At 66.8% G+C, this 55,438-nt stretch carries 56 protein-coding genes, 1 tRNA gene, 1 pseudogene and 1 riboswitch (2 of these 59 cut by a window edge); of the genes and pseudogenes, 26 read left to right on the top strand and 32 right to left on the bottom strand.

Features of this window, described 5'->3' with window-relative positions; translation table 11 throughout:
* The 6 genes from NX773_RS18275 to NX773_RS18250 form a co-directional block, all read right to left on the bottom strand.
* Positions 1–411 carry the 5' portion of a GNAT family N-acetyltransferase gene (locus tag NX773_RS18275; RefSeq protein WP_258857725.1) on the bottom strand. Its footprint begins 234 nt before the window's first position, so the window shows 411 of its 645 coding nt (coding positions 1–411); it begins with the start codon at positions 409–411; its stop codon lies beyond the left edge, outside the window.
* Positions 412–581: 170 nt separating this feature from the next.
* Entirely contained in the window at positions 582–2,108 is a 1,527-nt protein-coding gene (locus NX773_RS18270; RefSeq protein ID WP_258857724.1) for a diguanylate cyclase domain-containing protein, read from the bottom strand.
* Between the two features lie 55 nt (positions 2,109–2,163).
* Entirely contained in the window at positions 2,164–3,402 is a 1,239-nt protein-coding gene (locus NX773_RS18265; RefSeq protein WP_258857723.1) for a multifunctional CCA addition/repair protein, read from the bottom strand.
* A 3-nt stretch (positions 3,403–3,405) separates the two neighbouring features.
* A complete protein-coding gene (locus NX773_RS18260; protein ID WP_258857722.1) occupies positions 3,406–4,122 on the bottom strand; it encodes a glutathione S-transferase family protein in 717 nt (238 codons plus the stop codon).
* Between the two features lie 15 nt (positions 4,123–4,137).
* A complete protein-coding gene (locus NX773_RS18255; RefSeq protein ID WP_258857721.1) occupies positions 4,138–5,103 on the bottom strand; it encodes a complex I NDUFA9 subunit family protein in 966 nt (321 codons plus the stop codon).
* Positions 5,104–5,116: 13 nt separating this feature from the next.
* Positions 5,117–7,174: a lytic transglycosylase domain-containing protein gene (locus tag NX773_RS18250; protein ID WP_258857738.1), complete on the bottom strand. Its 2,058-nt coding sequence runs from the start codon at positions 7,172–7,174 to the stop codon at positions 5,117–5,119.
* Between the two features lie 34 nt (positions 7,175–7,208).
* Here NX773_RS18250 and NX773_RS18245 point away from each other — a divergent pair, with 34 nt between their 5' ends.
* Positions 7,209–7,835: a 5-formyltetrahydrofolate cyclo-ligase gene (locus NX773_RS18245; protein WP_258857720.1), complete on the top strand. Its 627-nt coding sequence runs from the start codon at positions 7,209–7,211 to the stop codon at positions 7,833–7,835.
* A gap of 133 nt (positions 7,836–7,968) precedes the next feature.
* On the opposite strand, the gene metF is transcribed toward NX773_RS18245, so the two are convergent.
* The 4 genes from metF to metK form a co-directional block, all read right to left on the bottom strand.
* A complete protein-coding gene (gene metF / locus NX773_RS18240) occupies positions 7,969–8,802 on the bottom strand; it encodes a methylenetetrahydrofolate reductase [NAD(P)H] (RefSeq protein ID WP_258857737.1) in 834 nt (277 codons plus the stop codon).
* Positions 8,798–9,142 carry a phage holin family protein gene (locus NX773_RS18235; protein ID WP_258857719.1) on the bottom strand — a complete coding sequence of 115 codons (345 nt, stop codon included), beginning with the start codon at positions 9,140–9,142 and terminating at the stop codon, positions 8,798–8,800. Before NX773_RS18235 ends, metF begins: the two co-directional genes overlap by 5 nt.
* Positions 9,143–9,222: 80 nt before the next feature.
* Positions 9,223–10,635: an adenosylhomocysteinase gene (gene ahcY / locus NX773_RS18230; RefSeq protein WP_258857718.1), complete on the bottom strand. Its 1,413-nt coding sequence runs from the start codon at positions 10,633–10,635 to the stop codon at positions 9,223–9,225.
* A 26-nt stretch (positions 10,636–10,661) separates the two neighbouring features.
* Positions 10,662–10,734: riboswitch (S-adenosyl-L-homocysteine riboswitch) on the bottom strand.
* 160 nt (positions 10,735–10,894) lie between these two features.
* Entirely contained in the window at positions 10,895–12,061 is a 1,167-nt protein-coding gene (gene metK, locus NX773_RS18225) for a methionine adenosyltransferase (protein ID WP_258857717.1), read from the bottom strand.
* A gap of 185 nt (positions 12,062–12,246) precedes the next feature.
* Here metK and NX773_RS18220 point away from each other — a divergent pair, with 185 nt between their 5' ends.
* From NX773_RS18220 to dapF, 3 genes are read left to right on the top strand one after another with little or no spacing between them, the layout of a single operon-like run.
* Positions 12,247–13,098 carry a lysophospholipid acyltransferase family protein gene (locus NX773_RS18220; RefSeq protein ID WP_258857716.1) on the top strand — a complete coding sequence of 284 codons (852 nt, stop codon included), beginning with the start codon at positions 12,247–12,249 and terminating at the stop codon, positions 13,096–13,098.
* Entirely contained in the window at positions 13,095–13,961 is an 867-nt protein-coding gene (locus tag NX773_RS18215) for an LpxL/LpxP family acyltransferase (RefSeq protein WP_258857715.1), read from the top strand. The genes NX773_RS18220 and NX773_RS18215 overlap by 4 nt, the downstream gene beginning before the upstream one ends.
* A 4-nt stretch (positions 13,962–13,965) precedes the next feature.
* Positions 13,966–14,829 (top strand): diaminopimelate epimerase, encoded by an 864-nt coding sequence (gene dapF, locus NX773_RS18210; RefSeq protein WP_258857714.1) that lies wholly within the window; start codon positions 13,966–13,968, stop codon positions 14,827–14,829.
* 70 nt (positions 14,830–14,899) lie between these two features.
* On the opposite strand, the gene NX773_RS18205 is transcribed toward dapF, so the two are convergent.
* The gene (locus tag NX773_RS18205) at positions 14,900–16,471 is read right to left on the bottom strand and encodes a tetratricopeptide repeat protein (RefSeq protein ID WP_258857713.1); all 1,572 of its coding nucleotides are present in this window, start codon (positions 16,469–16,471) and stop codon (positions 14,900–14,902) included.
* A gap of 432 nt (positions 16,472–16,903) precedes the next feature.
* Between NX773_RS18205 and NX773_RS18200 the strand changes: the two genes are divergently transcribed.
* The 5 genes from NX773_RS18200 (at position 16,904) to NX773_RS18180 (ending at position 22,364) form a co-directional block, all read left to right on the top strand.
* The gene (locus NX773_RS18200; RefSeq protein WP_258857712.1) at positions 16,904–17,968 is read left to right on the top strand and encodes a porin; all 1,065 of its coding nucleotides are present in this window, start codon (positions 16,904–16,906) and stop codon (positions 17,966–17,968) included.
* Positions 17,969–18,194: 226 nt separating this feature from the next.
* Positions 18,195–19,466 (top strand): porin, encoded by a 1,272-nt coding sequence (locus NX773_RS18195; protein WP_258857711.1) that lies wholly within the window; start codon positions 18,195–18,197, stop codon positions 19,464–19,466.
* Between the two features lie 112 nt (positions 19,467–19,578).
* Entirely contained in the window at positions 19,579–20,241 is a 663-nt protein-coding gene (locus NX773_RS18190; protein ID WP_258857710.1) for a DUF484 family protein, read from the top strand.
* Between the two features lies 1 nt (position 20,242).
* Positions 20,243–21,184, top strand: a complete 942-nt coding sequence (xerC, locus tag NX773_RS18185) for a tyrosine recombinase XerC (RefSeq protein WP_258857709.1) — start codon at positions 20,243–20,245, stop codon at positions 21,182–21,184.
* Between the two features lie 121 nt (positions 21,185–21,305).
* Positions 21,306–22,364: a CobW family GTP-binding protein gene (locus tag NX773_RS18180; protein WP_258857708.1), complete on the top strand. Its 1,059-nt coding sequence runs from the start codon at positions 21,306–21,308 to the stop codon at positions 22,362–22,364.
* On the opposite strand, the gene NX773_RS23570 is transcribed toward NX773_RS18180, so the two are convergent.
* Positions 22,317–23,054 carry a hypothetical protein gene (locus tag NX773_RS23570; protein WP_307728663.1) on the bottom strand — a complete coding sequence of 246 codons (738 nt, stop codon included), beginning with the start codon at positions 23,052–23,054 and terminating at the stop codon, positions 22,317–22,319. The genes NX773_RS18180 and NX773_RS23570 overlap by 48 nt on opposite strands.
* 166 nt (positions 23,055–23,220) lie before the next feature.
* On the opposite strand from NX773_RS23570, the gene dksA reads away from it, so the two are divergent.
* From dksA to NX773_RS18150, 6 genes are all read left to right on the top strand, one after another.
* Positions 23,221–23,673, top strand: a complete 453-nt coding sequence (gene dksA, locus NX773_RS23565) for an RNA polymerase-binding protein DksA (RefSeq protein WP_307728662.1) — start codon at positions 23,221–23,223, stop codon at positions 23,671–23,673.
* A 258-nt stretch (positions 23,674–23,931) separates the two neighbouring features.
* On the top strand, positions 23,932–25,143 hold the full coding sequence (locus tag NX773_RS18170) for an STAS domain-containing protein (protein ID WP_258857706.1): 1,212 nt from the start codon (positions 23,932–23,934) through the stop codon (positions 25,141–25,143).
* A 182-nt stretch (positions 25,144–25,325) separates the two neighbouring features.
* The gene (gene hslV / locus NX773_RS18165) at positions 25,326–25,862 is read left to right on the top strand and encodes an ATP-dependent protease subunit HslV (RefSeq protein WP_258857705.1); all 537 of its coding nucleotides are present in this window, start codon (positions 25,326–25,328) and stop codon (positions 25,860–25,862) included.
* A 12-nt stretch (positions 25,863–25,874) separates the two neighbouring features.
* On the top strand, positions 25,875–27,209 hold the full coding sequence (gene hslU / locus NX773_RS18160) for an ATP-dependent protease ATPase subunit HslU (protein WP_258857704.1): 1,335 nt from the start codon (positions 25,875–25,877) through the stop codon (positions 27,207–27,209).
* A gap of 12 nt (positions 27,210–27,221) precedes the next feature.
* Entirely contained in the window at positions 27,222–27,428 is a 207-nt protein-coding gene (locus NX773_RS18155) for a hypothetical protein (protein ID WP_258857703.1), read from the top strand.
* Positions 27,429–27,866: 438 nt separating this feature from the next.
* Complete coding sequence (locus NX773_RS18150) at positions 27,867–28,598, top strand: helix-turn-helix domain-containing protein (protein ID WP_258823036.1); 732 nt, start codon at positions 27,867–27,869, stop codon at positions 28,596–28,598.
* A gap of 110 nt (positions 28,599–28,708) precedes the next feature.
* Here NX773_RS18150 and NX773_RS18145 read toward each other — a convergent pair whose 3' ends face one another.
* The 16 genes from NX773_RS18145 to gpmA all read right to left on the bottom strand — a co-directional run bounded on the left by NX773_RS18145 (position 28,709) and on the right by gpmA (position 44,558).
* Positions 28,709–29,407 carry a type II secretion system protein N gene (locus tag NX773_RS18145; protein WP_258857702.1) on the bottom strand — a complete coding sequence of 233 codons (699 nt, stop codon included), beginning with the start codon at positions 29,405–29,407 and terminating at the stop codon, positions 28,709–28,711.
* A 12-nt stretch (positions 29,408–29,419) separates the two neighbouring features.
* The gene (gene gspF / locus NX773_RS18140; protein ID WP_258857701.1) at positions 29,420–30,640 is read right to left on the bottom strand and encodes a type II secretion system inner membrane protein GspF; all 1,221 of its coding nucleotides are present in this window, start codon (positions 30,638–30,640) and stop codon (positions 29,420–29,422) included.
* 4 nt (positions 30,641–30,644) lie between these two features.
* Positions 30,645–32,066, bottom strand: a complete 1,422-nt coding sequence (gspE, locus tag NX773_RS18135; RefSeq protein WP_258857700.1) for a type II secretion system ATPase GspE — start codon at positions 32,064–32,066, stop codon at positions 30,645–30,647.
* 6 nt (positions 32,067–32,072) lie between these two features.
* The gene (gene gspD, locus NX773_RS18130; protein ID WP_258857699.1) at positions 32,073–34,349 is read right to left on the bottom strand and encodes a type II secretion system secretin GspD; all 2,277 of its coding nucleotides are present in this window, start codon (positions 34,347–34,349) and stop codon (positions 32,073–32,075) included.
* The gene (gspN, locus tag NX773_RS18125; protein WP_258857698.1) at positions 34,350–35,123 is read right to left on the bottom strand and encodes a type II secretion system protein N; all 774 of its coding nucleotides are present in this window, start codon (positions 35,121–35,123) and stop codon (positions 34,350–34,352) included. It lies immediately after the preceding gene.
* Entirely contained in the window at positions 35,120–35,644 is a 525-nt protein-coding gene (locus tag NX773_RS18120) for a type II secretion system protein M (RefSeq protein ID WP_258857697.1), read from the bottom strand. The genes gspN and NX773_RS18120 overlap by 4 nt, the downstream gene beginning before the upstream one ends.
* Positions 35,641–36,849, bottom strand: coding sequence for a type II secretion system protein GspL (gspL, locus tag NX773_RS18115; RefSeq protein ID WP_258857696.1), 1,209 nt, complete (start codon positions 36,847–36,849; stop codon positions 35,641–35,643). The genes NX773_RS18120 and gspL overlap by 4 nt, the downstream gene beginning before the upstream one ends.
* A gap of 19 nt (positions 36,850–36,868) precedes the next feature.
* Positions 36,869–37,840 (bottom strand): type II secretion system minor pseudopilin GspK, encoded by a 972-nt coding sequence (gspK, locus tag NX773_RS18110; RefSeq protein ID WP_258857695.1) that lies wholly within the window; start codon positions 37,838–37,840, stop codon positions 36,869–36,871.
* Positions 37,837–38,457 carry a PulJ/GspJ family protein gene (locus NX773_RS18105; protein WP_258857694.1) on the bottom strand — a complete coding sequence of 207 codons (621 nt, stop codon included), beginning with the start codon at positions 38,455–38,457 and terminating at the stop codon, positions 37,837–37,839. The genes gspK and NX773_RS18105 overlap by 4 nt, the downstream gene beginning before the upstream one ends.
* A complete protein-coding gene (gspI, locus tag NX773_RS18100; RefSeq protein ID WP_258857693.1) occupies positions 38,454–38,855 on the bottom strand; it encodes a type II secretion system minor pseudopilin GspI in 402 nt (133 codons plus the stop codon). The genes NX773_RS18105 and gspI overlap by 4 nt, the downstream gene beginning before the upstream one ends.
* Positions 38,852–39,334 (bottom strand): GspH/FimT family pseudopilin, encoded by a 483-nt coding sequence (locus NX773_RS18095; RefSeq protein ID WP_258857692.1) that lies wholly within the window; start codon positions 39,332–39,334, stop codon positions 38,852–38,854. The genes gspI and NX773_RS18095 overlap by 4 nt, the downstream gene beginning before the upstream one ends.
* Positions 39,335–39,342: 8 nt before the next feature.
* Positions 39,343–39,798, bottom strand: coding sequence for a type II secretion system major pseudopilin GspG (gspG, locus tag NX773_RS18090; RefSeq protein WP_258857691.1), 456 nt, complete (start codon positions 39,796–39,798; stop codon positions 39,343–39,345).
* 127 nt (positions 39,799–39,925) lie between these two features.
* Complete coding sequence (locus NX773_RS18085) at positions 39,926–40,678, bottom strand: HesA/MoeB/ThiF family protein (RefSeq protein ID WP_258857690.1); 753 nt, start codon at positions 40,676–40,678, stop codon at positions 39,926–39,928.
* A gap of 215 nt (positions 40,679–40,893) precedes the next feature.
* Positions 40,894–42,378 (bottom strand): S41 family peptidase, encoded by a 1,485-nt coding sequence (locus NX773_RS18080; protein ID WP_258857689.1) that lies wholly within the window; start codon positions 42,376–42,378, stop codon positions 40,894–40,896.
* Between the two features lie 27 nt (positions 42,379–42,405).
* Entirely contained in the window at positions 42,406–43,809 is a 1,404-nt protein-coding gene (locus NX773_RS18075) for a murein hydrolase activator EnvC family protein (RefSeq protein WP_370662263.1), read from the bottom strand.
* 2 nt (positions 43,810–43,811) lie between these two features.
* The gene (gene gpmA / locus NX773_RS18070; protein ID WP_258857688.1) at positions 43,812–44,558 is read right to left on the bottom strand and encodes a 2,3-diphosphoglycerate-dependent phosphoglycerate mutase; all 747 of its coding nucleotides are present in this window, start codon (positions 44,556–44,558) and stop codon (positions 43,812–43,814) included.
* A gap of 87 nt (positions 44,559–44,645) precedes the next feature.
* Here gpmA and NX773_RS18065 point away from each other — a divergent pair, with 87 nt between their 5' ends.
* From NX773_RS18065 to NX773_RS18050, 4 genes are all read left to right on the top strand, one after another.
* Positions 44,646–45,047 carry a rhodanese-like domain-containing protein gene (locus NX773_RS18065; protein WP_258823021.1) on the top strand — a complete coding sequence of 134 codons (402 nt, stop codon included), beginning with the start codon at positions 44,646–44,648 and terminating at the stop codon, positions 45,045–45,047.
* Positions 45,048–45,071: 24 nt separating this feature from the next.
* Positions 45,072–45,335 (top strand): glutaredoxin 3, encoded by a 264-nt coding sequence (grxC, locus tag NX773_RS18060; RefSeq protein ID WP_258823020.1) that lies wholly within the window; start codon positions 45,072–45,074, stop codon positions 45,333–45,335.
* Positions 45,336–45,457: 122 nt separating this feature from the next.
* Positions 45,458–45,919 carry a protein-export chaperone SecB gene (gene secB, locus NX773_RS18055; RefSeq protein WP_258857687.1) on the top strand — a complete coding sequence of 154 codons (462 nt, stop codon included), beginning with the start codon at positions 45,458–45,460 and terminating at the stop codon, positions 45,917–45,919.
* A gap of 75 nt (positions 45,920–45,994) precedes the next feature.
* On the top strand, positions 45,995–47,023 hold the full coding sequence (locus tag NX773_RS18050; RefSeq protein WP_258857686.1) for an NAD(P)H-dependent glycerol-3-phosphate dehydrogenase: 1,029 nt from the start codon (positions 45,995–45,997) through the stop codon (positions 47,021–47,023).
* 141 nt (positions 47,024–47,164) lie between these two features.
* Here the strand turns inward: NX773_RS18050 and NX773_RS18045 are convergent, their stop codons facing one another.
* From NX773_RS18045 to mscL, 4 genes are read right to left on the bottom strand one after another with little or no spacing between them, the layout of a single operon-like run.
* Complete coding sequence (locus NX773_RS18045; RefSeq protein WP_258857685.1) at positions 47,165–47,545, bottom strand: cupin domain-containing protein; 381 nt, start codon at positions 47,543–47,545, stop codon at positions 47,165–47,167.
* 14 nt (positions 47,546–47,559) lie between these two features.
* The gene (locus tag NX773_RS18040; RefSeq protein ID WP_258857684.1) at positions 47,560–48,252 is read right to left on the bottom strand and encodes a DUF2461 domain-containing protein; all 693 of its coding nucleotides are present in this window, start codon (positions 48,250–48,252) and stop codon (positions 47,560–47,562) included.
* A gap of 28 nt (positions 48,253–48,280) precedes the next feature.
* The gene (locus NX773_RS18035; RefSeq protein ID WP_258857683.1) at positions 48,281–49,426 is read right to left on the bottom strand and encodes a Do family serine endopeptidase; all 1,146 of its coding nucleotides are present in this window, start codon (positions 49,424–49,426) and stop codon (positions 48,281–48,283) included.
* A gap of 21 nt (positions 49,427–49,447) precedes the next feature.
* Positions 49,448–49,861, bottom strand: coding sequence for a large conductance mechanosensitive channel protein MscL (gene mscL / locus NX773_RS18030; RefSeq protein WP_258857682.1), 414 nt, complete (start codon positions 49,859–49,861; stop codon positions 49,448–49,450).
* A gap of 268 nt (positions 49,862–50,129) precedes the next feature.
* On the opposite strand from mscL, the gene petA reads away from it, so the two are divergent.
* The 7 genes and pseudogenes from petA to NX773_RS17995 all read left to right on the top strand — a co-directional run.
* A complete protein-coding gene (gene petA, locus NX773_RS18025) occupies positions 50,130–50,744 on the top strand; it encodes a ubiquinol-cytochrome c reductase iron-sulfur subunit (protein WP_258857681.1) in 615 nt (204 codons plus the stop codon).
* Between the two features lie 2 nt (positions 50,745–50,746).
* Entirely contained in the window at positions 50,747–52,162 is a 1,416-nt protein-coding gene (locus NX773_RS18020) for a cytochrome b (RefSeq protein WP_258857680.1), read from the top strand.
* A gap of 31 nt (positions 52,163–52,193) precedes the next feature.
* Positions 52,194–52,955: a cytochrome c1 gene (locus tag NX773_RS18015; RefSeq protein ID WP_258857679.1), complete on the top strand. Its 762-nt coding sequence runs from the start codon at positions 52,194–52,196 to the stop codon at positions 52,953–52,955.
* A 110-nt stretch (positions 52,956–53,065) separates the two neighbouring features.
* Positions 53,066–53,677: a glutathione S-transferase N-terminal domain-containing protein gene (locus NX773_RS18010; protein ID WP_258823010.1), complete on the top strand. Its 612-nt coding sequence runs from the start codon at positions 53,066–53,068 to the stop codon at positions 53,675–53,677.
* Between the two features lie 120 nt (positions 53,678–53,797).
* Positions 53,798–54,280: a ClpXP protease specificity-enhancing factor gene (locus NX773_RS18005; RefSeq protein WP_258857678.1), complete on the top strand. Its 483-nt coding sequence runs from the start codon at positions 53,798–53,800 to the stop codon at positions 54,278–54,280.
* An 18-nt stretch (positions 54,281–54,298) separates the two neighbouring features.
* Positions 54,299–54,374, top strand: a tRNA-Thr gene (locus NX773_RS18000).
* A gap of 106 nt (positions 54,375–54,480) precedes the next feature.
* Positions 54,481–55,438, top strand: a pseudogene (locus NX773_RS17995) (tyrosine-type recombinase/integrase); its annotated part runs 80 nt beyond the window's last position; the annotation flags it as partial.

Below are 55,438 nucleotides of genomic sequence, written 5' to 3'. Positions count from 1 at the left end.
GATGTCGCTGTTGCGGCAATGGATCGCGGCGCGCTCGAACAGCTTGGTTCCCACACCCTGCCCGCGCGCCGAGCTCGACACCGACACGCCGAATTCGGCGACCCGCTCCTTGCTGGTCGCCTTCTCGCGCTCGCCTTCCTTGCCCAGGAAGGCCAGGTGGCCCACGCCCACCAGCTGGAAACGCCGGTTGACCACGCCGAACACGATGTCGCGCTCGAAGTCGATCTTCGCCACGTACGATTCGATCTGCTCGTCCTTGAGCACGGTGCCAAAGCGCAGTAAGCGGTCACTATCGTCAAGCGCGAGGAAATGCCGCAGCATGCGCCGGCGGTCGCGCTCGTGCAATTCCTTCACGTAGACGGTCGGCCTGCGCAGGTTGGTCAGCCAGCGGCTTAGCGAATTGTCAGCCATAACAAATTGCTCACAGTTTTGTGCACTGCACCAATAAGTGGGCATTGTAGTGGATTTGCGCCCGCCATGCCGTTCTCGAGCGCACGCAGGATCGCTGCGTCACGGTATTCCGAAGCGCAAGTTATCACGCATGGGGCATGGAAACAATGACCGGGGTTCTGAAATGGTCTTTATGCCGCCCACTCAGCCTGCGGGCTGATGACGAACACGCCTTTGCCGGCCTGTTTGGCCTGGTACATGGCCTGGTCGGCCTGGGCCAGCAGCGCCTGGGCGCCGCGCTCGACGCCGTCGCGCCCGCGCACGCTGGCAATGCCAATGCTGGCCGAAATCCGCACCGGGTGGCCGTTGGCCCGGGTGACGCTGCGGATCGCGTCGAGCGCGGCCTGGGCCACGCGCAGCGCGCCTTCGGGCGAGTTCACCTCCTCGAGCAGGATCACGAACTCATCGCCGCCCAGGCGCGCCAGCGCATCCTCGGCGCGCAGCCTGGCCTGCACGCGCCGCGCCACTTCCTGCAGCACCACGTCGCCGGTGCCGTGGCCGTATGTGTCGTTCACCGCCTTGAAGCCGTCCAGGTCGATGAACATCACCACCACGATGGTGCCGCGGCGGCTGGCGCGCACCAGTGCGTGGTCGAGCAGGCGGGTGAGCTGGCGCACGTTGACCAGGCCGGTCAGGCTGTCGTGCTGGGCCAGCAGTTCGAGCTGCTTCGATTGCGCCTGCAGCTCGGCGGTGCGCTCGGCCACGCGCTGCTCCAGCGTCTCGTTGGCGGCCTTCAGGCGCTGGTTCACTTCGCCGATGATGCGGTAGCTGCGGCGCAGCCGTGTGCCGGCCCAGGCCAGCAGCACCAGCAGCAGGGCCGAATAGGCGAACAGCCAGCCGCGGTAGCGCTCGCGCTCGAGCAGCACGGCGTCGAACGCGCGGTCATATTCGCGTCCCAGTTGGTCCATCGCCTCGGCGGTGCGGGTTGCGGCGATGCTCGCTTCGAGCGCGTTGGCCAGCGGCCGGTTGACCAGCACCACGCGGCTCTGGCGCGCGATGGTGTCGATCGTGTCCACCACGGCCGGCGAAAACGCGATCTCCTGCGCCTCGATGTCGCCCAGGGTGTCGGCAATGCGCGCAGCCAGCTTGTCGGTGGGCGCGAGGTTGTAGCGCAGGATCTGGCTCAGCAGGTCGTTGAGCGAGGCGTCCAGGCGCAGCACGATGCGCGCCGGCGCCAGCGCGCCGCCAATGCCGGCCAGGTCGGTCTTGAGGTTGGCCACTGCCGGCGGCAGGTACAGGAGTGCGGTGCGCAGCGGCGGCGTGCGCCGCCCGAACTCGGCGGCCAGCTGCTCCTTGGCGGCGAGCGCCACTGTCAGGCGCTGGAAGGCCTCGGCGGCGGCCGGGCTGTGGGTCATCGGCAGCGCGGCCTGCAGGCGCGCGGTCAGCTCGTGCATGCGCGCCAGCGGCGCGGTCAGGCGGCGGTTGTCGGCGGCGCGGCCGATGTGGGCGCGCACGATGCTGGCGTCCCACTCGGCGTCGAGCTTCTCCAGCTCGCGCAGGTTCAGCGCCACCTGGTTTTGCGCGGCGATGTCGACCGCTTCGGTGCGGATGAACAGGAACGCCAGCACGGCGATCAGGGCCAGCACCCCGGCCAGCCCGAGCTGCAGTCGACGGCGCGAACCGAGCCTTTCCAGGCGCCGCGCCAGTACGGCAAACATCGCATCCTCCGCTACCACAACAATACAGCGACAGAGAATAACAGACCAGCCGCGTTCAGTATCGCGGATCGTGCAGCGCGGCCTTCACCGCGGCCACGCGCGCGGCATGGATCGCCTCGGGGATCTGGTCCTTGTTGTCAACGTAGCGCGCGGCCACTTCTCCGGCGTTGACGGCGCGCGCGGCCGCAAGCGCGCGCGACAGGTGCGCCGCCTGCGGGTATGGCCGTGCGCGCATCTCGTGCTCTTCGTGGCCGCGGCCGCGGTAGTCGCACTCGGCCACGAGCAGCATCTGCGCAAAGCGCTCGGGCTTGCGGAAGGCGTCGCTGCGCTCGAACAGGGTGACGATGGTGTTGGGCCGCAGTTCGAGCGCGCGGTGCACGTTCCCGTGCTCGCGCGCGGCCATCACCGCCAGGTCGCGGCAGTCGTTGGGCACGCGCAGGCGCTTGCACAGGGCCGCCACCAGCTTTGTCCCGAGCCCCTCGTGCCCGTGGTGGCTGGGCCAGCCTTCCTCGGGGGTGATGCCCTTGCCCAGGTCATGCATCAGCGCGGCAAAGCGCACCGGCAGTTCGAAGCCGCGTTCAGCGGCGTAGTCGATCACCAGCAGCATGTGCACGCCGGTGTCCACCTCCGGATGGTGCGGGGCCGGCTGCGGCACGCCCCACAGCGCGTCCAGCTCGGGCAGGATGCGCGCCAGTGCACCGCACTCGCGCAGCACCTCGAACATACGCGACGGGCGCTGTTCCATCAGCCCGCGCGCGAGCTCCTGCCACACGCGTTCGGGCACCAGCGCATCGACCTCCCCGGCCCCGACCATCTGGCGCATCAGCGCGACGGTTTCGTCGGCCACGCGAAATTCGGGAAAGCGCGCGGCAAAGCGGGCCACGCGCAGGATGCGCACCGGGTCTTCGGCAAACGCAGGCGAGACGTGGCGGAACAGGCGCGCCTGAAGGTCGGCGCGGCCGCCGTAGGGGTCGACGATGGTGCCGTCGTCGGCGCGCGCCATCGCATTGATGGTCAGGTCACGCCGCACCAGGTCGTCCTCGAGGGTGACGTCGGGCGCGGTGTGGAACACGAAGCCGTGGTAGCCGGGCGCGGTCTTGCGCTCGGTGCGGGCGAGCGCGTACTCCTCCTGCGTGTCCGGATGCAGGAACACCGGGAAGTCCTTGCCCACCGGGCGAAAGCCGGCCTTGAGCATGTCGTCGGGCGTGGCGCCCACCACCACCCAGTCACGGTCCGAGCCGGGCAGCCCGAGCAGCTCGTCGCGCACGGCGCCGCCGACCACGTAGGTTTTCATCGGTCAGTCCGGCAGCTCGTCTTCGTGGTGGGGCGCGACCTCGGTCTCGGCCAGCGCTTCCTCGACCCAGCGCGCCACAGCGGGATGGGCCAGCATGCGGTCGCAGTAAGCCTGCAGCGCCGGCGCGAGCGCCACGCCGTAGGTTTTGAAGCGCATGACCACCGGCGCGTAAAACGCGTCGGCAATCGAGAACTCGCCGAACAGGAAGCCGCGGTGGCCGAAGCGCGCCAGACACTCTTCCCAAATCTCGCAGATGCGACCGATGTCGGCCTGCGCCTCGGCGGTGCGCCCGCGCCCCGGCAGGCTGGCCTTGATGTTCATCGTCATCGCGGTGCGCAGCGCGGCAAAGCCCGAATGCATCTCGGCCACGACAGAGCGTGCCAGCGCGCGCGCGGCCACGTCCTGCGGCCACATGTGCTTGTCGGGGAACTGCTCGGCCAGGTATTCGCAGATGGCCAGGCTGTCCCAGATCGTCATGTCGCCCGCCAGCAGCACCGGGACCCGGCCCGCGCTGGAATAACGCGCAATGTTGGCGGCGGTGTCGGGCTGGTCGAGCAGCACGCGCACCTCGGTGAACGGGATGCCGAACGCCGTTGCGGCCACCCATGGGCGCATCGACCACGAGGAGTAGTTCTTGTTGCCGATGACGAGGGTCAGGCCGGGCCGGCGGGCCTGCTCGAGGGTGTGCGACAGGGTCGGATCAAGTTCGATGGTCTGCATTGTTTTCTCTTGTTGTTAGCGCCCGGCGCGGGCACGGAAGCGGTCGAGCCGTTCGACCGGCGGAGCGAGGTAGAGCGGCGCCACCGCTTCAAGGGCTGTGAGCTTGATTCCGAGCGTGTCGGCTGTCAAGGCCTGGATGGCCGGGTCGATCACGTTATCGACCCGCATGGAGGCCAGGTTATCGCGGCTCATGAGCGGCTTTCCGGGCAGGAGCTCGAACAGCATGGCCTGCAGGTAGCCCATCCAGTCGGGCAGCTCGATGATCGGGCGCTCGTGGCCGGAATAGCGGCCGGCCAGGCGCACCAGCTCGGCCAGCGTGTAGATCTGCGGCCCGCCCAGGTGGAACACCAGGTGGCGCGTGCGCAGGTCCGCCAGCGCATGGCGGAACGCGGCCGCCACGTCGCCCACGTACACCGGCTGGAAGGTCGCGGTGGCGCAGGCCAGCGGCATCACCGGCAAAAAGCGCTGCAGCCGCGCGAACATGTTCATGAAGTTGTCCTCGGGGCCGAACACCACCGACGGGCGGAAAATGGTGGCCGCCACTTCGGGGTGGCTGCGCGCCATCACCTCGCCCTCGGCCTTGGAGCGCTGGTACATCGACGGGCCGTCGCGGTCGGCGCCCAGGGCGCTCATGTGCAGGTAGCGCGGCACGCCTTCGAGCGCGCAGGCGTCCACGATCTTTTTGGGCAGCTCCACGTGGGCGCGCTGGAAGTCCGGCCCCCACGGGGTGCCGCGGCGCGAGTGCAGCAGGCCCACCAGGTTGATCGCGGCGTGGCGCCCCTGCACCAGCTCGCGCAGCGTGGCCGGGTCGTACATGTCGGCCTCGACCACGTCCACGCCGGGCAGCGGGATCAGGTGCTTGCCGTGGTCGATGCGCCGCGTCGGCACCAGCACGCGCACGCCCTCGGTCGCCAGTTGCGCCACCAGATGGCTGCCGATAAAGCCGGAGCCGCCAAACACCACCACCGTCATGTCTCGCATGGGACCTCGCTGGTCAGGGGAGAAGATTGTTCTGCCCGCGCGGCGTGATCGTGCCGAGCCGGGCCTTGAGCGACTGCGGGCGCTTGTCGAACAGGGCCGCGTAGTTGGTCGCGTTCGACATCACGTTGCGCACGTAGTTGCGGGTTTCGGAAAATGGAATGGTCTCGACGAAGATCGCGCCTTCCATGGGGGCGGCGAGCGTGCCGCGCCAGGCGCGCGCGCGGCCCGGGCCGGCATTGTAGGCGGCGGTGGCCAGCACCTGCGAGCCCTCGGCATTGGCCAGCACCATGCTCATGTAGTTGGCGCCGAGCGTGATGTTGGTCTTCAGGTCATTGAGCATGCCATGCACGAACTCGGTCAGGCCGATCTTGGCCGCCACCCATTTACCGGTGGACGGCATCACCTGCATCAGGCCCGACGCGCCCACGCCCGACTGCGCGTCGGAGACGAAGCGCGACTCCTGGCGGATCAGGCCGTAGGCCCAGGCCTTGTCCAGCCCCAGGCCCTGCGCCGTCGGGTGCATGATGTCGTCGTGCGGGTCGGGAAAGCGCTGGGTGTAGTCGAACTCGGTGCGGGTGCGCTCGGAGGTGTTGATCATCCGGTCGAGGATGTTGTTCTTGCGCGCGAACTCGGCGGCGGCCAGCAGCTGGCGTTCGTTGTAGCCGCGCAGGCCCCAGTTCCATTCGCGCGTGCCTTCAAAACGCAGGCGCATGGCGTAGAACTTGAGCGCGCGCTGGAAGTCGGGGTTGGCCGCCACCTGCGCCATCTCGGCCGGGGTGGGCGGCCGCGCGGCCGGCGGAATCGTCACCTGCTGGCCCAGCTCTTCCATCGCGAGCTGGCCATAGAAGCTGTTCTGGTCGGCGATGCGCCGGAACAGGTCCTGCGCGTCCTCGCGCTCGCCCTGCGCCAGCAGCGCGCGGCCGCGCCAGTACACCCAGGCCGGGTCGTCGCGCTGCGGCGCGGGCATGGCCTCGATAGTGGCGCGCACGGCCTTCCAGTCGCCCTGGCGCAGCGCGATGCGCGTCTTCCACTGCAGCTGCTCGGCCGACAGCGGCGCGCCGGCAGCCTTCTTCCAGTCGTCCCAGGCCTCGGGCGAGAGCGCGATCGAGGCAGCCAGCGCAATGTTCGACCAGCCGATCGCACGCTCTTCGGCAGACAGTTTGGGCCCGTTCTTTTTCAGCGCCAGGCCAGCGAGCTTGAGGCTGGTGCGCGCCATGCGGCCGACGGCGACCAGGTAGATCTGGTGCTCGGCCGCGGTCTTGCCGACGCCGCGCGCCAGCGCCAGCGCGGGCAGGTCCACCGCCTGCCCGGCGCGGGTGTCGGATGCGCCCAGCAGCTGCGCGGCGCGGCGCGCGGGGCCGGTGGCGTTCATTTCGCCGGCCAGGCGCAGCTGGGTGAGCAGGTCGGCCTGGGTGAACTGGCCAGTTTGCGCAAGCTGCACCAGCAGCGCGTTGCAGGCTTCGCCATAGCCGGACGGCATGGTGAGCAAGGCGCGTGCGTCCCTGGCCACCTTTTCGCCTTTGGCCAGCCGCGAGAGCAGCGCGTAGCAGCGGACCTGGTAATCGTCGTTCTTGACGAACAGCGGCAGCTCGCGGTCGAACGCGGGCCAGTCGCGGCGGCGCCCGAGTTCGAGCAGCCAGTCGTTGCGCAGGCGGTCGGCAATCGCGGTGCCCTCCCAGCGCCGCAGGAAGGCGCGGATTTCTTCCTGCGGTGCCTCGCGCAGCCGCGGTTTCAGACGATAATAGTCGACATAGGAAGGGATGGCGTAGCCAGGCAGGCGCGACGCAAGCGCGTTGGCCTTGGCGGCGTCATCCTGGCGCGCGGCTTCGCGCAGCAGCAGGAAAGTCTCGTCGTCGGCCTGCGGGTTGATGGCCTGGGGCGTGGCGCTGGGGACAGCCGGCTGGGCGCCCTCGCCGGCAACCGGCGGCACGACGCTTGGTGCCGGTTGGGGCGGCGCGGCCGGAACGGGCGCGCTGGCGGCGGGCGTGTCATCATCAGGCACCTGGCCCGCAAGGCAAAGGGCGCTGGCAGCGGCGAGAATCGCGCCGGTGATTAATTTCGACGGAAACATCAATGCAGCTTTCAATGTACGGTTCGTTCAAACCATGACCGGCGCATCAAGAATACCATGTGGCTCGTCCGGGCTGCCAGCCTCGGGTGCAAGTGTAACCAGCGGCAATGGCGACGAGGCCAAGCGCGCGCTGCGCGCAACGCTCAAGGCGGCACGGCGCGAGATCGGCCTGGAAAAGCGCGTACAGTGGGACGCCCACATCGGCGCGCAGGTGGTGGCCTGGTGGCGGCGCCGGCAGCCGTCGGTGCTGGGCGTGTACTGGCCGGTGCATGGCGAGCCGGACTTGCGCGCCGCGTACTCGGAGCTGGTGCAGGCGGGCGCGCAACTGGCGCTGCCGGTGGTGGTGGCGCGCGATGCGCCGCTGGCGTTCGCGGCATGGACGCCGGGCGACCCGATGGTGACAGACGGCATGGGTGTGCAGGTGCCGGGCGATGTGCATTTCGTGGAGCGGCCGCCGGCGATGCTGGTGCCCTGCCTGGGGTTCAATGCCGACGGGTATCGGCTGGGGTATGGCGGCGGGTTCTACGACCGCACCCTGGCGGCCCAGCCGCGGCCGGCCACGCTGGGGATTGCGTATGCCTGCCAGCAGGCGCTGTTCGCGCACGCGCCGCACGATGTGCCGCTGGATGTGATCGTGACCGAGATTTCGCAGGTGCGCTGAGCCCGCGCCCCCTCGAACCGTCGTCCCCGCGGAGGCGGGAACCCATGCTGAGCAAATTTGCCAGGCGGCCTTCAAACGCTGCCCGGCTTGCAAACGGTCTATGGGTCCCCGCCTCCGCGGGGACGACGTTGTTTTACTTTGCGGTCAGGCGCTGCCAGATCGCCGTGGTCGGCGCCGCCTGGTTCATGCTGTAGAAGTGCAGCCCCGGCGCGCCCCCGGCCAGCAGGCGTTCGCACAGCTCGGTCACCACGTCCAGCCCGAACGCCTTGATCGACGCGCTGTCGTCGCCAAAGCTGGCCAGCTTGAGCCGCACCCAGCGCGGGATCTCGGCCCCGCACATGTCCGAAAAGCGCGCCAGCTGCATGTGGTTCGTAATTGGCATGACGCCTGGCACGATCGGCACGTCCACGCCCAGCTTGCGGGCGTTGTCGACGAAGTGGAAATAGGCGTCGGCGTTGTAGAAATACTGCGTGATCGCCGCATTCGCCCCCGCCTTCACCTTGCGGGCAAAGTTCTGCAGGTCGTCCTGCGGCGACTTGGCTTGCGGGTGCATTTCGGGATAGGCCGCCACCTCGATGTGGAACCAGTCGCCGGTTTCGGCCCGAATGAACTCGACCAGCTCATTGGCGTAACGCAGTTCGCCCGCGCCACCGTAGCCGCTGGGCAAGTCGCCGCGCAACGCCACCAGGCGCTTGATGCCGTGCGCCTTGTAGTTGGCCAGGATGGCGCGGATCGACGCGCGCGTGCCGCCCACGCAGGACAGGTGCGGCGCGGCCTGGTGGCCTGCGCCCATGATCTCGAGCACGGTGTCGAGCGTGCCCTGCTGGGTGCTGCCGCCCGCGCCGAAGGTGACGGAAAAATACTTCGGTTGGAGTTCGCCCAGCTTTTGCCGGACGACGCGCAGTTTTTCCACGCCCTCGGGGGTCTTGGGCGGGAAGAACTCGATGCTGAAATTTGGCGTTTCAATCATTCTTGAGGATGAGAGTAGAAAGCGCCCACGAGATGATGCTGTAGAGGATGGCCGCGATGAAGGCCGAGCCGAAGCTGGCCACATTGAAGCCTTCCACCGCCTGCGCCACCAGCCAGAACAGGAAAGCGTTGATCACCAGGATGAACAGGCCCATCGACACCAGGGTGACGGGCAGGGTCAGCAACACGAGCACGGGACGGATCAGGGTATTGACCAGCCCCAGGAACAGCGCGGCGAGCAGCGCGGTAGCGAAGTCGCTCACGGTGACGGAGTGCATCAGGTAGGGCAGCGCCAGCAAGGCGGCGGCGTTGATCAACCAGGTGACGAGCAGGCGCATGGAGAATCTTTCGTGAGTGCAGTTGTTCGTATTCTAAGTCGAAAAAAAAGGCACGGCGCCTGCCGTGCCTTTCTCGCTGATCAGTAGCGGTAGTGGTCCGGCTTGTACGGGCCTTCCTGGCTCACGTTGATGTACGCGGCTTGCTCTTCGGTCAGCTCGGTCAGCTGGGCGTTGAGCTTCTTCAGTTGCAGGCGGGCGACCTTCTCATCCAGCTTCTTGGGCAGGGTGTAGACGCCCACCGGGTACTCGGCGGTGTTGGTGAACAGCTCGATCTGGGCGATGGTCTGGTTCGCGAACGACGAGCTCATCACGTAGGACGGGTGGCCGGTTGCGCAGCCCAGGTTCACCAGGCGGCCTTCGGCCAGCAGGATGATGCGGCGGCCGCTCGGGAAGATCACGTGGTCCACCTGCGGCTTGATGTTCTCCCACTGGTACTTGCGCAGCGCCGCGACTTCGATCTCGTTGTCGAAGTGGCCGATGTTGCAGACGATCGCCTGGTCCTTCATGCGCAGCATGTGCTGCTCGGTGATCACATGGTAGTTGCCGGTGCAGGTGACGAAGATGTCGCCATGTTCGGCCGCGTAGTCCATCGTCACCACGCGATAGCCTTCCATGGCGGCCTGCAGCGCGCAGATCGGGTCGATCTCGGTGACCCACACTTGCGCCGACAGCGCGCGCATGGCCTGGGCCGAGCCCTTGCCCACGTCGCCGTAACCGCAGATTACGGCGACCTTGCCGGCAACCATGACGTCGGTGGCGCGCTTGATGCCGTCCACCAGCGACTCGCGGCAGCCGTACAGGTTGTCGAACTTGGACTTGGTGACCGAGTCGTTGACGTTGATCGCCGGAAAGGCCAGCTTGCCGTCCTTGTGCATCTGGTACAGGCGGTGCACGCCGGTGGTGGTTTCCTCGGTGACGCCCTTGATGCACGGCAGGCGCTTGGAGTACCACTGCGGATCGCGCGCCAGACGCCCCTTGATCGCGTTGAACAGGCAGATCTCTTCTTCCGAGCCCGGGTTGTCCAGCACGGCGATGTCCTTCTCGGCGCGCACGCCCAGGTGCAGCAACAAGGTGGCGTCGCCGCCGTCGTCCAGGATCATGTTGGCGTGCTCGTCGCCGGGCCACTCGAAGATGCGGTGGGTGTATTCCCAGTATTCGTCCAGGGTTTCGCCCTTGACGGCGAACACCGGGGTGCCGGCGGCGGCGATCGCGGCGGCGGCGTGGTCCTGGGTGGAGTAGATGTTGCACGAAGCCCAGCGCACCTGCGCGCCGAGCGCTTCCAGCGTGCGGATCAGGACCGCGGTCTGGATCGTCATGTGCAGGGAACCGGCAATGCGCGCGCCCTTGAGCGGCTGGCTGGCGGCATATTCCTCGCGGATCGCCATCAGGCCCGGCATTTCGGTTTCGGCGATGCGGATTTCCTTCTCGCCCCAGCTGGCCAGGGAGATGTCGGCAACGAGGAAGTCTTTGATGTCTTTCAGTACGGCGCTCATCACGCCCTCCTTTCAATTAGAAAAAAGTAACGTGAGCGCGGTTGGTGATTATCCGAGCCTGGCGAAGTGGGGAACTTCGTCGCAACGCTCCTCGGAATGGGTTAGTTTAGCACGACGTGGCGGGTCGGGCTACCAAACTACGTCGTCCCCGCGAAGGCGGGGACCCATGCTGAGCTTATTTGGCCTGCGCGTTCTGCTACAAGGGCAAGCGGTCTATGGGTCCCCGCCTGCGCGGGGACGACGGGTTGGAGCGAATGGCTTACGAGAGGCCAGCCTCGGCACGCAGCAGCGCGGCCTTGTCGGTGCGCTCCCAGGTGAACTCGGGCTCTTCGCGGCCAAAGTGGCCGTAGGCGGCCGACTTGGTGTAGATCGGGCGCAGCAGGTCGAGCATCTGCACGATGCCCTTCGGGCGCAGGTCGAAGTGCTCCATCACCAGCTGGGCGATCTTTTCGTCCGAAATGACGCCGGTGCCTTCGGTGTACACGGTGATGTTGATCGGCTTGGCCACGCCGATCGCGTAGCTCACCTGCACCTGGCACTGGCGCGCCAGGCCCGCCGCCACGATGTTCTTGGCCACGTAACGCGCCGCGTAGGCGGCCGAGCGGTCCACCTTGGACGGGTCCTTGCCCGAGAACGCGCCACCGCCGTGCGGCGCGGCGCCGCCGTAGGTGTCAACGATGATCTTGCGGCCGGTCAGGCCGCAGTCGCCCTGCGGGCCGCCGATGACGAAGCGGCCGGTCGGGTTGACCAGGTAGCGGGTGCCGTTCAGCCACTCGCGCGGCAGCACCGGCTTGATGATCTCTTCGATCACCGCTTCTTCGATCTGCGAATGGGTCACGTCCGGCGCGTGCTGGGTCGAGAGCACCACGGTGTCCACCGCGACCGGGCGGCCGTCCACGTAGCGCAGCGTGACTTGCGACTTGGCGTCCGGGCGCAGCCACGGCAGGCGGCCGTCCTTGCGCAGCTGCGACTGGCGCTCGACCAGGCGGTGCGCGTAGTGGATCGCGGCCGGCATCAGCTCGGCCGTCTCGTCGCAGGCGTAGCCGAACATCAGGCCCTGGTCGCCGGCGCCCTGGTCCAGGTCCAGGCCCGCGCCTTCATCCACGCCCTGGGCGATGTCGGGCGACTGCTTGTCATAGCAGACCATGACGGCGCAGCCCTTGTAGTCGATGCCGAACTCGGTGTTGTCGTAGCCGATGCGCTTGATGGTGTTGCGCGCGACGTGAATATAATCGACGTTGGCGTGGGTGGTGATTTCGCCCGCCAGCACCACCAGGCCGGTGTTGCACAGCGTTTCGGCCGCCACGCGGGCGCGCGGGTCCTGCTCGAGGATGGCGTCGAGGATGGCGTCGGAAATCTGGTCCGCGACCTTGTCGGGATGGCCTTCCGAGACCGATTCGGAAGTGAAGAGGAATTCGTTGGACATTGAGGCTCCAGTTACTGTTCAATAAAAACATGCCGCAGCAACAGGTGCCTGCGACGCTTTAGCGAGATTTATATTCCGCTTCGCAAGTTGTCATTAACTCCGCGGATCCTGCTGGAAGTGGTATTTTACGCTCTTTTGTGATTTTGTTGAGGTGGCCTGCTCGCGCTTGTACCTCGATCAATCGAATGCTTGTTTTCTTATTCCGCGTCATTTCTTACTTGCCACTGCCTGTGCTACACACCCTCGGGTCGGCGCTGGGCTGGCTGGTGTATCTCGTTTCTCCCACGCATCGGCGGCGCCTGCGGGGCAATCTTGAACAGGCCGGCTACGGCGAGCACCTGCATGCGGCCGTGGCCGAATCCGGCAAGGCGATCACCGAACTGGCGTTTGCCTGGTGCGCCGATCCGGAGCGGGTGGCGCGCCACATCACGGTAGAAAACTACGACATCGTGCGCAAGACCCTGGACGCCGGGCGCGGCATCGTATTCCTGACCCCGCACCTGGGCTGCTTCGAGCTCACCGCGCAGCGCGTGGCGCGCGACATTTCGCTCACCGTAATGTACCGCCCGCCGCGCAAGGCGGCCTTGAAGCCGCTGGTCGAGGGCGCGCGCGCGCGCCAGAACCTGCACCTGGCGCCGGCCAATCTGTCCGGCGTGCGCATGCTGGTCAAGTGCCTGAGGAGCGGCGAGCCGGTCGGCATCCTGCCGGACCAGGTGCCGCAGGAAGGCGAAGGCGTGTGGGCGCCGTTCTTCGGCCGTCCCGCTTACACCATGACGCTGCCGGCCAAGCTCGCACAGTTGGGCAAGGCCGACATCCTGCTCACCTACGCCGAGCGCCTGCCGCACGGCCAGGGCTACGTGATCCGCTTCTTCCCGTTCGAGGGCGACCTGTCCGGCACGCCGGCGCAGCAGGCCGCCGCGATCAACCAGGCGATGGAGCGGCTGATCGCGCGCTGTCCGGCCCAGTATTTCTGGAGCTACAACCGCTACAAGCAGCCGCAGGGCGTGGCCGCGCCGGAATCCGAGGCGGTCGCATGAGGCTGCTGATTCTCTTTATGTGGCTGCTGCACTTCCTGCCGTTGCCCATCCTGGGGCGCTTCGGCGAGGCCGTGGGCAGCCTGATGTACGTCATGATTCCCAAGCGCCGCAAGATCACGCTGACCAATTTGCGGCTGGCGATGCCGGAGCTGTCGGAACAGGAGCGCCGCGCGATCGCGCACAAGCACTTCCAGAACTACGCGCGCAGCATCTTCGAGCGCTCGCTGCTGTGGTGGGCGCCGGCCGAACGCCTGCGCCGCCTGATCCATATCGAGCCGGCGGTGCCGCAGGCCGAGATGGAAAGCGGCCCCACCATCCTGCTGTGCCCGCACTTCGTGTGCCTGGACGTGGCCGGCGTGGCCTCGCGCGTGATCCCGGTCTCGACCATTTACGTGCCGCAGAAGAACAAGACCTTCGACGCGCTGCTGCGCCGCGGGCGCGAGCGCTGGGGCCCGGTACGCCTGATCACGCGCAACGAGGGCATCAAGCCGATCCTGCGCGCGCTGCGCGACGGGCTGCCCTACTTCATGCTGCCGGACATGGACTTCGGCGAAAAGGACGCCGCCTTCGTGCCCTTCTTCGGCGTGCCGGCCGCGACCCTGACCGCGCTGCCACGCTTGGCCGCGACCACGGGCGCCAAGGTGATCCCGGTGGTGGCCACCTTCCTGCCCAATTACCAGGGCTGGCGCGTGGTGTTCTATCCGAAGTGGGAAAATTACCCGGGCGAGGACATTCTGGAGGCGACCCGCCGCATGAACGCTTTCATCGAGGAACGCGTGCGCGAGGCGCCGTCGGAATATTTCTGGACCCACAAACGCTACAAGACGCGCCCGCCGGGCGAGCCTTCGCTCTACGATCTCTGACAACATGAAACTCAAGTTCACCAAAATGCACGGCGCCGGCAACGATTTCGTCGTGATCGACGCGATCAACCAGCACATCGACTTTGGCCCGGAAGAGTGGCGCCGGCTGGCCGACCGCCGCTTCGGCGTGGGCGCGGACCAGATCCTGGTGGTCGAACGCGCCAGCAGCCCGGGTGTCGATTTCCGCTACCGCATCTTCAACAACGACGGCGGCGAAGTGGAACAGTGCGGCAACGGCTCGCGCGCCTTCGTGCGCTTTGTGGTGGACAAGGGGCTCACGCGCGAGCGCAGCATTCGCGTCGAGACCATGTCAGGGATCATCGCGCCACGCCTGGAAGAGGACGGCAAGGTGACGGTGGACATGGGTGCGCCGCGCCTGGACCCGGCCGGGGTGCCGTTCGACAGCGCGGGCCTGGTGGGCCGGCCCCAAGGCGTCGATACCCTGTGGCCGCTGGCGCTGACGGTGGGCGGCGCGGAGCAAGAAGTGCTGGTGTCGGTGGTCTCGATGGGCAATCCGCATGCGGTGCAGGTGGTGGACGACGTGGACAGCGCGCCGGTGGCCGAGACCGGCCCACTGATCGAGCACCACCCGCGCTTTCCCAAGCGCGTGAACGCCGGCTACATGCAGGTGGTGGACCGCCACCATATCCGCCTGCGCGTGTTCGAGCGCGGCGCCGGCGAAACGCTGGCCTGCGGCACGGGCGCCTGCGCGGCGGCGGTGGCCGGCATCCGGCGCGGCCTGCTCGACTCGCCGGTGCGGGTATCGGCACGCGGCGGCGAGCTGTCGATCGCCTGGGCCGGCGACGGGCAGCCGGTGTACCTGAGCGGCCCGGCGGTGACGGTCTTCGAAGGCGAAATCGAGATCTGACCGGGCGCCGGCGGGCCAGGCCCCGGCGGGAGGAAGAACGCCGGGCGCCGGGTTTGCCCCGCTGCCACGCTCAGGCGGCGATGCCATAGTCCAGCCCCTCGCCCTCGGCCGCCGGCGCACCGAGCAGGGTGCGCAGCCGGTACAGCCGCTGCCGGTAGTTCCCTTCCGGCCCGGTCGGGCCACAGTCGATGTTGTCGAACACGCGCACGATGCGGTCCAGCGCCTGCCGTTCGTGCGCCGTTTCGATCGCCACCAGCCGGCGCTTGCTGCGTCCGTAACTGGCGCGAATATCCACCACCAGGCAGTGCCCGCGGTCGGCCGCCTTCACGTCCAGCAGCAAGGTCTCGGCACGGCTCAGGCGAAACAGTGCCGCCAGTTCCAGCCGGGCCGCCAGCAGTGGATGGCTTGCCGCAAGGCCGGGCGCGGCCGCGGCCAGCTGGCCGGTTTCGGTGTAGGCCGGCAGGTCGGGCCGCGGCGCGATCTTGCGCAACGCGGCGTCCGCCTCGGCACAGCCCTGGGCCGCCGCCTTTTGCAGCCAATACACGGCGCGCACGTCGTTGTTTTCGTTTTCGCGGCGCGCGCGCCAGGCCGACAGGCCGCACTCGAGCTGCGCCGCCCGGTACCCCATCTCGGCGGCCCGCTCCAGGTATTTTTGCGCGTCAGCAACGTTGCGCTGAGAGAACTCGGGTTTGACGTAAATGCGCGACAGCGCGTACCAGGCCTCGGCCAGGCCCTGCTCCCCGGCCAGGGTCAGCCAGCGGATCGCCTTCTTGAAGTTGGCCGAGCCGGCGCCCGCGCCAACCCGCTTGCCGTCCACCTGCATGCGCGCGTACCACAGGCCCATGGCCAGCTGGGCGTGCCGGTCGTGCTCGGCCGCGGCCAGTTCCCAGAATCGTTGCAGTTCGGCAGGCGCAAGAGCGTGCGCCCCGGTGCCGGAGGCGGCCAGCCGGGCGCAGCGCGACAGCAGCCGGACCTCGTCGGGCGCCAGGCGCGGGCCGGCGCGGCCGCGCGCCTCGGCCGCCTGCACCAGCGCGCGCGCCAGCGGCAGCGCCCGCTCGAGGTAGGCCCCCTGCTGGCCCTGCTCCCAGTCCTGCTCCAGCAGCGCAAAGCGCGCCTCGGCCACCCCGCTTTCGGCCGCGCGCCGCAGCCAGCGTTGCGCGGGCGGCGCCTCGCTGACGGGCGCGGGGGCCGGCGCCGGGTCGGCCGCCACGGCGGCCTCGGCCCCGCCGTGCTGGCGCGCCAGCAGCCATTGCGCTTCGGCAAAACCGCCCTGGGCGGCTTGTTCCAGCGCGCGCACGGCCTTGTCGCGCAGGCCGGTGCGCGGGGCGTTGCCCTGCCCCAGCACCAGCTGGGCATAGACCAGCGCGGCGCGCAGGTTGCCATCTTCCCAGGCGCGCTCGTACCAGGCCGCCACCGGGCGCGCACTCTGCTGCGCCAGCTCGAGCGGGATGTGGGTTCCGATCAGCTGCCAGGCCTCGGCGCAGTCCTGCTGCGCGGCGCGGTCCAGCCAGTGCAGGGCGGTGGGCAGGCTCTTGGGCAGGCCGGCGCTGCCGAACAGGTACAGCTTGCCCAGCTCCAGCTGCGCCGACGCATGCCCGGCCCGCGCGCTGCGGATGATCGCCAGTTCTTCACGATTTGCCATCGGTTCGACTCGATTTTGTCAGTGGGACCCGCGCCCCCGGCAAAGTTACCAATATATAAATAGAGGAAAGCCGGTGCGAGCGCTTTTTTGTTGGGCCAAAGTCTAAGCCAGCCCTGCGCGCGATTCGATTCGAACCCGACCGCGCTTGATTTCGCACAAACCCCAAAGCGGTGCGCACAGGCCGGCGCCACGGGCCTGCGCGCGCCAAAACCAAGCACAGCAGCCCTGTTTGCACCATAGTGATGCGTTTCGAAAATACAACAGCACAATTGGATTTATTGGCTTTCCACCAAGTGCAAGGCTCATAATTGACTAATCCAACAATCTTGACGCGTTAAGCATTTAAGGTTCAGACACCCGAGCGTTCAGCAACCCCATGTCTCAACGCCCCCCAAGTTTTTGCGTTTCACTTTAGAAAAAGGATCCGAATAAATGAAAAAATCACTGATGGCAGTGGCGCTGTTTGGCGCGTTCGCCGGCGTGGCACACGCGCAAACCGCAGTGCAGATCTACGGTACCGTCGATGCGGGCTTCATCAAGCGCAGCGGCCAGACCCTGAACATCGGCAAGCGCGCCGCCAACACGCTGGGCTTCAAAGGCACCGAAGAGCTGGGCAACGGCCTGAAGGCACTGTTCCAGCTGGAAATCCGCTACGAGCCGGACACCGGCACCGTTGAAGTCGCCAACCGTCCGCTGTTCCAGGGCCAAAGCCGCGTCGGCCTGCAGGGCGACTTCGGTATGGTCCGCATCGGCCGTGGCCTGACCCCGTACCAGGAAACCGTCGGCGCCTACGAGCCGTGGCACTCGCTGCCGACCCCGGCCGGCTTCTACACCGACCTGACCGTGGCTGGCTACAACTCGGCTCCGCTGGATCCGGCTGGTTCGGGCAACAACCGCTGGTCGAACGCCTTCTGGTACAACTCGCCGGCCAACCTGTGGGGCGGCTTCCAGGTGAACGCCGCTGTCGCCACCAAGGAAAACACCGGCCTGGCCACCGCAATCGTCGGCAACGGCACCGCCGCTGCACCGCAATACCCGGTTGGCGCCGAAGCTTCGGCCAACCCGTTCTCGCTGTCGGCCACCTACAACAACGGCCCGGCATCGGCCATGTTCGGCTATGAGCGCAACGCGATCGAGACCAAGGTCTGGACCCTGGGCGGCATCATCGCTCCGGTGCAAGACCTGAAGCTGATGGCAACCTACACCCGTCAGGACCGCGGCCACACCGCTGCGTTCAACCCGCGCACCAAGGCATGGGTGCTGGGCGCAACCTACGCCATGGGCCCGGGCAAAGTCCTGGCCGGCTACGGCCAGAAGCATCCGGACGGCGCTGCCAAGACCAAGCAGTTCTCGCTGGGCTACGAGTACAGCCTGTCCAAGCGTACCTACCTGTACGTGGACGCTTCGCGCAAGAAGGACATCACGACGGCAGCCGGCCTGCTGGCCAATCCGTCGACCGTCAACCACTACGACGTGGGCGTGAACCACTCGTTCTAAGTTGACGACAGGGGCCGTTCGGCTAGCCGCTGGCTAGCCTTACCCCCGGCAAGCAACACCACCGCAAGGGCGGGCACGGGAAACCGTGCCCGCCCTTGCCACTTCTGGGCCCTGTGTGATTTGCGCAACCGGCTCGTTCGGTGTGCTGCAGTTGGCTGGACAGGTTGCCCGAAGGATTGGCCGGGCGGCGGCAAGCAGTTTCATGGACAACTGATTGGGGGATGCAATGAACAAGACTCTTCTGGCCGTCCCGCTCGCCGCATGTTGCTGCGGCCCGGCCCTGGCCCAGGACAACATCCAGATCTACGGCATTGCCGATGCCGGCATCATGTGGCAGCGCGGCGGGCCGACCAAGGTCATCAGCGGCGGCGAGGACGGCTCGCGCCTCGGTTTCAAGGGCAGCGAGGAACTGGGGCGCGGCTACAAGGCCGTGTTCAACCTCGAGGCCCGGGTCGAGCTGGACACCGGCAACCAGTGGCCGACCCTGACCAACGAGAACCAGGGCCTGTACCTGACGCGCGGCATGGAGGCGTTCCCGCCGGCGGTGCTGCAGGCGGTGCGCACCGCCACCCAGCCGCCCGGCGGGCCCGCGGTCAACTTCCAGAAGGCGCTGTTCGACCGCACCTCAATGATCGGCATGATCACGCCGTTCGGCGCGATCCTCGGCGGGCGCCTGTACACGCCGGGCTACGAGGTGTTCGCCATCACCGACGCGTTCGAGACCGGCACCGCCGGCACCTGGGGCCACATTCTGTACGGCACCGCCGGCTACACCGCCATCCCGTCGGACATCCGCTCCTCGCGCTCGGTCGAGTACCGGATCGTGCACCCAAGCGGCTTTGGCGGGGTGCTGATGGTGGGCAGCAAGGGCTCGGGCTACCTGGAGCGCTACAACAAGTTCTTCGGCGTGAACATCACCTACAAGAACCACGGCTGGGACCTCGGGCTGGGCCACAACCACGGCTACGACCAGCAGGATGCGCCCAGCCTGCGCACCACCACCTTCGGCGGCTCGTACACCTGGGGCGACTACAAGTTCTTCGCTGGCGTGCACTACGAGCGCAACACCAACACGCCGCTGATGCGCGACTACATCACCGGCTGGGACGCGCAGATCGCGCCGCTGCTGGCCCCGCTCGGCGCGCCGACCGCTGGCGCCTTGCGGAATGCCTTCATCACCAACATCTTCCGCAATACCGAGCAGAACGCGCTCGGCTTCCAGGTCGGGATGCAGTATCGCTACGGGCCGGGCCGGATCACCGCCTCGGTCGCGCACCAGAACGACCGCACCCCGGCCGACAGCGACGTCACCCAATTTGCGCTCGGCTACACCTACTTCGTGTCCAAGCGCACCGACTTCTACGTGGTGGGCGCGTTCATCCGCAACAGCAACTTCGGCCAGTTCTCGCCCGGCACCGCGGGCGCGCCCGGCGGCTTTACCCCCAGCCCGGGCGAGGACGGCGCGGCGCTGCAGGTGGGCGTGCGGCACCGGTTCTGAGCGCGGCGCACGGCGGCGTCCGCACGGGTGGCCCTGGGCACCGTATTTTTGCCCCGCCACCCGCGGCCAGCAGGTAGAATTGCGCACAATAATTTTTTTGTACGCTCACCCCATGACCGCACCCCTGGACTCCGCCGCCGTCGCCCAATACCTGGCCGACCACCCGCATTTTTTTGACGAGTACGCTGGCCTGCTGGGCGAGGTGAAGCTTGCCAGCCATGTGACCGGCAAGGCCGTGTCGCTGCAGGAACGCCAGATGGAAGTCATGCGCGACAAGTACCGCACGCTCGAGCTGCGCATGGCCGAGCTGGTGCGCATCGCGCAGGAGAACGCGGCGATCGCCAACCGCTTCCACGCCTGGAACCAGGCCCTGCTCAAATCGCCCGGCGGCGAAGCGATGCCGCGCGACCTGCTCGACGGCCTGGTCAAGGAATTCGGCGTTCCCTACGCCACGCTGCGCCTGTGGAACCTGGCGCCCCAGCACGCCGAGTGCTGGTTCGCGTCCGGCGTGTCGGACGACGCCCGCATCTTCGCCGCCAGCCTGCGCGCGCCCTACTGCGGCCCGAACAAGGACTTCGAGGCCGTGCGCTGGCTCGACGCGGCCGAGCAAGTGCAATCGGTGGTGATGCTGCCGCTGCGCGCGGGCGAGGCCACCTTCGGCCTGTTGATCCTGGGCTCGCCGGACCCGGCGCGCTTCACCAGCCAGATGGGCACCGACTTCCTGGTCCACATCCTTGAAACCGCCAGCGCCGCGCTGGCCAAGCTGCAGGGCTGACATGGACGGGCCCGCGGGCCAGCCGGACCCGGTTGCGCACTACCTGGCCGAGCTGGCCACGCAGCGCCAGCTGTCCGCGCACACGGTGGCGGCCTACCGCCGCGACCTGGCCGAGCTGGCCGAACTGGCCGGCCACGCCGACTGGGCGCGCCTGACCCACTTCGACATCCGGCGCTTCGCCGCCAAACTGCACGCCGCGGGCCAGGACCCGCGCTCGATCGCGCGCAAGCTGTCCGGCTGGCGCGGCTTTTTCAACTGGCTGGCCCCGCGCGCCGGACTGCCGTCCAACCCCGTGCAGGGCGTGCGCGCGCCGCGCCGCGCCAGGACGCTGCCCAAGGCGCTGGCGGTGGACGACGCGGTGCGGCTGGTGGAAGCCGGCGCCAGTCCCCACCCCGAACCCTTCGAGCTGTGCAACCGGGCCATGTTCGAGCTGCTCTATTCGAGCGGCCTGCGGGTCTCCGAGCTGGTCGGGCTGGACCTGGACTTCACCCCGGCCGGCCCGGGCCGCCCGGCCTCGCGCGGGTGGCTCGACCGGGCCGCGCAGGAGGTGGTCGTCACCGGCAAGGGCAACAAGCAGCGCCGGGTCCCGGTGGGCGCGCCGGCGCTGGAGGCGCTTGCGGCCTGGCTGGCGGTGCGCCCGGCCGCGCGCGACGGCAGCGCCGCCCTGTTCCTGTCGGCGCGCGCCACCCGCATCTCGCCGCGCGTGGTGCAGCAGCGCCTGAAGCAGCATGCGCTGCGCGCCGGCATGCCGGTCCACGTGCACCCGCACGTGCTGCGCCACTCGTTCGCCTCGCACCTGCTGCAGTCCTCGGGCGACCTGCGCGCGGTGCAGGAGCTGCTCGGGCACGCCAGCATCACCTCCACCCAGGTCTACACCTCGCTCGATTTCCAGCACCTGGCGGCCGTCTATGACCGGGCCCATCCGCGCGCCAAGGCCAAGTAGCGACGCGATCGCTTGACCTGCATCAATTTCGGGCACGCTTCATGGTGGGCCACGGCAAATTGGGGCATAATCCCCCGATTATCCAAGCCGTCAACGGCGGCCAACGACTCGTTAGCGAAACATGGAACTGATCCCGACCACCATCCTGACCGGCTTTCTCGGCGCCGGCAAAACCACCCTGCTCAACCGCATCCTGCGCGAGGAGCACGGCTTGCGTATCGCCGTCATCGAGAACGAGTTTGGCCAGGAAAACATCGACAACGAGATCCTGGTGCAGGACAGCGGCGAGCAGATCGTCGAGATGAACAACGGCTGCATCTGCTGCACCGTGCGCGGCGACCTGATCGTGGCGCTGTCGAATCTGGCCGACAAGCGCGCGGCCGGCGAGCTGCACTTCGACCACGTGGTGATCGAAACCACCGGCCTGGCCAACCCCGGCCCGGTGGCCCAGACCTTCTTCGTGGACGAGGCGGTCGGCTCGACCTACCTGCTGGACGCGGTGGTGACGGTGGTGGACGCGCGCCACGCCATGCAGCAGCTGGACGAGCACGAGGAAGCCCAGCGCCAGGTCGGTTTCGCCGACAAGATCCTGCTGTCCAAAACCGACCTGGTGGACGCCACCGCCCTGGCCGAGCTGAAGGCGCGGCTAAAGCGCATCAACCCGCGCGCCCCGATCTCGACCTCGGACTTCGGCCGGGCCCCGATCTCGGAGGTGCTCGACCTGCGCGGCTTCAACCTGAACGACAAGCTCGAGCTCGACCCGGCCTTCCTCGAAGAAGAGGAGCATGAGCATGAGCACGAGCACGAACACGGCCACGCGTGCGGCCACGACCACGCCCACGGCGAGGCCTGCCACCACGACCACCACCATGCCCACCACAGCGACGACATCGCCGCCTTCGTGTTCAAGAGCGAGCGGCCGTTCGACCCGCAGCGCCTGGACGAATTCCTGGGCGGGCTGGTGCAGGTGTTCGGCCCGCGCATGCTGCGCTACAAAGGTGTCTTATACATGCAAGGCGCCGAGCGCAAGGTGGTGTTCCAAGGCGTGCATCAAATGATGGGCAGCGACCTCGGTGCAAAGTGGGCGGATGACGAGGCGCGTGGCAGCAAAATGGTCTTCATTGGCAAAAATTTACCGAAGGACGTATTTATCCACGGTTTGGAACAATGTTTGGTATAAACTATCCCGGTTTTGCGGTGCGCCACGGCCGGCAGCCACCGGCCGCGAGAGACAGCGCATCGCCTTTGTTTGACGACTGAAATGCCGACTCGCCGGCGGGGCGAGGATAAGACATCGGGATGCCAATATGAAGGAAACCGTAAGCAAGACCGCAAAAAAGGCCAGCGCTGCGGCAACGCCAGCACGCAAGCCGGCCCTGACTTCCGCCAAGGCTGCGTCCACTGGCACGGCCAAGGCCAAGGCGGCGTCGCGCCCCACCGCAAAGGCCGCGTCGGCCAGGACGACGGCGGCCCCGGTCAAGAAGGCGGGCGCGCTCAAGGCGACGGCGGCAGGCAAGGCAGCCCCAAAGGCAGCCGCGGTGAAGGCAGCCCCCGCTAAAACGGCGAAGGCCACGCCGGCCAGGCCGGCGGCAGGCAAGGCACCGGCCAAGGCGACGGCGGCAAAGGCGGCGCCCAAGGCGGGGGCCAGCACCAAGGCGCCGGCAAAGACGGCAGCATCGAAGGCACCCGCGAAGGCGGCAACGCCAAAGGCAGCAGCAAAGGCGGCAGCGCCAAAAGCAGTGCCAGCCAAGGCCAGCGCGGCAGCAACAAAGGCGCCGGCCAAGGCCAGCGCAACGGCCAAGGCGCCGGCAAAGGCAGCGGCCGCCACCAAGGCAACCAGTGCCAAGGCGCCGGCAAAAGCGGCAGCCAAGGCGCCGCGCAGTACGAACGAGAAGGCCGAGGCCGTTCAGCCAACGGCCAAGGCAGGCAGTGAACCAACGGTTGGTACCGGCGCACGCCTGACTGGCGCGGCGAATGGTGCCGCCGAGTTAGCTGATAGAATGCAAACCCCTGTCGTATCAAAGGTAAGTGAAGTCATGACTAAAACAACCAAACCGAATGCCGCCGCCCAGGCCGAAGAACGCATCTTGACGGAAGAAGAGATTCGGGCAATGAGCGACGAGGACTACATGAACCCGGCCCAGCTGGCATTCTTCAAGGCCAAGCTCCAGGCGCTCGAAAAAGAGCTGCTGAAGAACGCCGGCGAAACCACCGAGCACCTGCGCGAAACCGTGCTGGTTCCCGATCCGGCAGACCGTGCCACCATCGAGGAAGAGCATGCGCTCGAGCTGCGCACGCGCGACCGCGAGCGCAAGCTGCTCAAGAAAGTCCAGCAATCGCTGGCCTCCATCGAGTCGGGCGAATACGGCTGGTGCGAGGAAACCGGCGAACCGATCGGCATTCCGCGCCTGATCGCGCGCCCGACCGCCACCCTGTCGCTCGAGGCCCAGCAGCGCCGCGAACTGAAGCAGAAGCTGTACGGCGACTGAGCCAGTCCCACTCCCATCCAAAGAAAGCATGCGGCGCAGGTCGCATGCTTTTTTTATTTACACGGCACACTTGGCGTTCCTTATGGCCGAGCGCTTTCCTATCGGATACACTTAGCGCGCCACACCGCCAAGGTCGTGGCAATCCGGACCGGGGTTGCCGTCCCGCGCAGCCCTGCCTGATCTGACAGACAGGACATCGATTTGGGCCTTTTCTCCTTTTTCAAGAGAAAGCAGGCGCCGCCTGCGGCTGCGTCCAGTGTGCGCGCACGCACGGGCGAGGCGCCGCGCCAGGACAGCGAAGCCGAGCGGGCGCGCCAGCGCGAAATCGCGCGCGCCACCGCCGCCAAGATCGATGCGATCGAACTGGAGATGGCATCCGACATTTTCAGTGACGAGCCTGCCTGGGGCAGCAATGCGCCGCGCACGCCGGCCGCCGCAGCCCCCTCGCCTGCCTACGAACTGGCGCCGTCCGAGCTGGCCTCCGGCGCGTCCCCGGGCACCCCGGCCATTCCGCTGGTCGCCGAAGAAGCCGCTATGCTCTACGCCAACGGCGAAAGCCTGGCGGCCGAACGCCTGCTGCGCGCCAGCCTGATCGGCGAAGGGCGCAGCCAGCGCGTGCCCTGGTGGATGCTGCTCGACCTGTACCAGGTCAGCGGCCGCGAACAGGACTTCGAGAGCATCGCCATCGATTACGCCATCCATTTCGAGACCTCGCCGCCGGTATGGAAAGCGCGCACCGCCAGCGCGCCGCAGCCGCAGTTCGCCGGCGTCACGCCGACCGAAGCGTTCTCGGGCGTGCTCGGCCCGCACATCGAACCGCAGCTGCAGCGCCTGCTCGACTGCACCGCAAGCAGCCCGGTGCTGCGGCTGGAATTCGGTGGCGTCCGCGGCGCCACGCCCGAGGGCTGCAGCTGCCTGCTGGACGGGCTGCGCGCCCTGCGCCGCGCCGGCAGCGAACTGGTGCTGGGCAGCGCCGATACCCTGGTCGGCGTGCTGCGGCCGATGCTGTCGATCGGCGAGCGCGGCGCCAGCCAGGCGCCGTGGCTGCTGCTGCTCGAACTGCTGCAGCTGACCGACCGCGCCAAGGACTTCGAGGAAACCGCGATGGACTACCGGGTCACCTTCGAAACCGAGCCGCCGCGCTTTGAGGCGCCGCTGCGGGTGGCCACCGCCGCCGCCAGCGCCGCCGCGGGCGACCGTTTCATGCTGCCGGCCACCGTCGAGGGCGACCCCGCCGCCCTGCTGGCTTCGATCGACAGCTATGCGCGCGGCGCCGACCCGGCCGTGCTCGACTGCTCGCGCCTGGTGCGGATCGACCATGCCGCCGCCAGCGCCCTCGAGGGCCAGCTGCGGGTGCTCAAGGCCGAGGGGCGCAACATCGAGCTGCGCGAGCTGAACCACCTGGTCGGGCCCCTGCTGCGCCTGCTGGGCGCCGCTGACAGCGCCCGATTGTTCGCGAACAAGTATTGATGTAGGGTGGGCAAGTTCCTTGCCCACGCGTTCAACGCAGGTGAGCCTGGCCCGACACGCGACATTTGGACGCGTGGGCGGGAAACCCGGCCACCCTACCAACCCAACAATTGCGCCCGCCAGCCTTGCAATTGGCGTCGCCACCCCCACCTCCGATTGGCTGAACAACCAAGAGGCAAAGAATGGAACAATTTCACGGCACCACCATCGTGAGCGTACGCCGCGGCGACAAGGTCGCACTCGGCGGCGACGGTCAGGTCACCCTCGGCAACGTGGTCATGAAGGGCTCGGCGCGCAAGGTACGCACGCTGTACAACGGCAAAGTGTTGTGCGGCTTCGCCGGCGCCACGGCCGACGCCTTCACCCTGCTCGACCGCTTCGAAGGCAAGCTGGAAAAGCACCAGGGCAACCTGCTGCGCTCCTCGGTCGAGCTGGCCAAGGACTGGCGCACCGACCGCATGCTGCGCAAGCTGGAAGCGATGCTGCTGGTCGCCGACCGCGAGAAGACCCTGATCATCACCGGCAACGGCGACGTGCTCGAGCCCGAGGACGGCATCGGCGCAATCGGCTCGGGAGGCGTGTACGCGCAAAGCGCGGCCAAGGCGCTGCAGGAAAATACCGACCTGGCACCAGGCGACGTGGTGAAGAAGGCGCTGACCATCGCCGGCGAGCTGTGCATCTACACGAACATGTCCCACATCATCGAAACGCTCGACTAAGCGGTACCCAACATGAACATGACACCCCTGGAAATCGTCTCGGAACTGGACAAGCACGTGGTCGGCCAGGCCAAGGCCAAGCGCGCGGTCTCGATCGCGCTGCGCAACCGCTGGCGCCGCCAGCAGGTCGAGGAGCCGCTGCGCCACGAGATCACGCCGAAGAACATCCTGATGATCGGCCCGACCGGCGTGGGCAAGACCGAGATCGCGCGCCGCCTGGCCAAGCTGGCCGATGCGCCGTTCATCAAGATCGAAGCCACCAAGTTCACCGAGGTCGGCTATGTGGGCCGCGACGTGGACACGATCGTGCGCGACCTGGTGGACATCGGCATCAAGCAGACCCGCGCCAGCGAGATGAAGAAGGTGCGCCAGCGCGCCGAGGACGCGGCCGAGGACCGCATCATCGACATCCTGGTGCCGCCGCCGCGCGACTTCGGCTTCAACGTGGCCGCCAGCGAGAACAAGGACAACGACACCACCCGCGCCACCTTCCGCAAGCGCCTGCGCGAGGGCCAGCTCGACGACCGCGACATCGAGATCGAGGTGGCCGAGGCCAGCCCGCAGATGGAAATCATGGCGCCGCCCGGCATGGAAGAGATGACCGAGCAGATCAAGGGCATGTTCGCCGGCGTCGGCGCGGGCCGCAAGAAGCCGCGCAAGATGAAGATCAAGGACGCGATGAAGGTGCTGGCCGAGGAAGAAGCGGCCAAGCTCATCAACGATGAGGAGCTCAAGCAGAAGGCGATCGCCAACGTCGAGCAGAACGGCATCGTGTTCCTCGACGAGATCGACAAGATCGCCTCGCGCAGCGAGCATGGCGGCGCGGACGTCTCGCGCGCGGGCGTGCAGCGCGACCTGCTGCCGCTGGTCGAGGGCACCACGGTCAACACCAAGTACGGCATGATCCGCACCGACCACATCCTGTTCATCGCCTCGGGCGCGTTCCACCTGTCCAAGCCGTCGGACCTGATCCCGGAGCTGCAGGGCCGCTTCCCGATCCGGGTCGAACTGGAGTCGCTGTCGATCGCGGACTTCGAGAGCATCCTGACCTCGACCGACGCCAGCCTGACCAAGCAGTACCAGGCGCTGCTGGCGACCGAGGGCGTGCAGCTCGAATTCGCCAAGGACGGCATCCACCGGCTGGCCGAGATCGCGTTCTCGGTCAACGAGCGCACCGAAAACATCGGCGCGCGGCGCCTGTACACGGTGATGGAAAAGCTGCTCGAGGAAATCTCGTTCTCCGCGACCGAATCGAGCGGCAAAACCGTCACGGTCGACACGGCCTACGTCAACGAGCGGCTGGACAAGCTGTCGGTGAACGAAGACCTGTCGCGCTACGTGCTGTAAGGGGGGACGGCGATGGCGAACAAGGCACTGGCCACCCGGCAGAAGATGCGCTTGCTCGCCAAGCCGGGCGTGCCGAGCGCACTGGGCAAGCCGCGCAACCCGTTTGCCGGGTTCGCCAAGAACCGGTCGGCCGGGCCGCACGTGAAGACCGAATCGGCCCAGCGCTCGGCCGCCAAGCGCGCGCTCAAGAAGGTCAAGCTGGTGCCGGACGAGGAGTAAACAGCTTGCCACTCCCGTTCGCACGTCGTCCCCGCGCAGGCGGGGATCCATACTGATTGTGCTCAACACTGGTGCACACCGCAGTGATATTCCCAGCAAGTTCCCTGGCTGCGTAGCGATCAACTCAGCATGGGTCCCCGCCTGCGCGGGGACGACGTCCTGTGCTACGTGGAACGACCGGCCGCCTGCGGACGCCCGCAACGGGCGCCCGCGATCAGGCCATGCGTGTTGCGCCGCAGCCACCAGGGCGCGACGCAAGATTCGGTGGAAGTGGGCACGTCCTGTGCCCACTGCGGGTATGCCAGCCCATGTCCCGGCCCCACATGATCAAAGTGTCTACGGTTCGCCCTGCTTGCGCCAGCAGCTTGTGCGAAGTACCGCGGCGTTGTACATTCGGTATCACCTTGCGATACCTTCCTCACAACAACAGGTCTTCCCATGAGCTCACCGGAACTGGTCCTCGATGTGCTGCGCGCCGAGTTGCGCGCCGCCGGCATCACCTACAAGGCGCTGGCCGAGCGCATCGCGATGAGCGAATCGAGCGTCAAGCGCATGTTCGGGCAAAAGGACATGTCGCTGTCGCGGCTGTCGCAGATCTGCACCGCGTGCGGCATTGCGCTGGAGGACGTGCTGCGCCGCGCGGCCGATTCGCGGCCGGCCGCGGACACGCTGACGATGCCACAGGAAACCTCGCTGGTCGCGCAACCGCGCTTGCTGCTGGTGGCGATCTGTTGCCTTGGCCACTGGAGCCTGGAGCAGGTGGTGGAGACCTACCGGATCTCGACGCCGGAATGCATCCAGTACATGGCCGAACTGGACCGGCTGGGCCTGATCGAGCTCAAGCCGCTCAACCGCTACAGCCTGCGCGTGTCGAACGCGTTCCGCTGGCTGCCGGACGGGCCGGTGCAGCAGTTCTTCCGCCAGCACGTGGTGGCGGACTACTTCAGCGGCCGCTTCGACGGGCCCGGGGAAACGCTGATGTGCCTGCCGGCGCGGCTGTCGCTCGCCAGCGCGCACGAGCTGGCGCACAAGCTGCACCAGCTGGCTGGCGACCTGGCGCGGCTGCACCGCAACGACCGGCGGCTGGCGCCGGACGAGCGTGACGGGTTCACGCTTCTCCTGGGGTTCAGGTCGTGGGAGTTTGCGGCGTTCACCGCGCTGCGGCGGTGAAGCGTCCGTAGGGTGGGCGGCTTGTCCGCCCACGCGTTCAACCGGCCCTTGGTTCGATGCACGGGCTGTGCTGGCCGCGCTTGGACGCGTGGGCGGGAAACCCGCCCACCCTACCTTGACTGCGGCGGCTGGCTGACCGGGCTGCCCGGCGAGCGCACCGGCGGCGGCATCTGGGTCGGCGCGGTGGCAGGCGCTTGCGGCACCGCGCCCGGCGTCAGCGGTGGCGACGTGATGCTCGGTCCGGGAGCCGGCGCCTGCGCGGGCGCGACCGGTGCGGGGGCCGGTGCGGGAGCGGGCGGTGGCTCGTCATGCACGCCCACGTCGCCCCGCCCCGCCACGTCGCCTTCCGCCGAGCCCGCCGTCGAGGGCGCGGCCGCCGGCGCCGGCGCCACTGCCGCCCCCATCGGCGCCGCCGCCTTGGTATCCGGCGCCAGGTCGATCCGCTTCATCACGCCACCGTCGGACAACATCACATAGCGCGCATGCACCTCGCTCACCGACACGCCCGGCGCGATTTCCTTGCCGATCACCAGCGCCTTGGCCGGCCCGCCGTTGGCCGAGATGATGGCCACGCTCTGCGCTCCGGCCGAGATCACTCCGCTCAGCTGGTAGTTGGTCGCCACCTGCGCCGCCGCCTGCCCGCCGAACAAGGTGCCGGCCGCGTCCATGCTGGGCTCGGGCGCCTCGGCCAGCGGCGGCGCCGTGATCGGACGCTGCGGCGGCTGGTACAGCTGCAGGATCCAGTACGCGACCGAGGCGGCCAGCACGATCAGGGCGACCAGGGTCAGGACGATGGGCAGACGCTTCATTAGGCTCCTCGGTTAGCGCACCAGCTGGTTGATTTCGATGATAGGCATGAGCACGGCCAGCACGATCAGGAGCACCACCAGGCCCATGGCCAGGATCAGCACCGGCTCGAGCAGGCCGGCGATGGTCAGGGTGCGCCGCTCCAGGTCGGCCTGCTGCGAGTTGGCCGCGCGTTCGAGCATGGCCGGCAGCTCGCCGGTGATCTCGCCGGCCCGGATCATGTGCACCAGCATCGGCGGGAAGTGCTTTTGCGCCGACAGCGCGCGCGCCAGGCTCACGCCTTCGCGCACGCTGGCCGTGGCCTGCTCCACCAGGTCGCGCATGGCCACATTGGACAACGTATCGCGGCTGGTGTCGAGCGCCCTCAGGATTGGCACGCCGGAGCCGGTGGTGATCGCCAGCGTGCTGGCAAAGCGCGCCGTGTTCAGGCTGCGCTCGAACTTGCCGTACACCGGCGCGTCGAGCAGCCAGGCATGCCAGCGCAGCTTGAGCGCCGGGTTCTGCAGCGCGCGCCGCCACGCGAACCAGGCGGCGATGAGCGCCAGCGCCACATAAATGCCGTAGGCGCGCACGAAGTTCGACACGCCCAGCATCACCACCGTGAGCACCGGCAGCTTTTGCTTGGTGTTGGCGAACACCGACACGATCTGCGGCACCACGTAGGTGAGCAGGAAGATCACGATCGCGAATGCGACGAAGGTCACGATCGCCGGGTAGGTGAAGGCCAGGCGCACCTTCTGCACCAGCGCGTTGCGGCGCTCGATGTAGTCGGCCAGGCGCGACAGCACGCGCGCGAGCTGGCCGATCTGCTCGCCCGAGGTGACCAGCGCGCGGTAGATCTCGGCGAAGTCGCGCGGGTGGCGCGACAGGGCGGCCGAGAACGAGGCGCCGCCCATCACTTCGGAACGGATCGAGGCGACCAGGTCGCGCACGTAGGGGCGCTCGGCCTGCTCCAGCAGCGCGGTGAAGGCTTGTTCCAGCGGCAGCCCCGCTTCGAGCAGGCTGGCCAGCTGGCGGGTGAACAGCGCCAGCTCGTTTTGCGACAGGCGCTCGCCAAAGCCTCGGCTCCTGGCGGCGCCGCTCTCGTCGACCTGGGCCGAGATGGCCTCGACGGCAAGCGGTGTCAGCCCCTGGGTGCGCAGGTCGGCGCGCGCCGAACGGGGGCTGTCGGCGTTGACGACGCCTTTGCGGGTCGCGCCCGCGGCATCGACGGCTTCGTAGCGAAAGGCCGGCATGGCGTCAGTCCTTCGTCACGCGCACCAGCTCGGCCTGCGTGGTGACGCCTTCATGGATCCAGCGCTCGCCGTCCTCGCGCATGGTCCTCATGCCGGTGGCCAGCGCGCTGTCGCGGATCTCGGCTTCGCTGGCGCGGTTGTGGATCTGCGCACGGATCTCTTCGGTGGTTTCGAGCAGCTCGTACACGCCCACGCGGCCGTGGTAGCCGGTGTGGCCGCAGCGCTCGCAGCCGACCGCATGCCAGGTCTGGCCGTCGAACTTCTTGCAGTGCGGGCAGAGCTTGCGCACGAGGCGCTGCGCCATCACGCCCAGCAGCGACGAGGACAGCAGGAACGGTTCGATGCCCATGTCCAGCAAACGCGTCACGGCCGAGGCGGCATCGTTGGTGTGCAGCGTCGCCAGCACCAGGTGGCCGGTGAGCGAGGCCTGCACCGCGATCTGCGCGGTTTCCAGGTCGCGGATCTCGCCGATCATGATCACGTCCGGGTCCTGGCGCAGGATCGCGCGCAGCGCCTTGGCAAAGGTCATGTCGATGCGCGGATTGACCTGGGTCTGGCCGATGCCGTTCAGGTCGTATTCGATCGGGTCCTCCACCGTCATGATGTTGGTGGTGGCCGCATTCAGGCGCGACAGCGCCGCGTACAGCGTGGTCGTTTTACCGGAACCGGTCGGTCCGGTGACCAGCACGATGCCGTGCGGCTGGTTGATCAGCTTGTCGAACTGCGGCAGCAGCGCGTCGCTCATGCCCAGGTGGCCCAGGTCGAGGCGCCCGGCTTCCTTGTCCAGCAAACGCAGCACCGCGCGCTCGCCGTGGCCGGTGGGCAGGGTCGAGACGCGCACGTCGACCGGCTTGCCGCCCACGCGCAGGGTGATGCGGCCGTCCTGCGGCAGGCGCTTTTCGGCGATGTCCAGCTGGCTCATGATCTTGATGCGCGAGATCAGCGAGGCGTGGATCGCCTTCTTGGGCCGCACGATGTCGCGTAGCGCGCCGTCGATGCGAAAGCGCACCACCGACGTCTGCTCGAACGGCTCGATGTGGATGTCGGACGCGCCCTCGCGCAGCGACTGGGTCAGCAGCGCGTTGATCATGCGGATCACCGGCGCGTCGTCCGACGATTCGAGCAGGTCTTCGATGGCCGGCACGTCCTGCAGCAGCTTGGTCAGGTCGAGGTCGGCATCGAATTCGTCCACCACCTGCGAGGCATCGCCGCCGGCGGCGGCATAGGCCGCGGCAATGGCCGCGTCCAGCTCGCTGCGCTCCATGCGGCGCAGGGCGATGCGCCCGAAGCGGCGCGACACCTCGGCGATCGCGGCCGGGGCGGTGGCATTGGAAACGAGCACTTCGACGCTTTGCGCCGGGTCGCCGTTGGAACGCGCGAGCACGCCGTGGTCGCGTGCGAAAGCGTATGGCAACAGGTTGTTCATCTTGGCTTATCTCTGGATCGGCGGTGCCGCCGGCGTTGCCGGCGTGGCCGCGCCCGGCTGGGCGCCCTTGGCGGGCGCCGGGGCCGGTTGCGGCGGCACCGTGGCCATCTGTCCGCCCGTGGGCGGCTGGCCGTTGGTCAATAGCGGCAGGACCGGCGTCCCGAGGTTGCGCAGCAGCGGCTCGCCACTCGGCGGCACAGCGACTTCGCCGGCGGCGCGGATGTAGTCGTAACGGTCCATCGTGATGCTGGCCGTCGCCTCCTTGCTGCGCACCACCACCGGGCGCAGGAATACCATCAGGTTGGTCTTGGTACGGGCGCGGGTCCGGGTCTTGAACAGGTTGCCCAGGACGGGGATGCTCGCCAGCCCGTGTACGCGCTCCTCGCCGTCGCTCTCGTTGTCCTCGATCAGGCCGCCGAGGACGACGATCTGGCCGTCGTCGGCCAGCACGTTGCTTTCGATCGCGCGCACGTTGGTGGTAATGCCCGACGGCGAGTTCAGCGTCGACCGGTCCACGCTCGAATTCTCGTGGTAGATCGCCAGCTTGATGGTACCGCCTTCGGAGATTTGCGGCCGCACCTTCAGCAGCAGGCCCACGTCGCGGCGGTCGATGGTGGTGAACGGGTTGCCGGCTGCGCCACCCGTCGTCACGTACGAGCCGCTCAGGATTGGTACGTTCTGGCCAACCTTGATGGTGGCCAGTTCGTTGTCGAGCGTGATCATGTTCGGCGTCGACAAGATGTTGGCGTTTCCGTCCGTTTCAAGTGCGTGCAGCACCGCGCCCAGGCCCAGCTGGCCGTCGGACGACTGGTGGAACAGGCCGATCGACAGCCCGCCCGGCACCAGCTGCGCCGGGTTGGCGGTCGTGGTGCTGCCGCTGCCAAGGCCGGTGCGCGCGGCCAGCGCCAGGTTGACGATGTTGTTGACCGTGCCCTGGCCGAACGACTGCAGGCCGCCCACGCGGTAGCTGCTGGCGCCGTTGCCGGTCAGGCCCACCCACTGCACGCCGAAGTCGGACGCCTTGTTCGATGTCACCTCGACCACCAGCGCCTCGATGTAGACCTGGGCGCGGCGCACGTCGAGCTGGTCGATCACGCCGCGCAGGTTGCGGTACATCGCATCGTTGGCGGTGATGATCAGGCTGTTGGTGGAGGTGTCGGCCTGGATGAAGCCCGACCCCTGCGGCGCATTGGCGCCGCCCTGCTGGCCCTGCTGGGCAAAGGTGTTGGTCGGACCGCCAAAGCCGGTCGGGCTTTGCGTGCCGACCGGCTGGGTGGCCGAGCCCTGGCCGGACATGCCGCCGCCCAGCGTGCCGGCCGGGATCGAGCCGCCCTGCGTGCCCTGCCCTGCCTGCGGCGCGGCCGACACGTCGCCCGACACCACGGCGCGCAGGGTCTGCGCCACGCGCGTTGCGTCCGCGTTCTTCAGGTACACGACGTGCACGTTGCCCAGTTCCTGCGTGGGCCTGTCGAGCTTGGAAATCAGCGCGCGCGCATGGTTCGCCTTGGCCGGCGAAGGCGCGCGCACCACCACCGAGTTGGTGCGCGGGTCGGCCAGCACGGTCACGCGGCCCGAGTCGCCGCCCGGGGCCGGCTCCATCAGGCGCGTGGCCAGCGTGGCGATGTCGGTGGCGATGCCGTTGTGGATCTGGATCACGTCGAGGTCGCCCGCGACCGGCGCGTCGAGCGCGGCGATGATCTTGGACAGGCGCCGCAGGTTGTCGGCGTAGTCGGTGATGACCAGGCTGTTGTTGCCCGGGTCGGCCATGATCGAGTTGTTGGGCGACACCAGCGGGCGCAGCACCGCGGTCAGGTTGGCGGCCGACTCGTAGGACAGGTGGTAGATCTGGGTCGCGATCTGGTCGCCGTGCACCTTGGCGCCCTTCACCCCGACCTGGGTCGGCGCCGCCTGCAGCTTGGCTTCCGCTTCCGGCACCACCTTGGCAAAGCCGTCGCCGGTGACCACCGCGTAGCCCTGCAGGCGCAACTGCGAGGTGAGCAGCTGGAACGCCTGCGCCTTGGTCAGCGGCCGCTCGGACACCAGCGTGAGCGTGCCCTTGACGCGCGGGTCGATGATGAAGGTCATGCCGGTATAGTGCCCGACCGCCTTGATCACCGATTCGATGTCGGCATTGACGAAGTTGAGGGCCGCGCCACCCGCCGTGCCGTTCTGGGCATAGGTCGGGGCGGGCACGGCCGCCAGGGCTGCACAGCACAGCATCGCGCCGGCCACGGTCCGGCGCAGGGCCGGCAGGGTAAGTGTGCTACGGATATTTTTTTTCATTTATCTGAACTCTAGCGCGATAACTTTCTTGCCGTTCACCATTCGGCGCTGGCCCAACAGATTGAGCATGTTGCCCAGCGTGTCCTCGTAACCTTCGGCCGCCTCGGCCTGTCCGGAAAACTGCAGGCGCCCGTTTTGCAGGCTGCCATTTCCCGACAGTAGCAGCGGCCCGCGCAGCGTACGCAACACCAGCGCAGCCTGCTGGCCGTGCCAGTCCATCGCCATTTCATAACTGCCCAGCGGTTTGATGGGCGACATGCGCGAACCCATGTCGGTCATCGACAGCACCGTGCGGCCGGTCACCGCCACCATCTGCCCCTGCCGTGCCACCTCGAGCGCGTTCCAGTTCAACTTGATCGTGCCGGTGGGCGCCAGCGTGTTCAGCGGCGCGCCCAGCCCGGCCAGCCCGGCGGCCGGCAGCAGCAGCTCGCCGGGGCTCACCTGCCACTCGGACCAACTGCCCTCGATCGCCAGCGGCTGCGACAGCGCCTGCGGGTTCTCCACGTGCATGCTCACGCGCCCCACCAGCACCGCCGGCGACAGGCGCCAGGCAAAGCGCCCCGGCAGCAGCGGCGTCACCGCCCCGCCCTCGCCCGGTGCGCCGCCCAGGAAGGCTGAACCGTTCCACAGCGTACCCTGCGCATCCCCCAGCGTCAAACGGCCGCCGGTCTGCTGTTCCACCATCTGTCCCAGCCACGATGCCGGCAGGAAGGCCAGCACCGTCAGCGCCACCACCAGCGCCACCAGCGCCAGCCACAACAGCAGCCGCCTCATTGGGCCGCGGCCCCGGCCGTTGCCTGGCGCAGCGTCAGGGTGGCGTCCACCTGCCCGGCCACCGGCAGCGCGGTGATCGCCCCGTCCTGCAGCTGGACCCGGCTTTCGCGCCGTTGCGCGTCCAGCCAGGCCATCAGGTTGGCGAACGAAACATTGTTCAGCTGTGCTTTCGCGTATTCGCCTGTCAGCGTCAGCGAGGCCGGGTTGATGCCGCGCGCCGTGAGGCTGGCCAGCAGCGCCTCGCGCGTCATTGGCGCCACCTGCGGCGCGGGCTGCGCGGCCAGGCTCCTGGCCTCGTCGGCCAGCGCGCGCAGCTGGGCGGCTTGCTGGCGCAACTGCGGCAGCGTGCGGCGCAGCTCGGCGCGGCCTTCCCAGGCCGGCGCGATCAGGACCAGGTAGGCCAGCGCCAGCAACAGCACGCCGGCGCCGATCGACAAGGTCCGGCGTTCCTGCTCGGTGCGCGCCATCCAGTATGCCAACGCGCGCGCGCGCGCCTGGCCCAAGGTTGCGGCCACATTCATTGCCTTGCTCCTGTGCTTGCCACGCGCCAGGTGGCCGGCGCGGTTTCTTCCAGGGTGATGCCGCGCGCGGCCAGCGCCGTTTTCAGCTGGCTGGTCAGCGACGGGTCCACGGTCTCGGCTTTGACCTTGACCGTCAGCGCGCGTTCCCTGTACTCAATTGACGAAATGCCCGGCTGGCGTCCCAGCCCGCGCACCGCTTCGCCCAGCGCCGCGGCCAGGTAGTTGAATTCGTCGTGCGCGAGCTCGCCGCTGTTCGCCTTGGCGCGCGTAATGTTCTGGCGCATCTGGGCCACCGGGTCGATCACCGGCTGGTTGGGGTAGGCGGCGCGGAAGGTCTGGGTCATCGACTGCCGGATCGCGTTCGCTTCGCCGCGCAGGCGCAGCCACTGGATGTTGAGCGCCGCCAGGTTGATGATCAGCACCAAGAGGCCCAGGCGGATCGGCCAGCGCCAGCGGCGCCAGTCGCGCTGCGGCGCGCCGGCAGCGCCCAGGCCCGGCACCAGGTCGAACGCGGTGCTCTTCGAGCCCGAGATCCAGTGCGCCCAGTCGTCTGCCTCCACCGACACGCCGGGGCTGGCCTCGGCGGCCAGCGCCTGGTATTCGCCCACCTGCTCGGACGGCAAGTACAGCACCAGTGGCGCGTCGCCGCCGAGCGCGCGCGCGGTCTGCAGCGCCATCGCCGGGTTGCCGTCCAGCGCCAGACCCAGGCCCTGGTACTGGCTCTGGCGCAGCGTCAGCTCGCCGGCGCCGATGGCCGCGGTCACGCTTCCTGGCAGCAGCGGCAGGCACAGCTGGGCGGGCACGGCCGCGATGGCGCGCGCCCCCTGGGCCAGCAGCGTGCGCACCAGCGGCTCGAGCCAGTCGCGCTGCACGACGGCCACGGGGCGCGTGTTGTCGGCCTGCTGCGGGCCTGCCACCAGCACGGCGTCCAGCGGGTCGCCCAGGATATGTTCTTCCACCAGGCCCGGCAGCGCGGCCTTCAGGCGCGCGCCGGACAGCGGCGGCGCCTGCACCGACAGCAAGGTCACGTCGGCCGCCGAGATGATCAGGACCACGCGGCGTGCGGCCGCCACCAGGTCGCCCAGGTTGCGCAGCGCGCCCACGCCGGCCTGCTCGATCGCGCCGGCATCGCCGACGACCGCAAAGCTGCACAGCGCGCCTTCGCCTTCCGCCCGGGCCGGATGCCGGATGTAGAGTGTAGTCAAACTGGCTCTCTTTCTTGTTCTAGATTTGGCGAATCCATTTCACTTCCGGATTGCGGATGACGCCATTGCCCTCCCGGCTCACCAACGCCTCGACATTCAGGGTAGCACGGTCGAGCTTGATGTGGCTGCGCACCAGGAACCAGTTGCTCTTCACCGTTGCGACCCCATCCAGTGCAGTATCGTCCAGGTTGACCTGGCGCGCGAACTTCGCGAGCACGTCCCATGGTGCGCGATTGCGGTAATCGACGAGGGTCTTGGCCTGCATCAACGAGATTTCCTTGTCCAGCGCGGCCAGCACCTCGGCCGGCGCCGTGTTGACGTTGACCAGCGTCGTACTCGTGCTCGGCAACACGATCGCAAACGGGCGCAGTTTTTCAATCATGGCTTGGGTGTAGCCGGGAATCGCCAGCAGGTCCTCAAGTTGCACCAGTTTCATGTTCGTGCTCGCCGGCGCCGCTGCCGGTTGCGGCGGCTGCGGCTGCGGCGGGGTGGCCGGGCTCTGGCTCGCGGCGACGAACTTTGCAGTCTTCAGTGCCAACGACGGATTCAATTGCAGGTTCCCCAGCAGGCGGCTGAAAATCTCGGCCTGCGTGGCGTCCAGTTGCCCGCCCTTCGCCAAATTGCTCAAATTATAACGTGAGCTCGCGTCGATCACGTTGCCGGACAGGGTCGCGTTGAAGTTCTCGCCCTGCACCCGTTCGCGCTCGATGTACTGGTCCAGGCGCGTCTCGGCCAGCGGCGTGGCCCAGATCTGGTCGAGCGACGTGTACTTGTTGTCCCAGTAGTCCTGGCGCAGCACCAGCATCGCCCAATCGAGTGCGCCGCGTTCGATCCACTGCGTCTGCAGCTGCAGGCGCTGATTCTCCATCGAGCGCACCTGCACCTGCTGCTGCCAGAACAGGCTGGCGACGATCGAGATCGCCAGCGTGGTGAGCAGCAGCGCCGTGATCACCGCCACGCCCTGCTGGCGCGCCCGCATCCTCATCTTCATAGCGCGCCTCCGAGCAGGAAGGATTTGGTCATCGGCACCTGCGCGCCCTGGGTGGACAGCGCGACCTGCACTCCGGTCGGCGGCAGCGCCAGCCCGACGTCGGCCTGCGTGAGCAAGGGCCCGGTGCGCCACTGGTTGTTCTGCCAGGTGAACACCTGCATGCCGGTCACGCCTTTCTGCAGGCCCACCGCTTGCCCTTGCAGGCTGGTGTCGGCGTCGGAGGTCATCGCCTTCCAGATCGCGTCCAGCTGGACCAGGTCGCGCGTGCCGTTCGACTCGCGCCGGGTCAGCGTACCGTCCACCACGCGGTAGGCCACCACCTGCAGCCGGGTCGGTTCGTTTTCGTTCGAGACCAGCCGCACCAGCGTCAGGCGGTCCTTGTCGGCCAGCAGGTAGGGACGCTTGTCCATGATGTCCTGCCCGGCCACGTGTTCGCAGTCGCTCTGCATCTGCGCAAACGCAAGCTGCATGCCGCGCGTCGTTTCCATTTGCTGGGTCAGCGCCACGCGCGCGCGCACGATGCCGTCCAGCCCGCGCCAGCCCAGCACCGCGACCATCGCCAGGATGCCGATCGCCACCAGCAGTTCAACCAGCGTAAAGCCGTGCGCGCGCTTCATGGCGATGGCCTCGGCATCATTTGGCGCGGCACCAGCTGCACCAGCTTCAGGATGCGCCGGTTCGGGTTGGCCGCGTCGAACACCGACACCTCGACCCGCCGCAGCAGCGGGTTCGGGCTGGTGAACACGTCTTCCTGGCACACCAGCTTCAGGTCGCCTTGCGGGCAATCGAAGCTGCGCTTGCCCACTTCGGGGAACTCGCGCCCGAGCCGGATCTGCACCAGCCGGTTTTCTGCCGACCAGGTGGCCATCATCGCGGTGCGCAGGCCGGTGCTGTTCTGCGTCAGGCTGCCCACCGCGCGCAGGCCCGCGCCCAGCGCAGTGCCGACGATGACCAGCGCCACCAGCACTTCGAGCAGGGTAAAGCCGCGTGGGCGTGCTTGCAGGCGCGCGTTCATTGTTCGACCGTGAAATGGCCCACGCCGTCGGCGCGGATTGCGACGCGGTTGTCGCCGCTGGCAAGGGTCAGCACGAAGGGTTTATCGACCGGCTCGCGGCCGAAGGTGATGCGCAGGCGGTCGGTGCTGCCGGCGGCGGGAGGGTCGAGCATCAGCTGCACCGGCCCGTGCGCAAAGCTGCGCTCGCGCAGCAGGTCGTCGTTGGTGATGAGCGACCAGCCGTTTTCGTTACGGACCAGGAAGTGATACTGGCTGCCGTCCGCCTCGAACGAGACCAGCCGGTTGCGCACGATCGCCTCGTCACGCGCCAGCTGCAGCAGCAGCGCGATGCGCTGCGCCTCTTTCTGCAAGTCCTGGCGCGGGCTCGGAATCGCGTTCAGCGTAGCGAGCCCCAGCGTGATGCCAATGATGACCATCACGACCAGCAGCTCCACCAGGGTGAAGCCGGAGACCTTGCGCTGCGCCTTGGTTGCCGGCATTGGACTCCTTACTTGTTGTCCCAGGAGCCCACGTCGGCGTCTTCGCCGGTGCCGCCCGGCTGCCCGTCGGCGCCGAACGAGAACACGTCCACCTCGCCATGGATGCCCGGCGACAGGTATTGGTAGGGGTTGCCCCACGGGTCCTTGGGCAGCTTCTCGAGGTAGCCGCCTTCCTTCCAGCCGGTGGCGGCCGGGCCGCTGGTCGGCTTTTGCACCAGGGCGACGAGGCCCTGCTCGGTGGTCGGGTAGCGCTGGTTGTCCAGCTTGTACAGCTTGAGCGCCTGCATCAGCGTGGCGATGTCCACGCGCGCCGCGGTCTGGCGCGACTCGCCGGTACGCCCCAGCAGCTTGGGCACGACGAGCGCGCCAAGGATGCCGATGATCACCACCACAACCATGATCTCGACGAGGGTGAAGCCGCGCTGCATGCGCTGGCGCAATGGACGTTTGGATACGATATGCATATATGTTATGGGGTACTTAGGTCGAAATAACCGATGTAGTATAAGACCGACGGGCGAGTGCTGCCATCGGCGGCGGGTGAGGCATTGTACGGCAGCACGCTCTGCCTTGCATTGATTGACAGTGTGCCTACACGCGCTGAGCGCACACCTGGCAGGACGCATTGCGCGCGATGCCGATGCTGGTCCACTCCATCGCCCGGCCATCGAGCAGCAGCAGGCGGCCGGCCAGCGACTGCCCGGTGCCCACCACCAGTTTCATGGCCTCGGCCGCCTGCATGGCGCCGATCACGCCCACCAGCGGCGCGAACACGCCCATCGTGCTGCAGGCGGCATCCTCGAACTTGCCATCCTCGGGGAACAGGCAGGCGTAGCACGGGCTTTCTGCAGAGCGCGGGTCGTACACCGAGACCTGGCCATCGAAGCGGATCACGGCGCCGGCCACCAGCGGCACCCCGGCCGCAAAGCAGGCGCGGTTGACCGCGTGGCGGGTGGCGAAGTTGTCGCTGCAGTCGAGCACGACGGTGGCCTCGCGCACCAGCGCCGCCAGCCGTTCGCCGGCGACGCGCTCGCGCAGCGCGCGCACGTGCACCTCGGGATTGATCGCCATCAAAGTTTCGCGGCCAGACTCGGCCTTGGGCTGGCCGACGCGCGCGCTGGTGTGCATGATCTGGCGCTGCAGGTTGGTCAGGTCCACCTCGTCGTCGTCCACCAGCGTGATGCGGCCGACGCCGCCGGACGCCAGGTACAGCGCGGCGGGCGAACCCAGGCCGCCGGCGCCGATCACCAGCGCGTGCGCGTTCAGCAGCTTCTGCTGGCCTTCGATGCCGATCTCGTCCAGCAGGATGTGGCGGGAGTAGCGGAGCAGCTGGTTGTCGTTCATGTCTTTTCCAACGATGCAAACGCGCCGGTGCGTAGGGTGGGCTCTTGAGCCCACGCGGTATCACGCGCCGCGTGCGAACGCGTGGGCACAAGTGCCCACCCTACGAAAAACGCCAGCGGTGTTGAACGCGTGGGCGGGAGACCGGCCACCCTACGACGCCACTATGTAGGGTGGGCAGGTTTCCTGCCCACGCGTCCAACCGGCGCCAGCCATCCCTACTTCTTCGGCGCGCCCTTCAATTCCACCGGCTTTTTCTCGGTCCCCGGCAGCTCCTTGGGCGCCGCCGCGTCCAGCCCGTCGTCGCCCTTGGCCAGCTTGACCGGCAGTCCCTTGAAGTGGTTGATCGCCTGCGCCAGCTGGAAGTCGTCCTTGCCGCCGTACTCGAGCGGCTTGTGGTTCTTCAAGAGCGCCAGCGCCTGCTGCTCTTCTTCGAGCTCGTCGCGGTGCTTGGTCTTGACCAGCGGCAGCTTGCCGGCGGTTTCGTTGGACAGGTGGTGGTCCAGATCCGCCTCGCGCACCCGCAGCGCGTTCAGGCCGTCGCCGTTTGGCGTTTCATCCACCGCCATGTCGGGTACGATGCCGGTGGCCTGGATCGAGCGGCCGTTCGGCGTGTAGTAGCGCGCCGTGGTCAGCTTGACCGCGGTGTCGGGCGACAGCTGGCGCAGCGTCTGCACCGAGCCCTTGCCGAAGGTCTGGCTGCCCATGACGATGGCGCGCTTGTAATCCTGCAGCGCGCCGGCCACGATCTCGGACGCCGAAGCCGAGCCGGTGTTGACCAGCACCACCATCGGCACCGACTTGAGCGCCGCCGGCAGCCTGGCCAGTGGGTCGCCGCCGCGGTCGGCGTAAAAGTCACGCCGGCCGTAGAAGGCCTGGTTGGAGTCGGCCAGCTGGCCCTTGGTCGAGACGATCACCTGGTCGGTGGGCTTGGGCAGGAAGGCGGCCGACACGCCGATGGCGCTGGGCAGCAGGCCGCCCGGGTCGTTGCGCAGGTCCAGCACCAGGCCCTTGATGTCCGGGTTCTGCGCGTATAGTGCGCTGGTTTTCTTGACCAGCTCGTCCAGGGTCTCTTCCTGGAACTGGCTGATGCGCACCCAGGCGTAGCCGGGCTCGACCAGCTTGGCCTTGACGCTGGCCACGCGCACTTCCTCGCGCGTGATGGGCACCACCCACGGCTTGTCCTCGCCGCGGCGGGCGATGGTGACGGTCACCTTGGAGTGCGGCGCGCCGCGCATCTTGCTCACGGCTTCGTCCAGCGACAGGCCCTTGACCGGGGTGTTGTCGATGCGCGTGATCAGGTCGCCGGGCTTGATGCCGGCACGGTAGGCGGGCGAATCCTCGATCGGCGAAACCACCTTGACGTAGCCGTCTTCCATGGCCACCTCGATGCCCAGGCCGACGAACTTGCCGGCCATGGTCTCGCGCATCTCGCGGAAGGCCTTCTGGTCCAGGTAGATCGAGTGCGGGTCGAGCGAGGCGACCATGCCCGAGATGGCGTCCGACAGCAGCTTCTTGTCGTCCACCGGCTCGACGTAGTCGGTCTTGATCAGGCCATACACGTCGGCCAGCTGGCGCAGCTCGTCCAGCGGCAGCGGCGCGCCCAGATCCTTTTGCGCAAACGCCGAAAACTGGAACGAGGCGGCCACGCCGGCCACCATGCCAAAGCCGATCAGGCCGATGTTCTTCCACTTGTTACCCATGCTGCCTACCCTCTTTGTTCGTTACGGCTAGAACCGCACCCAGCCGGCCGGGTCGAATGGCGCACCAAGGTGGCGCAGCTCGAAATACAGCCCCGACTCCTCGTTGCCCCCGGTGTTGCCGGCGGTGGCGATCGGCTCGCCCGGCTTGACCATGTCGCCCACGTGCTTCAGCAGGGACTGGTTGTTCGCGTAGATCGACAGGTACTGGCCGCCGTGGTCGATGATAATCAAGTTCCCGTAACTTCGCATCCAGCTCGCGAACATCACACGACCCGCCGCAACGGTGCGCACTTCGCTGCCTTCGGCCGCCTTGATGAACATGCCGCGCCACGCCGGTCCGCCGTCGGCGCGCTTGGCGCCGAAGCGGGTCTCGACCTTGCCGGCCACCGGCGGGGCCAGCTTGCCCTTCAGGCTGGCAAAGGCGCCCTCGGGCGCGGCCGGCTGCACGACGCGCGGCGGCGGCGGCTCGCTCCTGGGCGGCGGCGCCTGTTCCACCACCTTGGGCGGCTCCGGCTCGGGCACCGGCCTGGCGCCCGGCTTGCCCTGCTGCGCCAGGCGTTCGCGTTCGGCCCGGGCGCGCGCAGCGGCCAGCGCCTTCGCTTCGGCTTCGGCCTTGGCGCGCGCCGCCGCCAGCGCTTCCTGGCGCTTGCGTTCGGCGGCCGCGGCCGCTTCCTGCTGGCGGATGATGCGCGACAGCTGGTCCACCAGGCCCGACAGGCGCTGTTCGTCGCGTTCCAGCTTGGTGGCCTGCTTGCGCTGCCCGGCCAGCTTGGACGACAGCGAGGCGAGCAGGTTGGCGCGGCGCGCCTTTTCCTTCTCCAGCCTGGCTTTCTGCTCGCGCTGCTCCTGGGCGATGTCTTCCAGGTCTTCCTTGGCGTTCTCGACCTTCTCGCGGTTGGCCTCGACCTGCGCCAGGTTCGCGCGCAGCGACGCCAGCAGCTTGGCCTGCGCCTGCGACACATAGGACATCATCTGCAGGTCGCGGTTGATGCGGTTCGGGTTGTCGCCCGAGAGCAGCAGCTTGATGCGGTCCTCGTTGCCGGCGACATAGTGCTTGCGCAGCAGCGTGGCCAGCTGCTGTTTCTGCGTCTCGATGGTCCTGGCCAGCCGCGCTTGTTCGTCGGCAATCGACTGCAGCCGGGCGTTGGTGTCTTCCTGCTCCTGCGCCAGATCGTGCAGGGCGCGGTTGGCGTCGGAGATCGCTTCCTCGGATTCGGCAAGCAGGTCGCCGGCGTCCTCCTTCTCGCTTTCGGTGCGGCTGATGTCCTTCTTCAGCGCCTGCAGCTGCTGGGCGATGCCGGCGCGGCGCGCCTCGGCCTCGGCCTTCTGCTTTGCGCGCTCGGTGGTGCGCGCATCGGCCAGCGAGGCGCACCCCAGCGCCAGCAACGCGCACAACAGCGCGCTGCCGGACTTCTTCAACGAGGGACGCAAGATTACTTGGCCTTCCCTTGGTTGGCCACCGCCGCCTGCGCCTTGGCGATCGCTTCCGGGTCGCCCAGGTAGTAGTGGCGGATCGGCTTGAGGTCCGCGTCCAGCTCGTACACGAGCGGCTGGCCGTTGGGGATGTTCAGGCCGACGATGTCCTCGTCGCTGATGTTGTCGAGCATCTTGATCAGCGCGCGCAGGCTGTTGCCGTGGGCCGAGATCAGGATCTGCTTGCCGGCGCGGATCGCCGGGGCGATCTCGTCGTTCCAGCACGGCAGCACGCGCGCCACGGTGTCCTTCAGGCACTCGGTCAGCGGAATGGCGGACTTCGGCAGGCCGGCGTAGCGCGGGTCGTTGAACGAGGTGCGCGGATCGTCTGCCTCCAGCGCCGGCGGCGGGGTGTCGTAGCTGCGGCGCCAGACCAGCACCTGCTGGTCGCCGTACTTGGCGGCGGTCTCGGCCTTGTCCAGGCCCTGCAGCGCGCCGTAGTGGCGCTCGTTCAGGCGCCAGTCGTTCTTCACGGGCAGCCACATCAGGTCCATCTCGTCCATCGTCAGCCACAGGGTGCGGATCGCGCGCTTGAGCACCGAGGTGTAGGCCAGGTCGAAGGTGAAGCCGGCCTCGCGCAGCACCTTGCCGGCGCTGCGGGCCTCAGCCACGCCCTTGTCGGTCAGGTCGACGTCGGTCCAGCCGGTGAAGCGGTTGTCCAGGTTCCAGGTCGATTCGCCATGGCGCATGAATACGATTTTGTACATAAGCTCTTCTTGGAAAAAATGATGCGTGAAATATCCGGTCCTGCTTCTATTTTATAATGCTCGGATTCACTTCAACCGGGACCTTACGTGAAATTTATCCTCGACCATATTTTCGTCGTCGCGATCGCCGTGGCTTCTGGCATTGCCCTGCTGTGGCCGGCGCTGCGTCCGGCTGGCCGGCGTGCGACCCCGCTCCAGGTGACCCAGCTGATCAACCGCGGCAAGACCGTCGTGCTGGACGTGCGCAATGCCGACGAGTTTTCCGGCGGCCATCTGCGCGACGCCAAAAACATTCCGCTGGCAGACTTGGCAAACCGCATCGGCGAATTGGACAAGTCGAAAAACCGCACCATCGTGGTCGTGTGCCAGGCCGGCGCCCGCTCGGACAAGGCAGTGCGCCAACTGGCCGCGGCCGGCTTCGAGGATGTCTGGAGCCTGGACGGCGGCGTGTCCGCCTGGCAGGCTGCAGGCTTGCCCGTGACCAAATAATTCCCAGGATTGGAAGGAGTCCGTATGACTGCCCACGTTGTTCTCTACCACACCGCCAGCTGCCCGTACTGCGTGCGCGCCGAACGCCTGCTCGAAGCGAAGGGTGTGACCGACATTGAAAAAATCCGCGTCGACCTCGACCCGGAGCAGCGCCAGATCATGATGCAAAAGACCGGGCGCCGCACCGTGCCCCAGATTTACGTGGGCGAAACCCACGTCGGCGGATTCGACGACTTGTATGCGCTCGATCAGGCCGGGCGTCTGGATCCGCTGTTAAATGGCGGCTGATTGCGCCGCGGCGCCAAAGCTATTGTTTGCAAATTGATTTTGCTACAATTGCCGTCGCGTTTACTTTAAGCACACCCGGAACGGCGGCTTGCCGTTCCCCACACATTTAACGAAAGCGTTCCATGGCTGACGAAAACCTGCAACCCGTATTTCAAATCCAGCGCGTGTACCTGAAGGACATGTCGCTGGAACAACCGAACTCGCCGTCGATCTTCCTCGAGCAGGAAGCCCCGTCGATCGAGGTCTCGCTGGACGTCGGCGCCGAGAGCATCGCCGATGGCATCTACGAAAGCACCGTCACCATCACCGTGACCGCCAAGGTCAAGGACAAGGTCGCGTTCCTGGTCGAAGGCAAGCAGGCAGGCATCTTCGAAGCCCGCAACATCCCGGCTGACCAGATGGACCCGCTGCTGGGCATCGGCTGCCCGAACATCGTGTACCCCTACCTGCGCAGCAACATCGCTGACGTGATCACCCGTGCCGGCTTCCCGCCGGTGCACCTGGCCGAGATCAACTTCGAAGCCTTCTACCAGCAGCGCCAGCAAGCCATGGCTGAAGCCGCCGCTGGCCAGCCGCAGCAGTAAGTCAAGCACGTCCGGTGCGGCAGCCGCCGCGCCGGATCGTCCCGCCATCCGGCCACTCACTTCCGCCGGGTCTCCATGCACGATCCAAAACGACACAAGATCACCGTCCTCGGCGCTGGCGCCTGGGGCACTGCCGTTGCCATTGCCCTGGCCAGCCGCCATGACGTGCTGCTGTGGGGCCGCAATCCGGCGCAAATGGCCACCCTCGAGGCGGCCCGCGAAAACACCGACTACCTGGCCGGCTACCCGCTGCCGCCGGCACTGCGCGTCACTGCCGATTTCGAGCAGGCTTGTGCTCACGTCACGAGCGCCGGGGTGGACGAAGCGCCGCTCCTGATCGCGGCCTGCCCGGTGGCCGGGCTGCGCCCGCTGATGCAGCAGCTGAAGGAGCGCCCGATCCCGAACGTGGTTTGGCTGTGCAAGGGCTTCGAATACGAGACCGGCCTGCTGCCGCACCAGGTGGTGCGCGAGGTGCTGGGCAACGCGGTGCCGTCGGCCGTGCTGTCGGGGCCATCGTTTGCGCAGGAAGTGGCGCGCGGCTTGCCGTGTGCGCTGACGGTCGCGTCCGATTCGGCCGCGCTGCGCGAGCGCGTGGTGTCGGCGGTGCACGGCGGCAGCATCCGCGTCTATGCCTGCGACGACATGGTGGGTGTGGAAGTGGGCGGCGCGGTCAAGAACATCCTGGCGATTGCGACCGGCGCGTCCGATGGCCTGGGGCTGGGGCTCAACGCGCGCGCCGCGCTCATCACGCGCGGGCTGGCCGAGATCACCCGGCTGGGCATTGCGCTGGGCGCCAAGCCGGCCACCTTCATGGGCCTGACCGGCATGGGCGATCTGATCCTGACCTGTACCGGCGACCTGTCGCGCAACCGGCGCGTGGGGCTGGCGCTGGCGCAGGGCAAACCGCTCGAAACCATCGTCGCGGAACTGGGCCACGTGGCCGAAGGCGTGCCGTGCGCCAAGGCAGTGCGCGAGCTGGCGCACAAGCTGGGGGTGGATATGCCGATCACCAATGCGGTGGCCGGCGTGCTGTTCGACGGCGTGAGCGCGTCGTCGATGGTGTCGCAGCTGCTCGCGCGCGACCCGCGCAACGAGCTCGCGTAAAAACGCTCCCTGCGTAGGGTGGGCGGGTTTCCCGCCCACGCGTTCAGCCCCGGCCTGCGTGGCCAGCGCCGCCTGCCCCATTTATCCAGCGATGTTTGAACGCGTGGGCGGCAAAGCCGCCCACCCTGCGGACCCACAGGTTCAGGTATTCGGCGCCCCGCGCGGGTCGCGCGTGGGGCCGCCGCTGTTGTCGCCGGGATGCAGCAAAATGGTCAGCAGCGCCACCGCATCCTTGTTGGCGCGCACCGAGTGCGGCTCGCCGGCGGCCAGGTACACCATTTCGTTCGGCTGCAGGATGGTGGTGCGTCCGTGCGCATCGAACGCGATCTCGCCTTCCAGGCACAAGAGCGTCATCTCGCCCTCGACCCGGTGCTCGGGCAGCGGCTTGTCGCGGGTGACGACCAGCCGGATCAGCTCCATGTGATCGGTCTTAATCAGCGCCACCGAGGTAAAGTTAGCAATGTCGTCTTCGCCGCGTTGCAGCTTGATCCGCTCGCCCGATGCCGCGTGTTGCAAGGCCATGTCACTCTCCCGGTTTATTCCTGTTGCGCCGTTTGTGGAACCCCGCGCAGCCACGTGACCAGCGCAAAGGCGTCCTTGAATCCGCGCGCGAGCTGCGGCACCAGCTTTTCGGGTGCGTTCAGGTCGAGCGGCTGCTCCACCCACACGAAATAGCTTTTGAGCTTGAGGTACTCGACCAGCGGATGATCGGGGTCGAAGCCCTTGGGCGGCCGCTGCAACTTGCCTTCGTCCTCGCGCAGGCTGCCGTAGGTCTCGCGCAGATGCTTATTCTTCAACATTTTGGCGAAGCCTGTCGCATCGTTGACGACGTGCTCGCGGATCGCCTTCAGGCGCGGCGCAGGCGGCATGTATTCGCCGGCGCCGAACAGCAGCCTGCCATCGCCTTCGATGTGGAAGTAATAGGTGGGACCACCGGCTTCGCTCGGGCGCCGCTTGTCCTTGGGCGCAACGCCGGCCGAGAAGTAGGTCTTGTACGGCGTCTTGTCGTTCGAAAACCGGGTGTCGCGGTAGATGCGGAAGATCGCCTTCTTCGGGTCGCAGGCCGCCACTTCCTTGTCGAACTTCGACAGCTCGCGGATCAGTTCCGTCACCACTTCGTGGAACTCGGTGCGCAGGATATCGAAGCGCGGTTTGTTCCAGAGGAACCAGGGGCGGTTGTTGTTCTCGCCCAGCTCGGTTAAAAACTGCGTAAGGTCGCGCAGGTGCATGGCATCCCTTTATCGTTGTTGTTGCTTGTTATTCGACCTGGCGCGGGCGCCGGCCAACGGTCACGTCCAGCACCGACTCACGGTTCTTGCGCATCACGGTCATCCTGGCCTTGCCGCCCGGCTGCAGCTGGGCGATCAGGTTGAGCATGTCGCTGGTGTTGGCAACCGGCTTGCCCTCGACCTTGAGCAGGATGTCGCCCGGCCGCATGCCCGCCTTGTCGGCCGGCCCGCCGCGCACCACCCCGGCGATGATCGCGCCGCTTTGCCGTCCCAGGCCAAAGCTGTCGGCCAGTTCCGGCGTGATGTCCTGCGACTCGATGCCGATCCAGCCGCGCACCACCTGGCCGTGCTGGATGATCTGCTCGAGCACCATCCGGGCGGTGGACACGGGAATGGCAAAGCCGATGCCCACCGAGCCGCCGGTCTGCGAATAGATCGCCGAATTGATGCCCAGCAGGTTGCCGTTGCTGTCCACCAGCGCGCCACCCGAGTTGCCGAAGTTGATCGCGGCGTCGGTCTGGATGAAGTTTTCGAAGTGGTTGATGTGCAGGTTGTTGCGCCCGAGCGCAGAGATGATGCCCATCGTGACCGTCTGGCCCACGCCGAACGGGTTGCCGATCGCCAGCACCACGTCGCCCACGCGCGCCTGCTCCACCTGCCCCATCACCATCACCGGCAAGTTGCGCGCCTTGATGCGGATGACGGCCAGGTCGGTCTCGGGATCGGTGCCGACGATGGTCGCCGCTTCCTTGCGCCCGTCGGCCAGGCCGACCTCGATCTCGTCCGCCGCTTCCACCACGTGGTAGTTGGTCAGGATGTAGCCGTCGGCGCTGACGATCACCCCCGAGCCCAGGCTGGCCAGCTGCTCCTCGGGCGGGCGGTCGCCGAAAAAGCGCTTGAAGAACGGATCCTTGAGCATGGGGTGCGAGTTGCGCAGCGCCTTGCTCGTCAAGACATTGACCACCGCCGGCATCGCCCGGCCCGCCGCCTCGCGGTAGCTGCCGGGCACCGGCGCGGGGCCGGCCTGCAGCACCGGCACCGAGCGCTGCCCTGTGCCCACCTGCACCTGCGTCACCTGCCGCCCGAGCCATTCCGGCCGCAGTGCGGCCACCACCATGTACAAACCCAGCGCAACGGTGACGGTCTGGGCAAAGATCAACCAAAAGCGTTTCATCGGCGACGGCGGTGCCTCATGTCATTTTCTCAGCGAGTCCCGGATCTCGCGCAGCAGCAGGATCTCTTCGGCCGGTCCGGCAGGTTCGGGCTGGGGGGCCGGGGCGCGCACGCGGCTCACCAGCCGCACCATCTGGAAGATGATGAACGCCAGGATCACGAAGTTCAGCAGCACGGTGAGGAAATTGCCGTACGCGAACACCGCGCCCGCCTTCTTCGCCTCGGCCAAGGGCAAGCCATAGGCCTGGTGGTTGAGCGGGACGTAGTAGCTCGAAAAGTCGAGCCCGCCGATCAGCAGGCTGATGGGCGGCATGATGATGTCCGCCACCAGCGAATCGACGATCTTGCTGAACGCCGCACCGATGATCACGCCGACCGCGAGGTCGATCATGCTCCCTTTCATCGCAAAACGCTTGAAATCTTCCAGCATCGCCATGTTTAGTCCTTGTGGGGAGAGGTTTTGTCAATTGTGCAGCACGATGATACCCCAAGCCATCGGCCTGCGGCAGCCCGTCCCTGCGCCGGCCGGGCACGCGGACGTATTGACGGCCCCGGCCAGCGGGCGGGAATGTCTGATTTTCGTTTTCTTGTAGACAAGGTAATTCTTTTTTCTTTAGTTAAGTTCCCCATTCACATATAATTTTGGGTTGCTGGAAGCTCTTTATTGATTCTTAAAAGATTCGTATTTAACGGAGTGGATTGGTATGAGTAACGATAAGCAGGTCGATTCAGGCCGACGCGGCCTGCTCGCAGCGACATGCGCGGCGGGCGGGGTAGTCGGTGTTTCCACGGCGGGAGTCCTAGTGAGCACCTTCCAGCCATCGGAGCGCGCAAAAGCAGCCGGCGCGCCGGTCGAGGTGGACATCTCGGACGTGAAACCAGGCGAGATGAAAGTTGTCGAATGGCGCGGCAAGCCGGTATGGATCATGCGCCGCACGCCGGAACAAATGGCCAGCCTGCAGAAGAACGACGACAAGGTCGCCGATCCGCACTCCGACAAGAGCTACCAGATGCCGATGCCGGAATACTGCAAGAACGAAGCCCGTTCCCGCGCCGAGCACAAGGATGTGCTGGTGACGGTGGGCATCTGCACGCACCTGGGCTGCTCGCCCTCGTCGCGTTTTGCCGAAGGCCCGCAGCCGAACCTGCCGGACGACTGGCACGGCGGCTTCCTGTGCCCCTGCCACGGTTCGACCTTCGACCTGGCCGGCCGCGTGTTCAAGAACAAGCCTGCCCCGCTGAACCTCGATATCCCTCCGTATATGTTCCTGTCGGATAACAAGATCCTGATCGGCAAAGACGAGAAAGGCGAGGCATAAACATGGCTACCGCATTCAAAGAGACCAAGCTGCCGGCCGAAGCACCGGCAGGCAAGAAGGCACTGGCGTGGGTCGATGACCGCTTCCCGCTCACCAAGCTGTGGAACGACCAGTGGGGCAGCTACTACGCGCCCAAGAACTTCAACCTCTGGTACATCTTCGGCTCGCTGGCCATGCTGGTACTGGTGCTGCAGATCGTCACCGGCATCTTCCTGACCATGCACTACAAGCCGGACGCCAACCTGGCATTCGGCTCGGTCGAATACATCATGCGTGAAGTGCCGTGGGGCTGGCTGGTGCGTTACATGCACTCGACCGGCGCATCGGCCTTCTTCATCATCGTGTACCTGCACATGACCCGGGGCCTGCTGTACGGTTCGTACCGCAAGCCGCGCGAGCTGATCTGGCTGTTCGGCTTTGCGATCTTCCTGTGCCTGATGGCCGAAGCCTTCTTCGGCTACCTGCTGCCGTGGGGCCAGATGTCGTACTGGGGCGCCCAGGTGATCGTGAACCTGTTTGGCGCGATCCCGTTCATCGGCCCGGACCTGTCGCTGTGGATCCGCGGCGACTACGTCGTCTCCGATGCCACCCTGAACCGCTTCTTCGCGTTCCACGTGATCGCAATCCCGCTGGTCCTGCTGGGCCTGGTGGCTGCGCACCTGATCGCACTGCACGAAGTGGGCTCGGGCAACCCGGACGGCGTGGAAGTCAAAGAGAACATCGGCGAAGACGGCCACCCGGTGGACGCGATTCCGTCGCACCCGTACTACACCACCAAGGACCTGTTCGGCGCCTCGGTGTTCCTGCTGATCTTCTCGTCGGTGGTGTTCTTTGCGCCGGAAATGGGCGGCTTCTTCCTGGAATACAACAACTTCCTGCCGGCCGACTCGATGAAGACCCCGCCGCACATTGCGCCGACCTGGTACTTCACCCCGTTCTACTCGGTGCTGCGCGCCACCACCGCGGACTTCATGTGGGTGGTGATGGCTGGCCTGGCCGCCTACGTCGTGTTCATCTGGCTCAAGTCGCGCCTGTCGTTCAAGACCAAGGCAACCATCGCCGGCGTGGCCGTGCTGGCCGAAATCGGCATGCTGCCGCAAGTGCTGGACGCGAAGTTCTGGGGCGTGGTGCTGTTCGGTTCGGCCGTGGTGATCCTGGCTGGCCTGCCGTGGCTGGACAAGTCGCCGGCCAAGTCGATCCGTTATCGTCCGAGCTGGCACAAGCTCGTGTACCTGGTGTTCGGCATTGCGTTCGTCACGCTCGGCTACCTCGGCACCCAGCTGCCGACCCCGGCCTTCACGCTGATCGCCCAGGCTTGCACCTTGCTGTACTTTAGCTTCTTCCTCCTGATGCCGTGGTGGAGCACGATGGGCACGTTCAAGACCGTGCCCAAGCGCGTGACCTTCACGCCGCATTAATCGCCATTCGGAAAGAGCAAAGGACAACAAGATGAAACTCCATCAGAAACTGATCGCCGTCCTGGCCTTGCTGCCCGGACTGGCATTCGCGAACGAAGCCGGCTTCGCGCTGGACCGTGCGCCGGAAACGACGAGCGTGGCGTCGCTGCAGAATGGCGCCAAGCTGTTCGTCAACTACTGCCTGAACTGCCACTCGGCCAACGCCATGCGTTACAACCGCCTGCGCGACCTTGGCCTGACCGAAGACCAGATCAAGAACAACCTCTTGTTCTCGGCCGACAAAGTGGGCGCCATGATGACCGTGGCCATCAAGCCGGAAGACGCCAAGGCCTGGTTCGGCGCGGTGCCGCCGGACCTGTCGGTGATCGCGCGCGCCAAGGCCTCCGGTGCGGGCTCGGGTGCAGACTACCTGTACACTTACCTGCGCACCTTCTACAAGGACGACGCGCGCCCGACCGGCTGGAACAACATGGTCCTGCCGAACGCGGCAATGCCGCACGCGCTGTGGCAGCTGCAGGGTGTGCAGACCGCCAAGTTCGAGGAAGTGGCCGACCCGCATGAGCCAGGCAAGAAGATCCACAAGTTCGTGGGCTTCGAGCAGGTGACCCCGGGCCAGATGAACAAGGCCGAGTACGACGCGGCCGTGGGCGACCTGGTGGCCTACCTGAACTGGATGGCCGAGCCGGCGCAGAACACGCGCAAGAAACTGGGCGCGATCGTGGTGCTGTTCCTGGCCGCGTTTGCGTTCCTGGCATGGCGCCTGAACGAGTCGTATTGGAAAGAAGTTAAGTAACCATCTTTCTTTTGCATTGCCCGATTCTATATAATCTGGGCAATGTGCATTTTTGGGGGTGAGCCGCACACGCGCTTCACCCCTTTGTTTCTTATAAGGAACTATAAACCATGATGGTTCTCTACTCCGGCACCACGTGCCCGTTCTCGCAGCGCTGCCGCCTGGTCCTGTTCGAAAAGGGCATGGACTTCGAGGTGCGTGACGTCGACCTGTTCAACAAGCCGGAAGACATCTCGACGATGAATCCCTACGGCCAGGTGCCGATCCTGGTCGAGCGCGAGCTGATCCTGTACGAATCGAACATCATCAACGAGTACATCGACGAGCGCTTCCCGCATCCGCAGCTGATGCCGGCCGACCCCTTGATGCGCGCGCGCGCGCGCCTGATGCTGTTCAACTTCGAGAAAGAGCTGTTCGTGCACGTGCACACCCTCGAAGGCGAGCGCAACAAGGCCAACGACAAGGCGCAGGACAAGGCGCGTGCCGAGATCCGCGACCGCCTGACCACGCTGGCGCCGCTGTTCCTCAAGAACAAATACATGCTCGGCGACGAATTCTCGATGCTGGACGTGGCGATTGCCCCGCTGCTCTGGCGCCTGGACCACTACGGCATCGAGCTGTCCAAGACCGCGGCGCCGCTGATGAAGTATGCGGAGCGCATCTTCTCGCGCCCGGCCTACATCGAAGCGCTGACCCCGTCCGAGAAGGTGATGCGCCGCTGATGGCGTCTCGCGCGTGCCGCCCGGCGCGCGCGATCCTTCCAATGCCGGTGTACGTACCGACGCCTGCGGGCCAATCGCAGTACACTGGCGTGACTTCGGTCCCCTTCCCTGCGAACACACATGTCTGACATTTCCACCAAGCCCTATCTGTTGCGTGCCATCTACGAGTGGTGTACCGACAGCGGCTACACGCCGCACATTGCCGTCAAGGTTGACGCGGCGACCACGGTCCCGATGGAATACGTGCGCAAGGGCGAGATCGTTCTGAACATCAGCTACGGCGCCACGTCGGGGCTGAAGATGGACAACGACGCGATCCACTTCCGGGCGCGCTTCAACGGCGTCTCGCGCGAGATCTATATTCCGGTGCAGAACGTGCTGGCGATCTACGCCAACGAAAACGGCCAGGGCATGGCGTTCGAGGTGAACCAGACCGCGGCCGAGATGGCGCCGCCGCGCGAGCCTGCTGAGAACGTGTCTGCCGCGCTGGCCCCGGTGCCGGCCGCCGAGACCCGCCCCGCCGAGCTGTCGCATGTGCCCGACGACGACGGCACCGAGCCGCCCAAGAAAGGCGGCAGGCCAACGCTGACCAGGGTTAAATAGCGTATAATCCGGCGCGAAGCCGGCTTAGCTCATTTGGTAGAGCAGTTGATTTGTAATCATCAGGTGACCCGTTCGATTCGGGTAGCCGGCACCAAAAATTAGCTTTGAAAACAATGCCTTAGGTTGAGTTAGCCTAAGGCATTTGTCTTTGTTGATCGCAAAAAGTACACTTTCAGTACACTCAGCAGTCACAGAGGCTCATGGCTACCATCGTTCTTACCCCTTCCGGCACCTATAAGGCACTCGTCCGTATGCGAGGGTGGCCGACCACTTCCAAAACTTTTCGTCTCAAGCGCGACGCTGTCGATTGGGCTCGCCGAACTGAAGATGAGATGGTTCGCGGCGTGTACATTTCACGAAGCGGTTCAGAGCGCATGACCCTGCAGGAAGCGCTGCAGAGATACCTGGTCGAGGTAACGCCAACCAAGAAGCCAGCTACCCAACGCAGTGAGAAGATCACGGCCCAGCATTTGATCGGCTACCTCGGTAAGTATTCGATGGCAGCACTGAGCAGTGAACTCGTGGCGTCTTACCGAGACCACCGCCTCGCGGCAGGCAAGTCAAACAACACAGTTCGGATCGAACTGGCGATGCTAAGCAACCTCTTCACTGTTGCAATGCAGGAATGGGGACTCGGCCTGACACACAATCCCGTCGCAACAATTCGCAAACCGAGCCCTGGCAAGAGCCGTGATCGCCGGCTGACTGGCGATGAAGAGCAGCGGCTGATCGAAGCTGTCGAGGCTCATAGCAATCCGATGCTAGCGTGGGTCGTGACCCTAGCAATCGAGACAGGGATGAGACAGTCCGAGATTTTGAATCTGCGGCTACAAAACGTCGATCTGCAAAGCCGCGTTGTTCGCTTGTCCGACACGAAAAACAATACGGCTCGCACGGTCCCTTTAAAGGCGGCCGCGACCGCCGCACTTAGGAGTGCAATCGATAACCCCATCCGGCCGAAAGAGACCGACCTTGTATTTTTCGGGGAGCCAGGGCGCGATGGAATTCGGCGTCCATACCAATTCAACAAAATTTGGGGCGAGATCAAGGCCTCCCTTGGCATCGCTGACCTGCACTTCCACGATCTGCGCCATGAGGCCGTGAGCCGTCTGGTTGAAGGTGGTCTCAGCGATCAGGAAGTTGCATCTATCAGCGGCC

It is taken from the genome of Massilia solisilvae (assembly GCF_024753215.1).
In the GTDB taxonomy this organism is placed as follows: domain Bacteria; phylum Pseudomonadota; class Gammaproteobacteria; order Burkholderiales; family Burkholderiaceae_D; genus Telluria; species Telluria solisilvae.
Note: the sequence above shows the minus strand (reverse complement) of the source record. Positions and strands in the feature narration are given on the sequence as shown.

Bases quoted from the DNA above. Each gene is read 5' to 3' on its own strand.
- hslV (WP_258857705.1), top strand. From the start codon at position 25,326: ATGGAACAATTTCACGGCACCACCATCGTGAGCGTACGCCGCGGCGAC.
- NX773_RS18190 (WP_258857710.1), top strand. From the start codon at position 19,579: ATGACCGCACCCCTGGACTCCGCCGCCGTCGCCCAATACCTGGCCGAC.
- NX773_RS18215 (WP_258857715.1), top strand. From the start codon at position 13,095: ATGAGGCTGCTGATTCTCTTTATGTGGCTGCTGCACTTCCTGCCGTTG.
- dksA (WP_307728662.1), top strand. From the start codon at position 23,221: ATGACTAAAACAACCAAACCGAATGCCGCCGCCCAGGCCGAAGAACGC.
- gspI (WP_258857693.1), bottom strand. From the start codon at position 38,855: ATGAACGCGCGCCTGCAAGCACGCCCACGCGGCTTTACCCTGCTCGAA.
- gspG (WP_258857691.1), bottom strand. From the start codon at position 39,798: ATGCATATCGTATCCAAACGTCCATTGCGCCAGCGCATGCAGCGCGGC.
- mscL (WP_258857682.1), bottom strand. From the start codon at position 49,861: ATGGCGATGCTGGAAGATTTCAAGCGTTTTGCGATGAAAGGGAGCATG.
- secB (WP_258857687.1), top strand. From the start codon at position 45,458: ATGGCTGACGAAAACCTGCAACCCGTATTTCAAATCCAGCGCGTGTAC.
- metK (WP_258857717.1), bottom strand. From the start codon at position 12,061: ATGTCCAACGAATTCCTCTTCACTTCCGAATCGGTCTCGGAAGGCCAT.
- NX773_RS18015 (WP_258857679.1), top strand. From the start codon at position 52,194: ATGAAACTCCATCAGAAACTGATCGCCGTCCTGGCCTTGCTGCCCGGA.
- petA (WP_258857681.1), top strand. From the start codon at position 50,130: ATGAGTAACGATAAGCAGGTCGATTCAGGCCGACGCGGCCTGCTCGCA.
- gspN (WP_258857698.1), bottom strand. From the start codon at position 35,123: ATGAGGCGGCTGCTGTTGTGGCTGGCGCTGGTGGCGCTGGTGGTGGCG.
- NX773_RS18020 (WP_258857680.1), top strand. From the start codon at position 50,747: ATGGCTACCGCATTCAAAGAGACCAAGCTGCCGGCCGAAGCACCGGCA.
- NX773_RS18150 (WP_258823036.1), top strand. From the start codon at position 27,867: ATGAGCTCACCGGAACTGGTCCTCGATGTGCTGCGCGCCGAGTTGCGC.
- hslU (WP_258857704.1), top strand. From the start codon at position 25,875: ATGAACATGACACCCCTGGAAATCGTCTCGGAACTGGACAAGCACGTG.
- NX773_RS18265 (WP_258857723.1), bottom strand. From the start codon at position 3,402: ATGAAAACCTACGTGGTCGGCGGCGCCGTGCGCGACGAGCTGCTCGGG.
- gspE (WP_258857700.1), bottom strand. From the start codon at position 32,066: ATGAACAACCTGTTGCCATACGCTTTCGCACGCGACCACGGCGTGCTC.
- gspK (WP_258857695.1), bottom strand. From the start codon at position 37,840: ATGAAGATGAGGATGCGGGCGCGCCAGCAGGGCGTGGCGGTGATCACG.
- NX773_RS18095 (WP_258857692.1), bottom strand. From the start codon at position 39,334: ATGCCGGCAACCAAGGCGCAGCGCAAGGTCTCCGGCTTCACCCTGGTG.
- NX773_RS18220 (WP_258857716.1), top strand. From the start codon at position 12,247: ATGCTTGTTTTCTTATTCCGCGTCATTTCTTACTTGCCACTGCCTGTG.
- NX773_RS18245 (WP_258857720.1), top strand. From the start codon at position 7,209: ATGACCGGCGCATCAAGAATACCATGTGGCTCGTCCGGGCTGCCAGCC.
- NX773_RS18200 (WP_258857712.1), top strand. From the start codon at position 16,904: ATGAAAAAATCACTGATGGCAGTGGCGCTGTTTGGCGCGTTCGCCGGC.
- NX773_RS18250 (WP_258857738.1), bottom strand. From the start codon at position 7,174: ATGTTTCCGTCGAAATTAATCACCGGCGCGATTCTCGCCGCTGCCAGC.
- NX773_RS18080 (WP_258857689.1), bottom strand. From the start codon at position 42,378: ATGGGTAACAAGTGGAAGAACATCGGCCTGATCGGCTTTGGCATGGTG.
- NX773_RS18005 (WP_258857678.1), top strand. From the start codon at position 53,798: ATGTCTGACATTTCCACCAAGCCCTATCTGTTGCGTGCCATCTACGAG.
- NX773_RS18010 (WP_258823010.1), top strand. From the start codon at position 53,066: ATGATGGTTCTCTACTCCGGCACCACGTGCCCGTTCTCGCAGCGCTGC.
- NX773_RS18035 (WP_258857683.1), bottom strand. From the start codon at position 49,426: ATGAAACGCTTTTGGTTGATCTTTGCCCAGACCGTCACCGTTGCGCTG.
- NX773_RS18120 (WP_258857697.1), bottom strand. From the start codon at position 35,644: ATGAATGTGGCCGCAACCTTGGGCCAGGCGCGCGCGCGCGCGTTGGCA.
- NX773_RS18105 (WP_258857694.1), bottom strand. From the start codon at position 38,457: ATGAAGCGCGCGCACGGCTTTACGCTGGTTGAACTGCTGGTGGCGATC.
- NX773_RS18255 (WP_258857721.1), bottom strand. From the start codon at position 5,103: ATGCGAGACATGACGGTGGTGGTGTTTGGCGGCTCCGGCTTTATCGGC.
- NX773_RS18180 (WP_258857708.1), top strand. From the start codon at position 21,306: ATGGAACTGATCCCGACCACCATCCTGACCGGCTTTCTCGGCGCCGGC.
- NX773_RS18040 (WP_258857684.1), bottom strand. From the start codon at position 48,252: ATGCACCTGCGCGACCTTACGCAGTTTTTAACCGAGCTGGGCGAGAAC.
- NX773_RS18235 (WP_258857719.1), bottom strand. From the start codon at position 9,142: ATGCGCCTGCTCGTCACCTGGTTGATCAACGCCGCCGCCTTGCTGGCG.
- gspF (WP_258857701.1), bottom strand. From the start codon at position 30,640: ATGCCGGCCTTTCGCTACGAAGCCGTCGATGCCGCGGGCGCGACCCGC.
- NX773_RS18205 (WP_258857713.1), bottom strand. From the start codon at position 16,471: ATGGCAAATCGTGAAGAACTGGCGATCATCCGCAGCGCGCGGGCCGGG.
- grxC (WP_258823020.1), top strand. From the start codon at position 45,072: ATGACTGCCCACGTTGTTCTCTACCACACCGCCAGCTGCCCGTACTGC.
- gpmA (WP_258857688.1), bottom strand. From the start codon at position 44,558: ATGTACAAAATCGTATTCATGCGCCATGGCGAATCGACCTGGAACCTG.
- dapF (WP_258857714.1), top strand. From the start codon at position 13,966: ATGAAACTCAAGTTCACCAAAATGCACGGCGCCGGCAACGATTTCGTC.
- gspD (WP_258857699.1), bottom strand. From the start codon at position 34,349: ATGAAAAAAAATATCCGTAGCACACTTACCCTGCCGGCCCTGCGCCGG.
- ahcY (WP_258857718.1), bottom strand. From the start codon at position 10,635: ATGAGCGCCGTACTGAAAGACATCAAAGACTTCCTCGTTGCCGACATC.
- NX773_RS18145 (WP_258857702.1), bottom strand. From the start codon at position 29,407: ATGAAGCGTCTGCCCATCGTCCTGACCCTGGTCGCCCTGATCGTGCTG.
- NX773_RS18155 (WP_258857703.1), top strand. From the start codon at position 27,222: ATGGCGAACAAGGCACTGGCCACCCGGCAGAAGATGCGCTTGCTCGCC.
- NX773_RS18270 (WP_258857724.1), bottom strand. From the start codon at position 2,108: ATGTTTGCCGTACTGGCGCGGCGCCTGGAAAGGCTCGGTTCGCGCCGT.
- NX773_RS18050 (WP_258857686.1), top strand. From the start codon at position 45,995: ATGCACGATCCAAAACGACACAAGATCACCGTCCTCGGCGCTGGCGCC.
- xerC (WP_258857709.1), top strand. From the start codon at position 20,243: ATGGACGGGCCCGCGGGCCAGCCGGACCCGGTTGCGCACTACCTGGCC.
- NX773_RS18045 (WP_258857685.1), bottom strand. From the start codon at position 47,545: ATGGCCTTGCAACACGCGGCATCGGGCGAGCGGATCAAGCTGCAACGC.
- NX773_RS18195 (WP_258857711.1), top strand. From the start codon at position 18,195: ATGAACAAGACTCTTCTGGCCGTCCCGCTCGCCGCATGTTGCTGCGGC.
- NX773_RS18085 (WP_258857690.1), bottom strand. From the start codon at position 40,678: ATGAACGACAACCAGCTGCTCCGCTACTCCCGCCACATCCTGCTGGAC.
- NX773_RS18260 (WP_258857722.1), bottom strand. From the start codon at position 4,122: ATGCAGACCATCGAACTTGATCCGACCCTGTCGCACACCCTCGAGCAG.